Consider the following 57,671-nt stretch of genomic DNA (forward strand, 5'->3'; position numbering starts at 1 on the left):
CACCCGCGGCCCCCCACACCCCCCACAACAAGGAGGAACGTGCGGGGCCGCGCCACATACCACCAGCCACACACCCCCCTCCCCCCCACCACCTCCACCCCCCGCCTGCCAACTATCTCAGCATGCGGCCCCAAGAGACCCACTATGTGCATCATGGCCGTTCTCCCCGGCGGGGAGGAGCACTATTGCGGGGTGACCCGCCGCCAAGACGACCCCGGACATGCTCGAACTCGCGTGGAGCTCCCCGCTTCCGATGGAGACGGAGCCCCAAGCGCGCTCGATGAGATCGACACTGTGAATGCTCGTGGGGAGGATACGGTCTCCGCTCCCGCGGCACTGGCTGCCGATGCGGCCGCAGGGCACAGCGAGGGCGAGTCTCTCATGCTGCGCTCAGGGGTGGTCCTGCGGCTGGGCCGCCTCATGCTGGCCGCCGGGGCGGGCTCCTACCGGGTGAAGTCCTCCATGGCCCGTGCCGCGGCCGCCCTCGGCATCGACCGCCATGAGGCGACCGTGACCATGACCGAGATCGTCACCTCCTCCTACGCCGGGCAGCGCTTCCGCACCGAGACCGCCGAGATCCGCCGAGGCGGGGTCAACGTCGCCCGGCTGGAGCGGCTGCGCCGCATCGTCCACGACCTGCGCGAGCACGAGAGCGCTGAGCACCTCAACGCCAAGCTCGACGAGGTCGAGACCATGCACGGCCTGTACCCGGCTCCGATCAACGCCCTCGCCTCCGGCGTGGCCTGTGCCGGATTCTGCTTCCTCAACGCCGGGGGCTGGCCCGAGTGCCTGTGCGTGCTCATCGCGGCCGCGGCGGGCCAGTACCTGCGACGGAGCCTGCTGCTGCGCCACTACCAGCACTTCCTCACCTGGCTCCTGTGCGGCCTGGCATCCTCGGCGCTGTACATGGGCCTCATCGCCCTGCTGCGGCTGAGCGGCCTGGCACCGGGCAACCATCAGGGCGGCATCATCTCCGCCATCCTCTTCCTCATCCCCGGCTTCCCCATGGTCACCGCCATGCTCGACCTCGTGCGCCAGGACTTCTCCTCAGCGCTGTCGCGCTTCGCCTATGTGGTCATGGTGATGACCTCCGCCGGCGTGGCGGTGTGGAGCGTGACCCACGCCTTCCACTGGCAGATCGAGGCCACCAGCACCGCCGCCCCCACCGGTGCCCTGCTCTACTCGCTGCGGCTCCTGTGCTCCTTCGTCGCCGCCTACGGCTTCGCCATCCTCTTCAACGCTCCGGCCCGCGCCTGCCTGCTGTCCGCCATCATCGGAGCCCTCGCCAACACCGGCAGGCTCCTGCTCATCGATGAGCTCGGCATCCCCTGGCAGCTCGCCGTGGGCCTGGCCGCCACCGTCATCGGCCTCATGGCCCAGCTCTTCGTGGCGCGCGCCTCCCACTCCCGCGTGGCCCTCTCCGTGCCGGCAGTGGTCATCATGATCCCAGGAGTGCCCTTCTACCGCGCCGTCTCCGCACTCAACGAGCACGGCTCCGATCCGACAGTGGCCATCGACACGGCCATGGAGAACCTCGTGGAGGTTTTCTTCGTCATCACCGCCATCGGCGTGGGCCTGGCTCTGGCACGCATCCTCACCGACCGCAACTGGCGCCACGACGTGCCCACCTCCGCCCTGCCCGGGCACAGGAGACCCCAGGCGCGCGGCACAGCGGCCGAGACAGCCCCCGGTCGCTGACGTCGTGCGCGCCGCCGGGACCGGCCCTCGTCGTCCTACAGTCCGCCCAGGATCTGGGCCAGGAAGATCTTGACGATCATGGCCACCGGGTAGACCATCGCATAGCCCAGGGCGACGCGGGGGTCGGCACCGGTGCGCTCATTGGCGAAGGCCAGCACGGCCGGCTGCGTCTGCGCGCCTCCGATGAGCCCCGCCAGGCGGGTGCCGCCCATCTTGACGATCCACCGCATCGAGGCGTACAGGCCCAGACCCACGATCGTGGTGATGACGAAACCGGTGACCAGGATCTTCCACCAGTCCCCACCGGTGAAGGCCTCGGCGATCTGGCCGCCGGCGGTCACACCCGCACGGGCCAGGAACACCAGCAGCCCGAACTCCGCGATCACTGCCGTCGCAGTGAAGGGCATGGCTGTCACGAAGCCCTTGATCCGGCCGATCTTGCCGAAGACGAGCCCCACGAGCAGGGTGCCGGCCGCTGAGCCGATGGAGAAGGTCGCCCCCGTGGGTGTCAGGAACCGCCACTCGCCGATGACGATGCCCAGTGCCATCCCCAGGCCCAGGGCCACAGGGTTGATGGAGGACAGCCCTCGAGCCGAGTCCCCGAAGTAGGCCGAGACCTCCTTCATGCGGCCGGTGGGAGCCACCACGCGCACGCGGTCGCCCTGCTGGAGGACCAGTTCCGGTGAGCCGACCATGTCCACGTCCCCGCGCCTGACGCGCGAGATCGTGGCCCCGAAGCGCCGGTCGATGTCCAGATCGGCGACGGTGCGCCCGGCCAGCTTGGGATCCGAGACGGTGATGCGGCGGAAGTCCAGGTACTTGCGGTCCTCGATGAGGGAGTGGGAGGAGCCGTGGCCCACCGCGCTGATGACCTGCTTGACCGCCTCCTGGGTGCCCACCACGGTGACCAGGTCGTCCTTGAACAGGCGGTCCTCATTGGTGGGCCGCATGATCGGGCCGGTCTCACCGCGCCGGAGGCGGGAGAACTTCAGCTCCCCGGAGATCTTCTCGATGATGTCGGCGATGACGGGACCGTCCTCGCGCTCGACGCGGATGGTGCGGTTGATCAGCGGGGAGGGCGTGTCCTTGTCACTGCGGCGGTAGCGCAGGGCGAGCAGGCAGAAGAAGAGCATGCCGATGACCCCGTAGAGGTAGGCCACGGCGTAGCCCACCGTGGCCACGGCGGCCCCGTCGGGATTTCCCGCCGTGACCGCGGCATTGCCGGCGGCGGCCAGCGCCGGGGTGTTGGTGATGGCCCCCGCGAAGGTGCCGGCGATGAGGGCGCTGTCCATGCCCAGGGCGCGGCCCACCGCCACCCCGGCGCCGGCTCCGACCAGGAGCAGGACCAGCAGCAGGCTCAAGGGCCCCGCGGCGGTGCGCAGCACGTGGAAGAAGTTCGGCCCGGACTGGATGCCGATGGCGAAGGTGAAGATCGCCAGGCCCAGGATGCCGATCTCATGGGGAACCTCGATCTCCGTGCCGTGGGCCGTGCCCACGGCGGCCAGGCCGATCCCGGCGAAGAGGACCGCGGCCGCGCCCAGGCTCACCCCCTTGACCTTGACATGCCCCAGCAGCATGCCCAGGCCGATGAGCAGGAACAGGGTGAGAACGGAGTTCTCGGACAGATGTTCAAGGACCGTGGTCACCACAGGGGCGTGCCGCCTTTCGTCATGCCGCTGCCGCTAGGGCGGGCGTCGAGCCAGGATGGGAGGCCGGTGACGATCGGTGAGCACCGAATGGCCTCCATCAGACTAGGTCATTGTGTCATCTCGTCATGCGGGTGCCTTGGACCAAGGGCCGGGGTGGGCCGGGTGGTGAGGAGCCCGGATGAGCGCTGCTCCGACAGGCCCGGGGCGGGCCCCGGAGACGGGCCCGAAGGAGCGGCGGCCCGCTTCCAGCGCAGCACGTGGTCCCACGATGTGAGATCACAAGCGCCCTGATGTGACTCGGCCCATGACCTGCCTTACCGTTCTTCTACCCGGCAGAGAGCTGGGATCAGCACGAAGAACAGGAGGGCGAGCGATGACGCGCAAGGACGCTCCCTCAGGCCAGGACCGGCAGGTGATGACCGGAGCCCAGGCCCTTGTGCGGTCCTTGGAGGAGTTGGGGGTCACCGATATCTTCGGCATGCCCGGAGGAGCCATTCTCCCCTTCTACGATCCGCTTCTGGCCAGTGAGCGCATCCGGCACATCCTGGTGCGCCATGAGCAGGGCGCCGGGCATGCGGCCCAGGGCTATGCCATGGTGACGGGCAAGCCGGGCCTGTGCGTGGCCACCTCCGGCCCCGGTGCGACGAACCTGGTCACCGCTTTGTCCGATGCGCACATGGACTCCGTGCCCATGGTGGCCATCACCGGCCAGGTCAACAGCCGGGCCATCGGCACCGACGCCTTCCAGGAGGCCGACATCCTGGGCGTGACGATGCCCTTCGTCAAGCACTCCTTCCTGGTCACCAGCGCCGATGACATCGTGCCGCGGGTGGCCGAGGCCTACCACCTGGCCTCCACCGGCCGTCCGGGCCCGGTGCTCATCGACATCTCCAAGGATGCCCTGGAGGGCGGCACGCAGTTCTCCTGGCCTCCGGCCATGGACCTCCCCGGCTACCACCTGCCGGGCAGGCCCAACCCCCGCCGCCTGGCGCAGGCCGCCGAGGCCATCGCCTCCGCCGAGCGCCCCGTGCTCTACCTGGGGGGCGGCCTCAACCGCGCCGGGGTGGGAGCCGCGGACCTCGCCGAGCTCATCGAGCTCATCGGCGCCCCCTTCGTCACCACGCTGACGGCACTGGACGTCATGCCCTCGGACCACCCGCTCAACCTGGGCATGCCGGGCATGCACGGAACGGTCGCCGCCGTGGGGGCGCTCCAGCGCAGCGACCTCCTGGTGTGCCTGGGCGCCCGCTTCGACGACCGCGTCACCGGCAAGCCCTCGACCTTCGCCACCCGGGCCTCGGTCATCCACGTCGACGTCGATCCGGCCGAGATCTCCAAGATCCGCACCGCTGACGTGCCCATCGTCGGCGACCTGGCCGAGGTGGTCCCCGCCCTGACCCGGGCCTACCGCACGGCGACCGCCGACAACGGGCCGGCCGACACCTCCGCCTGGCACGCCGAGATCGCCCGTGTGCGAGCCACCTACCCCACGGACTGGACGGACACCGATGACGGCCTGCTCCAGCCCCAGGAGGTCATCACCCACCTGAGCAGGGCCGCCAGCCCGGACACCATCTGGGTCACCGGCGTGGGCCAGCACCAGATGTGGGCCGCCCACTACCTCGACTTCCACCAGCGGCACACCTGGCTGACATCCGCGGGCGCGGGAACCATGGGTTACGGCGTGCCCGCGGCCATGGGCGCCAAGCAGGCCCGCCCCGATCGGCCGGTGTGGCTCATCGACGGCGACGGCTGCTTCCAGATGACCAATCAGGAGCTGGCCACCTGCACCCTCAACGGCATCCCCATCAAGGTGGCCATCATCAACAACTCCTCCCTGGGCATGGTGCGCCAATGGCAGACCCTGTTCTACGAGGAGCGCTACTCCAACACCGATCTGCACACCGGGGCGGACACGGTGCGCATCCCCGACTTCGTCACCATGGCGAAGGCCTACGGGGCCGCCGCCCTGCGATGCGAGCGCCTGGAGGAGCTCGATGAGGTCATCGCCCAGGCCAATGCCATCAACGACCGCCCCGTCGTCGTCGACTTCATCGTCTCGGCCGACGCGCAGGTGTGGCCGATGGTCGCCGCCGGGGTGTCCAATGACGAGATCCAGCACGCCCGGGGCATGAGCCCCCAATGGGAAGAGGAGTGAGATAGGTGAGCCACACGCACACACTGTCCGTCCTGGTGGAGAACAAGCCGGGCGTGCTCACGCGCGTCTCGGCCCTGTTCACCCGCCGCGGCTTCAACATCCACTCCCTGGCGGTGGGCCCCACCGAGCGGGAGGACATCTCCCGGATCACGGTGATCGCCGAGGCCGATGGCCTGGCCATGGAGCAGGTGGTCAAGCAGCTCAACAAGCTGGTCAACGTGCTCAAGATCGTCGAGCTCGACCCGGCCACCTCCGTGGAGCGCGAGCTCTACCTCATCAAGGTCCGCGCCGACGACTCCAACCGCACCGCCGTGCTTCAGATCGTCGACCTGTTCCGGGCACATGTGGTCGATGTCGCCCCCACCTCCGTGGTCATCGAGACCATCGGCTCGGAGTCCAAGATCAGGGCGCTGCTGACCGCCCTCCAGCCCTACGGCGTCAAGGAGATCGTTCAGTCCGGTACCGTCGCCATCACCCGGGGCCCGCGATCCATGACCGATCAACTCAAGGAGAAGTGAGAAGCAACCATGGCAGCTGAGAAGTTCTACAACGACGACGCCGACCTGTCCATCATCCAGTCCAAGAAGGTCGCCGTCATCGGCTACGGCTCGCAGGGCCACGCCCACGCCCTCAACCTGCGCGACTCCGGCGTCGAGGTGGTGGTGGGCCTGCGCGAGGGCTCGTCCTCCGTGGCCAAGGCCGAGGAGGCCGGCCTGCCCGTCCAGCCGATCGCCGAGGCCGTGGCCTGGGCCGACGTCGTCGTGGTGCTGGCGCCCGACCAGGTGCAGGCCGAGCTCTACACCTCCGAGATCGAGCCGCACATCACCGCGGGCTCGGCGCTGCTGTTCTCCCATGGCTTCAACATCCACTTCGGCTACATCAAGCCCGCCGCGGACATCGACGTCATCATGGTGGCGCCCAAGGGCCCCGGGCACACCGTGCGCCGCGAGTTCGAGGCCGGCCGCGGCGTGCCGGTGCTGGTCTGCGTCGAGCAGGACGCCACCGGCTCGGCCTGGGAGCTGGCGCTGTCCTACGCCAAGGCGATCGGCGGCACGCGCGCCGGCGCCATCAAGACCTCCTTCCGCGAGGAGACCGAGACCGACCTCTTCGGCGAGCAGTCGGTGCTGTGCGGCGGCGTCTCCCAGCTCGTCCAGTACGGCTTCGAGACCCTCACCGAGGCCGGCTACCAGCCGGAGATGGCCTACTTCGAGGTCCTCCACGAGCTCAAGCTCATCGTGGACCTCATGGTGGAGGGCGGCATCTCCAAGCAGCGCTGGTCGATCTCCGACACCGCCGAGTACGGCGACTACATCTCCGGGCCTCGCGTCATCACCCCCGATGTCAAGGAGCACATGAAGGAGGTCCTGGCCGACATCCAGGACGGCACCTTCGCCAAGCGCTTCATGGACGACCAGGCCGCCGGGGCCCCGGAGTTCAAGGAGCTGCGCGCCAAGGGCGAGGCCCACCCCATCGAGTCCACGGGCCGCGAGGTCCGCTCCATGTTCGCCTGGCGCGCCGAGGTGGATGAGGACTACACCGAGGGCTCGGTCTCGCGCTGAACCCCGGCCCCCGACGGTGTCGCGTCCACTTAGCGGCGGATCAGGGCGGAATCCGGACGGACCCGCGTCCTGCCTCGTGCAGGCGCGGGTCCGTCCCGTGATTCCCGGTCCCGCAGGCAGGTGGGCGCGAGAGATACACTGATGCCGTGACTTGCAGCGCTATGCGGCGGGAAGGGGACAGTGGATGCTCACGCGCTTCGAGGTCTCTGGATTCAAGAACCTCAGGGATGTTGCCGTGGACCTGGGGCCCTTCACCTGTATTGCTGGTCCTAATGGTGTGGGGAAGTCCAACCTCTTCGATGCGATCGCATTCCTCGGCTCCTTGGCGGACCACTCCTTCAACGATGCGATCGCCTCGGTCCGCTCGGTGCCAGGGCAGCGCGGCACCCAAGAGTCCGTGCTCAGCGCCGCGGTCCTCTCCGGGGAGGAGAATCTGCGCCTGGCCGCTGAGGTGATCATTCCCGGCAGCGTCAGGGACGTCAGGGGCCGCCAGGTCAGGCTTCGGCACACCTATCTGCGCTATGAGGTCGAGTTGGGTGTTGACACGGGATATCAGGGCAAAAGGGCCGCACCGATCCGCCTGATCGAGGAGAGCATTGTGTCTGCGACCAGGCCTCCGGCCTGCCCTGCTTTGGTGGATGCCGTGAAAGTCTCGCGGAGCAAGGAGACCTACATCGAGACCGACCCGCAGATCCCGGTGTCCCACGATGAGGAGGGTGAGCCCACAGCCCGGGAGCCTGGTGCTTTTCTGTACGATCGAGGGATGGAGGAATCCCTTGGTCCTTTTGGAGATATGGGGTTCATGTACAACCCTGATGAATACTTCTTCTTCAGGGATCTTGACCGGACTGTCCTGTCCCAGAGCCGCGCCGGGACCGTTCCCGGACAGGTAGCCGCGCAATTGCGCTCATGGCGCTTCCTGGCCCTGGAGCCGAGTCTCATCCGTGCCGCCGACAGCATCGACCAGACCGGACGGCTGGCGGACTCGGGAGCCCATCTGCCTGCGGCCCTCAATGCCCGCGTGGAGGAGCGGGGCGCCCAGGTCTATGACGATCTGCGCCACGCCCTGGGCGATCTCCTCGACCTGCGCCATCTCGAGGTCATCCGCAATGGCGATTTCCTGGAGCTGCGCGCCCAGGTGGGGGAGGGCCCCGAGCTGCCCGCCCGCGCGCTCTCGGACGGCTCTCTCAGGCTGCTGGTGCTCGGTGCCCTGGCCACCGGCATCGACGGTGCGGGAGCGGTCTTCATCGAGGAGCCGGAGAACGGCGTGCACCCTGCCCGCCTTCACGCCCTGCTCGATCTGCTCCGGTCCATGGCGGGGCCCCGGCAGGACGGGCAGGAGGAGCGCGGTCAGGTGGTCATCAACACCCACTCTCCCTACGTCGTCCAGGGAGTCATGGAGGCCGATCCGGAGGATGTCCTGTGCGCGGTCTCCTGGCGGCGGCGCTCGGACACAGGGGAGGTGACGACGTCGACCTCCTTCCATCCACTTCCAGGCACCTGGCGCGCCGCGGACCGGGAGGGGCCGGGAGGTGAGCGGCGAATCCAGCCGGTCTCCAGTACCGAGCTGATCGATTTCCTGGAGAGTCCCGTCATGGCTGAGGACGAACAGTGAGCGGCTTCTGGAACTGCGCCTTCATCGGGGAGGGGCGCTCCGATGACAACCTGACCTCGCCCTTGGAAGGGCTCCTCATGTCCCTGGTCCCGGGTGACGACGTCCGCGTGGAGGCGGCTCGGCTTCCCCACCGGCTACGGCATGCGCCGGTGGCCGAGAAGATCGCCGAGCTGTCGGAGGATCAGGGCTTCACCCTGGTCTTCGTCCACCGTGATGCCGATCAGGTGGGACTGAGGGCCAGGCAGGAGGAGATCCTCAGCGCTCATGGCCACCGCCACATCGTGCCTGTGGTGCCTGTCCGGGAGACTGAGGCCTGGGCCCTCGCTCAGCTCTGGGGTGATGAGGCGTGTCGGGCCTGGTTATCCAAGCACTGGAGCATCGGGCGCCTGCGGGCCCTGGAGGAGGTCTCCGATCCCAAGGCCGTCCTGAGGGCCTGGGCGGAGCGGAGCGCCGGTCACCCGGAATGGGGCCGGTTCCGCTCCGAGGCGATCAGGGCCATCGACCCGGATGGGAAGATCACCGAGCTGGAGGCATGGAGGCAGCTACGCGAGCGCCTCATCGTGTCGATGAGCGCCGTGCGGCCCTACCTGAGGAGAATGCTGAGCCCGTAGGCCTCGCTCGTCAGGTGGGCCGGGAGCTGTGAGGAGGATGGCTGCAGATCTCGGGGTTGTCTGCACGATGCAGGGGAGGCGGCAGATCGCGGGCCCCAGATATGCCCTTCGCAGCTGGGGCTTGCGCACCGTGCAGCCACGCCCGGCACTCCGCGCCACGCCGTCGGCCCGCAGCCCCGGGGACCCACGATCCGAGACCCGGGGTCCGCATGGTGGCGATGGCCGTAGGCTGGTGCCATGACGACCATTGACCTGGCAGTGATCCCCGGCGACGGCATCGGCAAGGAGGTGGTGCCCGAGGCGCTCAAGGTCCTGGGCAAGGCCCTCAGCGGCACCGGGGTGGAGATCGCCACCACCCACTACGACCTGGGCGCCGAGTACTGGCAGCGCACCGGTCAGGCCCTGGGCGAGGAGGACCTGGAGGCGCTCAAGGGCCACGACGCCATCCTCCTGGGCGCCGTGGGCGACCCGTCCGTGCCCTCGGGAGTCCTGGAGCGCGGCCTGCTGCTGCGCCTGCGCTTCGCCCTGGACCACTACGTCAACCTGCGCCCCTCCCGGCTCTACCCCGGTGTGCCCACCCCGCTGGCCGATCCCGGCGAGATCGACTTCGTCGTCGTGCGCGAGGGGACCGAGGGGCTCTACAGCGGCAACGGGGGGACCGTGCGCGAGGGCACCCCCCAGGAGATCGCCACCGAGGTCAGCGTCAACACCGCCTTCGGTGTCGAGCGGGTCGTTCGCTACGCCTTCGCCAAGGCCGCCTCCCGGCCCGCCAAGCACCTGACCCTGGTCCACAAGCACAACGTGCTGGTCCATGCCGGGCACCTGTGGCGGCGCACCGTGGAGGCCGTCTCCGCCCAGTACCCCGAGGTCGCCGTGGACTACGCCCATGTCGACGCCGCCACCATCTACCTGGTCGCCGACCCCGGGCGCTTCGACGTCATCGTCACCGACAACCTCTTCGGAGACATCCTCACCGATGAGGCCGGGGCCATCACCGGGGGCATCGGCCTGGCGGCCTCGGGCAACATCAACCCCGAGGGGGACTTCCCCTCGATGTTCGAGCCCGTCCACGGCTCGGCCCCCGACATCGCGGGCCAGGGCATCGCCGACCCGACCGCCACCATCAGCGCTGCGGCCCTCATGCTCGACCACTTGGGCCATATCGGCCCCGCCCGCCGCATTGAGGCCGCCGTCGAGGCCGATATGGCGGGCAGGGCCGACGGGCGCGGCCGCAGCACCAGCGAGATCGGGGACGCCATCGTCGAGGCCCTGGATGCCTGAGGGGAGCGCGGCCCGGGGCCCCGGCCCGGCCCCGCCCGATCACGGCCGCGGCGGAGGCCGGCGGCGGCGCCATCCAGGGCTGCGGCGCCGGCCCGGCGGTAGGGTGGGCCCATGACCGCGACTGCCCCCCGCCCCGACCCCCAGCCCACGCCCCTGGCCCGTGCCGCGGACGTCCCGGTCCCCAGTGCCGACTCCCTGGCCGGCCGCTTCCCCCTGACCCGCAATGACACTCCGGCCAGCCCCGCGCAGCGGACCCGGGCCCTGGAGGACCTGCACTTCGGCACCACCTTCACCGACCACATGGTCCACGCCCGCTGGACCCAGGGCGAGGGGTGGGGGCGGAGGGGCACCATCGCCTACGGGGACCTGGCGCTCTCCCCGGCCGCGGCGATCCTCCACTACGGCCAGGAGGTCTTCGAGGGCATCAAGGCCTACCGGCACCGGGACGGCTCGGTGTGGACCTTCAGGCCCCGCTACAACGCCGCCAGGCTCAACGCCTCCGCCCGGCGCATGGCCCTGCCCGAGATGGAGGAGGAGGACATCATCGCCTCCCTGGTCGACCTGGTCCGGGCCGATCACGAATGGGTCCCCGGCGGAGCGGGGGAGTCCCTCTACCTGCGCCCCTTCGCCTTCGCCTCCGAGCCCTTCCTGGGGGTGCGCCCCGCCCGGCAGGTGGACTACTACGTCATCGCCTCGCCCGCGGGCAACTACTTCCCCCACGGCCTGGAGCCCCTGAGCATCTGGGTGAGCAGGGAGTACCACCGGGCCGGCCCCGGGGGCACCGGGGCGGCCAAGACCGGCGGCAACTACGCCTCCTCCCTGCTGCCCCAGCAGGAGGCCCATGAGGCGGGCTGCGACCAGGTCTGCTTCCTGGACGCCGCCACCGGGCAGAACCTCGAGGAGCTCGGGGGGATGAACATCATGGTGGTCGACGCCGACGGCTCGGTGCGCACGCCCAGGCTCACCGGCTCCATCCTGGAGGGCGCCACGCGGGCCTCCATCATCACCCTCCTGCGCGACGAGGGCCGCCGGGTCACCGAGGAGACCATCAGCCTCCAAGGGCTGCTGGAGGACATCGGCTCCGGGCGGGTCTCCGAGGTCTTCGCCTGCGGGACCGCGGCCGTCGTCGTGCCCATCGGGCGCCTGGCGGGCCCGGGCGTGGAGGCGGAGATCACCGGCACCGAGGTCACCCGCAGGATCCACGAGCTGCTCACCGGCATCCAGTACGGGCGCCGGCCCGACCCCCACGGGTGGATGTACCGCCTCACCTGACGACCGGCCGGGCCCGCCGCGCCTGGGGCCGGGCTGTGAATCGCGCGTGATTTCTGTGGGAGTGCACAAGAGGAGCGGCGATCTATGGTGCGATAGGGGCATGACGCCTGCGACCACCGACCCCCAGGAGCCCACGGATGACGATGCCTCCGCCCCCGGCCGGGCGGCGGGCCGGGACCCGGAGGCGCCCGGCTCCCGCGAGGGCCGACGGCGCACCCTGAGGGCGGTCCTGCTCAGCGCCGCCATGGTGGTCCTCGTGGTGGCCCTCGTCGTCGCGGGCCTGGGCCTGTGGCTGCGCCACTCGCTGGGCTCGGACCTGGAGACCATCGCCGACCCCTTCGCCGGCATCGCCACCCGGGCGCCGCACCAGAGGGTCGAGGGCGATCAGCAGCCCGCCACCAATATCCTCGTGCTGGGCTCGGACTCCAGGATCAGCGCGGGCGACCCCTCCCAGTGGGAGGCCGGGGCCCAGCGCACCGACGCCCTGATGATCATGCAGATCAGTGGTGACAGGCAGGACATCAGCGTCGTGTCCATCCCGCGCGACACCTGGGTGGACATCCCCGGGCACGGCCAGGCCAAGATCAATGCCGCCTACGCCTACGGCGGCACCTCCCTGACGATCCAGACCGTCGAGGCCCTCACCGGCATCCGCATCCACCATGTGGCCATCGCCGACTTCGAGTCCTTCACCACCCTGACCGACGAGATCGGCGGGGTCACCATCGATCTCAAGGAGCCCCAGACCCTGGCCGGCACCGAGTTTCAGGCCGGGCCCCAGCAGCTCAACGGTGCGCAGGCCCTGGCCTACGCACGTGAGCGGGACTCCCTGCCCGAGGGCGACTTCGACCGCGTCAAGCGCCAGCAGGCCTGGATGCGCGCCATCGTCAAGCAGGTCTTCAGCAGCGGAGCCCTGTCCAGTCCCACCAGGCTCTACTCCCTCCTGCGCACGGCCACGCGGACCGTGGCCGTGGACGACTCCTTCACCCTCGATGAGATGCAGTCCCTGGCCTGGCAGACGCGCGACCTGCGCAGCGGCGACATCCACTTCATGACCGCTCCCGCCTCGGGCACCGCCACCTCCCCGGACGGCCAGTCCATCGTCCAGCTCGACCAGGACAGGAGCCAGGCGCTGTTCAGCGCCTTCGCCCAGGACGCGGTGGGGGAGTACCTGGAGACGGCGCCCGACTCCATCGAGCTGCTGCCCGCCACCGTCAACTGATCCCTCCGGCGGCCTCCCGCCGCACCCCGCCCCGGCCCGGTCCCTGGCGCCGGGAGGGAGCCCGGCCCGGTGGTCTCATTTCAGCCTCGATCAGCCATGGCCGCGGCTCGCGCCCCGGCGGTTGCTGCGCGGCGTGGAAGGCTCGTGGGGACGTGCCATTCCCACGGCACGGGATCCCAACGAGGCGAGGGCGGAACTGTGAAGCGCGTGATGACCTACGGGACCTTCGATCTGCTCCACTACGGCCATATCGAGCTGCTCCGGCGCGCACGGGCCCTGGGCGACCACCTGGCGGTGGGGGTGTCCACTGATGAGTTCAACGCCGTCAAGGGCAAGCGGTCCCGCTACGGATATGACCAGCGCGCGGCCATGATCTCGGCAGTGCGCTATGTGGACCTGGTGGTGCCCGAGGCCACCTGGGAGCAGAAGCCCGATGATGTGGCCGCCTACGGGATCGACCTCGTCGTCATGGGGCAGGACTGGCAGGGCGCCTTCGACGACCAGCTCGAGGGGCTGTGCGAGGTCGTCTACCTGCCGCGCACCCCGGAGGTCTCCACCACCCGGATCAAGCACTACCTCCTGGGCGCCAAGCGCGACTCCGGCGAGAGCAGGCTCAACAGCGTGTGGCTCTAGGCGGCCGGGCAGTGCGCCGGGGAGGACCCGGGGATGATGGCCGACATGATGCGCCCCTGGGGCACTCCCCGGCGGATGAGCCTGCCCCTGGCCTCGACGCTGGTGACCAGATGGACGGTGCTCACGCGCTCCAGGAGCCTGCGGTCCGCCTCCCCGGGGTAGGGCGAGCAGGACCGCTCACCGGGCTCCGCCTCCAGGTGCAGGACCGGGATGCCGTGGTTGAAGGCCGTCAGAGCCACGGCGCAGATCGAGGTGGTGAGGCCCTCCACGAGCACCGCATCCGGGCGCCGGGAGCGCAGCAGCCCGCCGAAGCGCGAGAAGACCTCGGCGGTCAGGGCGTTGCGGTCGTGCCCGACCCCGGTCAGGCCCAGGTCGTGGTCGGCCCTCAGGGCGTGCGGGCGCTCCAGAGGGGCGAGGGCCGTGTCTCGCGCAGCCCGGAGCGCCCCGTGAGCGGCGGCGCGCGCCCGATCCCCCGCAGGGCGGTGCTCACCGGTGGACACCGTCGTCGTGCGTGAGCCCGGGTGGGCGCTCAGGGCCGTGATGAGGGGCATCAGGGCACTGGCCTGTGCGGTGGTGGCGTAGACCGCCATGACGCAGATGCTCACCGGGCCTCCAGCGGCGGTGGATGGGATGCGCGCCGGGACCGGGGAGGGGCGGCGCGTGCTGTCCAGGTCACTGTAGTGGCGTCCATCCCCTCCCCGTGGCGAGGGGGCGCCCGGGCAGGGCACTGCAACCGGAGTGTGATCAAGGGCAGCGGCTGTGATGGGCGTGCGATCCTGCGTGAGACCCGGGCAACGCCGCCGTTGCGGCGCCGGGCGGGAGCAGGTCACGTGTCGGCCTCGGGATGGTCGGACGCGGGGGACGGGGCCACCGGGTTTTCGGCTTACTTGCAGGGTGCCCAATAGTGAGTGGGCACGATCACAGTGCGGGAGCAGGCTCAGTGCGATAACACGACCGTCAGAGTGCTTTCGAGATCCCTAGACTAACTGCGTGCGCATTCAACTACTGTGCGCGCATTCCACGACAGGACGCCGAATACTTGTATGATTTCTACAAGCATCGGGCTGAGCTATCCGAGGATCGACTTGATGAAACGCGTGATCACCTACGGCACCTTCGATCTGCTCCACTACGGCCATATCGAGCTGCTCCGCAGGGCCAGGGCCCTGGGCGACTACCTCATCGTGGCGCTGTCCACTGATGAGTTCAATGCCGCCAAGGGCAAGACCGCCTACTTCAACTACGAGCAGCGCAAGGAGCTGCTGGAGGCCATCCGCTACGTCGACATGGTCATCCCCGAGCGCACCTGGGAGCAGAAGAGCCGCGACGTCGTCGAGCACGATATCGACCTGTTCGTCATGGGGGAGGACTGGATCCACACCTTCAACGACCAGCTCGAGGGGCTGTGCGAGGTCGTCTACCTGCCGCGCACCCCCGAGGTCGATACCCGCCCCGCGCACGGCCGCCCGGCCGGTGGCGCCGGCGCCTGATCCCGCTGATCCCGTCCGCGGGATGATGGTCATCGGCGGGGCATGAGCCGCCTGGCGCCCAGGACCCCGGCCAGCAGGATGACCGCGGCAGTGGCCATGTTGACAGCGGTGCCCGCCAGGTAGAACACGAGCATGGCCAGGCCCACCACTGCGAGCCCGGCGAGAGGCTCCCGAGGACTCACCCTCATCCCGATCTCGCCGCGAAGCCGGTAGAGCATGTAGGCGATCCCAGCGCTGTAGCCCAGAAGGGTGGAGATGCATGCCCCGAACAGTCCCCAGAGGTGGACCATGGGCAGGACGCACGCCGTATTGACCGCACCCGCGATCCCGATGGCCCAGAGCGTGTCGGCGTTCCTGTCAATGGCGTAGAAGATGTTCACCAGGAAGTTCGAGTAGCCGCTGAGGGTGGACACCGCCAGGGCGAGGGGGATGACTGCCAGAGCCGCGCCGTACTGGGGGTCGATGACCCAGGGGAAGATCACCTTGAGCACGGGGATGAGGAGCGCCAGTCCCAGCAGGAGGGCGGTGGCATAGGCCCCGGCGGCGCGGGAGAAGAAGCGGCTGTGCTCCCGGGAGCGCTCGAAGGCCAGATCCTGCCAGGCGTAGGTCATCGCCGTGATCACCAGCATCATCACGGCGCCGAATCGCATGGCGATGGCGAACAGCCCGTTATGGGCCAGATCGAGCACCGCCCCCACCACGGCGCGGTTCAAGGAGTTGATCGTCCAGTAGACCAGGGCGTTGAGGCCCACGGGGATGGCCAGGACGAGCATGGTGCGGGCGGCGGGCCGCACCCCCCAGCGCCAGGAGGAGGAGAGCATCCGGCGCCCCACCCCCACCCGGGCCTCGACGTAGATGATCTCGCACAGGTAGGCCACGATGGTCGAGATGTACAGGGCGCGGAAGTCCCAGTCCAGGCCCACCAGGAGCAGGACGTTCATCCCCATCATGACCACTGAGGCCAGCACCCCGGAGAAGGCGTAGTCCCAGTTCCTGCGAAGCCCCCGGCAGGCGTGCTTGTAGACGTACTCGATGTTCTGCACGATGCCCAGGCAGGCGATGAGGCCCAGGTAGCGGATGTCGAGCAGGAGCGCGGCCGCCACCATGAGCAGGATGTAGGCGAGCGTGGAGCCCAGGAAGACCAGGGCGCCGGCCTGCAGGGCGCGCACCTGCTCGTCCTGGCTCTTGTACATCCGCCGCAGGATGACCACCCAGATATTGAGGAACAGCGATTCGCACACCACTGTCAGGTAGGTCACGCTCAGGTCGTAGTAGCCGAAGTCCTCGGGGGGGACCACCGCCGTGTAGAGCGGCAGCATGATGAAGGCGATGAGCTTGGACAGCACGGTGCCCAGCACGAAGATCCCCGAGTTCCTCAGGAAGGTCCACAGTGCGCCCATCAGGACCCCGCCGCCTCATTGCAGCGGAGCAGGCGCTCGAAGCGGGGCCGTGCGCTGCCCGCGTCGAAGGCGCTGCCGATGACGGCATTGGGCCCCCGGGCATGGGGGGAGGCCGACAGCTCGGCGATGCGGCGGGCCCACGGCTGGGGGCCCTGGGCCAGGTCGAGGATCTCGACGACGCCGCCCACCCGGGCGCTGGCGCTGACCGCCTGGGACATCAGCAGCGGCAGGCCCGCCGCCTGCGCCTCCAGCGCCGTGTAGGGCAGCCCCTCGAAGGTGGAGGGCAGGATCATGACGTCGGCGGCCTGGAGCAGGTCGGCCACATCCGAGCGGGCGCCCAGGAAGCTGACGCAGCTCCTCAGCCCCGCCTCGTCCACGCGCCGCTCCAGGTCCTGGGCGTAGGGGCCCTGGCCGCACAGGAGCAGGTGCGCATCGGTGCCCATCCGGCGCAGGTGGGACATGATACCCAGGTCGAAGACGTGATTCTTGGCCGGCCCCAGTCGGGCCACATGGATGATGGCGGTGGTCTGCGGGCCCAGGCCGAGCTCGGTGCGCATCCGCCGGCGCCGCACTGGGTCGAAGGTGAAGGGGCGGGGGTCGAGGATATTGGGCACGAAGGTCCATGGCGAGGAGCCGAAGAACCACTGGGCGGCCTCCGCTGAGCAGGCGTAGCGGCGGTTGGCGCACCCGCTGACCAGCGGGCGCTGGAGGTGGTGCAGGACCCCGGAGATGCGCCCCGACATATTGGCCGAGGAGTGGGAGTGCAGGATCCGCACCGGTACCCCCGCCCTGCGCGCCGCCACCAGGGGCTCCAGGGAGTTGACCACCGTCTGATGGAGCCATACCGCGTGGTAGCGGCCCTGGCGCACCACTCGGGTGACCGCCCGCAGATGCTCCAGCGGGTGGTGGCGCCTCTCGGGCACCCGCACGATCCGGGCTCCGCCGGTCCTCAGCTCCTCGGCGTGGGCGATGGCGTCGCGGTCGGTGAGGAAGGTGAAGTCGTACCCGTCCTTGAGCAGGCGGAAGGCGGACAGGATGAAGGCCTCCTTGCCCCCCTCGTTGGCGGTCATGCCCCCGATGAGGACGGCGGGGCGCTGGGCGGCATCCTGGGGGGAGGCTCCTACCACGGGTTGTTCCTTCTTCATGTGCGATGGGTCGGGGCGGGGCGCCGGTGGGGTCCACGCGGCGAGAGCGGGCTCAGCGGGCCGGCGGCGCTCCAGGGGATCGGCCCGGGAGGGCGGCCCGGTGAGGGTCGGCGGGATCACGCGGGCGGGTGAGGATCTGCGCGCCGTAGGAGACGGCCATGAGGGCGGCGATGGCCATGAAGGCCATGATGGTCGTCGGCTCGACCAGGATGCCGATGAAGTCCGAGGCGGGGCCCCGCGGGATCCAGATGAGGGAGGGCACGATGAGCATGCGCAGGCAGTTGCTCCAGGAGGCCGTGGTCAGCGCATCCACGTAGCGCAGGACGGCGCCTACGACCGCGGCGACCAGGATGACCCCGAGCATGCCGTACTGGAGGTATCCCTCGGCCAGGAAGGAGGTTCCAGTGCCCATACCGCTGCGATAGGCGTTCTCCCCCAGGGCGATGCGCGACAGGGAGTGGGACAGGGAGCCCCCGGCCTCGGCCCGCTCCAAGGAGTTCCCCTGGAGCGGGGGGTAGCCCAGGAGGCGCCCCACGAGGCCGTAATGGGCGAAGTAGGCCAGGTAGAACTGGTCGGGCAGCCGATGCCCGTAGAGGACGATATTGTCGATGACCCGGACCGAGACGCCCTGGTTGTAGAGGAACTCCAGCAGTGAGGCGGAGGAGCCCTGGCCCCGGACGCTCTCCATGGCGGTGAGCAGGAAGGCCAGGGCGGCCGTTCCCAGGCCGATGGCGGAGGCCCTGCGGCGGGTGACCCAGCCCTGGTCGGGGTCGAGTTTGTTGCGCAGGATGACGTAGCACACCATGACGATGGCGAAGACGGTGAATTCCTTGCGCACCCCCATGAGCAGGTAGAGGCCCTTGATGAGGGTCAGGGCCGCCGTGGGCAGGATGAGCTGGCGCTGGGAGGGCATGGTCGCCAGGAGGATGAGGTAGGCCACGAAGCAGATATCAGAGCTGTAGGTCCCCAGCAGGTGCACGATCCCGCTGTTCTGGGAGATGTACTCGGTGGTGTACAGCGAGAGGTACCCGGAGATACCGGTACGGGCGATGGTCGAGATCAGCCAGAAGGAGCTGAGGGGGAAGGTGAGGAGCACTACGATGAGGCAGGCCTGCCTCAGATGCTCCAGGCCGGTATGCGCACCAGGGCTCCGGCGGAGGCGGACGCGGCGAGGGCCGCCTCCGCGCCCCAGCAGCCCGCGCAGACGCGTCAGGGCGGCGCGATAGGGGAGTGCCAGCAGGCCGGACAGCATGTATCCCAGGGTCGAGGAGATCAGCCCCACGTAGAGGATCCCGACCGTCGTGGGATGGGCCGCAGGATCGGTGCGTCCCGAGTCGTAGCCGAAGATCCGCTCCAGGGTGGCCTGGCTCAGCAGCAGGATGAAGAAGGAGATGAGGTAGCCGCCGAGGAAGACCGGTCGGGACCTGGTCAGCACGCAGTACAGGAAGAGGTTGAGCCACACGGCGACCAACAGGGCCCAGGGCCAGTCGCACTCGCTCCACAGCACCAGCACCAGCAGGATCAGGTTGCTCAGGATCACCGGCAGCGCCCGCTGCCGGCGCGGCACGGCGCGCCGGCGCCGGTCCTCCCACCGCCCGGTGGCGCGGGAGGGCCGGCGGCGCCCCCGGGCCGGGCGGCCGGCGAGTGCGGCGGGCACTGCGCTCATGAGACCTCGGCCAGGCTCTCGCGGCTGGCCCGGCACACGCGCTCGACGTCGTCATCGGTCAGGGCCATGTGCAGGGGCAGGGTGACCTCGGTGGAGTAGAAGCCGACGGCGTTGGGAGTGGCCTCGGGGCTCATGCCGAGCCCGGCGTAGGCGCTGAGCATCGGCAGGGGCTTGTAGTGGACATTGGTGGCCACACCGTGGCGGCGCATGGCCTCGATGAAGGCGTTGCGCTCCTCGACCCCGGCCACGGGCAGGGAGGCGATGGCCAGGTGCCCGCTGGAGCGCACGCCGGGCCCCTCGTGCTCCAGCAGGTCGATGCCGATGGCCTCAAGCCGGGTGCGATAGGCCTCCACCACAGTCAGGCGCCGCTGGATCATGGACTCGTAGCGGTCCAGCTGGGACAGGCCCAGGGCGGCCAGAACATCGGGCATATTGGCCTTGCCGCCCAGGATCTCGATGTCGTACTCCCAGGAGGCCCCGGTCATCTTGGCCAGGGCGTCCTTGGACTGCCCGTGCAGGGACAGCAGGCGGATGGAGCGCTCCAGGGCCTCCGGGTCCGTGGGCAGGCCGGTGCGCCACTGCAGCGCCCCGCCCTCGGCGGTGGTGAGGTTCTTGACCGCGTGGAAGGAGAAGGCCGTCAGATCGGCGATGGTGCCGGCACGGTCCTGCGCCAGGCGGCCGCCCAGGGAGTGGGCGCCGTCGGCGATGAGGACGGGGCGGCCCAGCTCCCCGGCCAATCCGCTGGAGGTGGCTCCCGTGGGCGGCAGGGCCTCCAGGGCGCGGGCCAGGGGGCGGGTGTCGAAGGGGATGCCGGCCAGGTCGACGGTGATGATGGCCCTGGTGCGCCCGGTGACGGCGGCCATGATGCCCTCGGCCGAGGGCAGGCAGGAGCCGGGCTCGGTGTCCACCAGGACGATGCGCGCCCCGACGCGGCTGACCACCGAGGCACTGGCGGTGTAGGTGTAGGCCGGGACGATGACCTCGTCACCGGGGCCCACGCCGCTGAGCCTCAGGGCGATCTCCAGTCCGGCGGTGGCCGAGTTGAGGACGACGGTGCCCGCGGCCCCGGTGAAGCGGGTCAGGGCCTGCTCGAAGTCGCGCCCCACCGGCCCGGAGGTGATCCAGCCCGAGCGCAGCACGGAGACGACGGCCTCGATGTCCTCCTCGGTGATGACCGGTGGGGAGAAGGGGATCATGTCGTTGCTCATCGCGGGTCCTCATTGTGGTGGTTGATGCTGCTGCGGGGCCGGGAGGGGACGCCGGTCGGGCACCGCCGGCGGCAGTGATGCGTGTTACGGGGTCCGGCGGTATCGATCGGGTATCTGCGAACCCCGCCGCGCCGAGCGCGCCGTAGTCTTGCCCCAGCGTCCATGGGGCCGGTTGGCGAGCCCTGGACACATGCGTCAAGAAGGACACAGTCGACCATGAGAGAACAGGCACTCCCCTCCACCCTCAGCGCGCCTCGTGCCCGCGGGACGGCCCGCACCGCCCTGGCGGGCGCGGCGGTACACGAGGTCCTGCGGTGAGGGTCTTCCCCGTGCGCTCCGCGGCTCGGGTGCGCCCCGGTGCGGATGCCGACCTGCGTCTCGACCCGCGTCCCGCCCCGCCGCCGGCTCCCGGCAGGCCGCTGCGCAGGGCCGAGCGGACCTTCAACGTGCTGGCCATCGGCGTCGGCGATCAGCGCTGCGCGGCGCATCCTGCCATGGACGCCCTCATGGAGGCGGCCCAGACGCTGCGGATGCTCGGTGTTGATGTGCGCATCCGCACCAGCGCGACCATTGCCGAGGGCTCCTGGCAGGAGCTGCTGGGCTGGGCGAGGGTCCTTGTCATCGTCAGTGGCGGCCAGGACGGCGAGGCCGGCCCCAGTGCCATGGACCTGGCGATGGGCGTGAGCCAGGACGTGATCGTCTGCGACCCCCAGGTCGCCCAGCGCACCGTGCTGCGGATGAAGGGGGAGCGCCGCATCGACGTGCTGGACCGGGTCGATGCCACGAGCATCGCCCTGTGCTGGCTGGAGACGGGGGCCGGGGACCGGCCCGAGCCTCACGGCCAGTGAGGCGGGGCGCCCGGGCGGGGCGGCGGGACTCAGGGACCGGCCTTCCACCTCAGGCCGCCTCGTTGAAATCCCCGTAGCGCAGGCGGTCCAGCGCGGAGGAGGGGGTGTTGTTCAGGACGACGCCGCTGAGCTCGCCGTGGCCCTCGCCTGCCTCCTGGTCCGCCTGGGAGCCCAGCGCCTCGACGGCGTGGGCCAGCTGGTCGGCGGTCGTGCGCTTGAACATGGCGACCACGACGATGCGCTCGACCAGTCGCGAGAGGATGAGCCCCTCGGCGCCCGGGTGCAGGGCGGGCCCGGCGATGATGACGCAGCGGTCCCGCGACAGGATCGCCAGGGCCTCCTGCATCCGCGGCGAGGCCAGGAAGGCGGCAGGATCCGAGGCGTGGCCCGCCTTCATCACCAGCAGCCCGGGGACCCCGGAGGGGGAGACCGCCTCGTTGAGGCGCATGGATCCCGAGAGGACCTCGGCCAGGCCGGCCTCCGAGGAGCGGTGATCGCCGCTGCTCATCCGGGCATCGACCAGGACGGTCTGCTGGCCGGCCAGGGCGGTGGCGCGCGCCAGGTCGGAGGCGACCCTCCAGGCCCCGCCCTCGCCGGCGGCCGAGGCCACCAGCACCGTGCGGGCGGGCACCCGGCCGCCCCCGGTGTAGAGGACCACCTCGCGGATGCGGCGCAGGACGCCGTCGTTGCGCGGCCCGCCGCGATCGCTCAGGGCGCCCAGGGCAGTGGCGCCACTGGCCCGGGAGGCCTCCTCCAGGCTCTGGATGCGAGTGTCCATGACCGCGGCGCAGAAGGCGATGATCAGTCCGATGATCAGTCCGCCCGCGGCCCCGATCCCCAGGTACTTCACCGCCGAGGGGCTGGCGGAGACCCCCGACAGGGCCGCTGAGGACAGCGGCACGACGGTGACGGGGGAGGTCTCGCCCTCCAACCCCCTGATACGGGTGGCGGCGTGGGCGATGACGGCGTCCGCGATGTCGATGGCCTCCTGCTCGGATCCGGCGGTGGCGGTGACATTGATGGTGACGGAGCCGGTGACGTTGTCGGCGGTGAGGTTGGAGGCCAGCTCATTGGGCGACATGTCGAGCCCCAGGTCGGTGATGACGTCCTGGGCCAGTGTGGTGGAGGTGAAGACCGGAACGAAGGCAGTGGCCTTCTTCTCCGCCAGGGTCGCCGCATTGGAGTAGGTCGTCGCCATGGTGTCGGCGCTGCCCACGGACACCGACACGTAGGCTCCGGCGCTGGCCGTGTAGCTGGTCGGGGTCATGAGGAACAGCCCCGTGGCCACCAGCACCCCGATCGTGGGCCAGGCGATGATGGTCCCGATGCGTCGGCGCGCCAGCGCCAGAAGATCCCACAGTTCCATGGTCTGAGTCGGTGTCCTGTCTGTGTCGGGTTCAGTGCTTCCTCGTGGGTCTCACAGTGCCCCGCCCCGCTGGGAGACCGCTATATGCCGCTGGGCGTCCTGCGCCGTCCCACCGACCTGCTCATCGGCGTGCTTGTCGCTCGTGGTGCTCTTGAGATGCTCACAGGCCTCGGCGTGCTCGCCGCGCTCGGGATGCAGGGTCCGGCCGTGCATGGCCCAGTCGTGGGCGGTCTCGATGCTCTCGGGCATGAGCGGATCGACCTGCACGTGGCTGATGAGCGGATGGAAGGGCCGCTGGCCGTCCTCGCCGGTGGCGATGAGGTCCTCGGAGATCTTCTCCCCGGGGCGCAGGCCCGTGAACTCGATCGGGATGTCGCGACCGGACTGGGCGATGAGGCGCTGGGCGACGTCGAGGATGCGCACCGGCTCGCCCATATCCAGCACCATGGTGTCCCCGGGGCGCCCGATGGCGCCGGCCTGGAGGACCAGCTGGCAGGCCTCAGGGATGGTCATGAAGTAGCGCTGGACCTTGGGATCGGTGACGGTCACCGGGCCGCCGCTGTCGATCTGGTGCTTGAAGGTCCACAGCATGGAGCCGCGGGAGCCCAGGACGTTGCCGAAGCGCACCGACACGAAGCGCAGGCCGCGCTCCAGGGCCAGCCCGGTGGTCATCTGCTCGGCCAGGTGCTTGGTACGCCCCAGCACAGAGGTGGGATCGGCCGCCTTGTCGGTGGAGACGTTGACCAGCGTGGAGACGGCGAACTCCTCGGAGAGCTCCAGGACGTTCTTGGAGCCCTGGACGTTGGTCTTCCAGCCCTCATCGGGGTACTGCTCCAGCAGGGGCAGGTGCTTGAGGGCGGCGGCGTGGAAGACGACCTCGGGGCGGTGCTCCTGGAAGACCTCGCGCAGCGCGTCCTTGTCCCGGATGTCGCACAGGACCATGTCACGGCTGTCGAGCAGTCCCTGGTTGTAGATGCCCAGCTGGATGGAGTGCAGCGCCGACTCGTCGCGGTCCAGCAGGACCAGGTCGCGCGGACCCAGGCGGTGGAGCTGACGGGCGATCTCCGAGCCGATGGAGCCCCCGGCGCCGGTGACGAGGACCGACCTGCCGGAGATGTACTCGCTGATCCGCGACAGGTCGGTGTGGATCTCGCGGCGCCCGAGCACATCGGCCAGGTCGATGTCCTTGATGTCGGAGAACTGCAGACGGCGCCGCGCGATCTCGCGGACCGGCACGATCGTCATGGTCTTGATGCCGTGGCGGGCGCAGTCCTCGGTGATCTGCTTGAGGCGGTCATTGGGCATGTCGGCGATCGCGATGATGACGGTGCGGACCCGGTGGGCCTCGCAGCACTCGATGAGGCTGTCGATGGTGCCCAGGACAGGGACGCCGCTCAGGCGCAGGCGCTTCTTGGACTCGTCGTCGTCCACCAGGCCCACGGGCAGGAAGGGGGAGGCGGCGTCGTTCTTGGTGAGGCGGACGATCTGGTGGCCCACCTCGCCGGCGCCGATGATGATGATGCGGTCCTTGTCGTGGGCTCCCCGCTGGTAGTCGCGCGCCTTGCGGTAGGCGCGGGCGGCGCGGAAGGCGAAGCGCAGGAGCAGCGCGATGACCAGGCTGAGCACCGGGATGAGGGTCGTGGCCAGGGCGGAGACGGACCTGCCGGTGGAGGCCGACCAGGCGGCCACGGCAAGGAAGCCGGCCAGCGCCGCGATCGCGTACTGGCATGCCAGCACCGAGACCTCCTCGAAGGAGGCGGTGTGGAAGCGCCTGCGGTAGGTCAGCAGGACCAGGGTGCCCAGGATGAGATTCGTCGCTATGGCGACGCCCAGGAAGACGGCGAAGCCCTGGACGGGGGCCGGCTGCTCGTGGCTGCCCAGGGCCAGGACCATGACTCCGGCCAGGAGCCAGCCCAGGGTGTCGGTTGTGAGTGCAACCGCGGCCTTTCGATTACTGATCCTCATCTGCTGCATGCTCGCTTTCGGCTCTCAGGTCGCCCGATGGCGCTCTGTGATGCGCCCTGACACCACGGTGGCGCGCGACGAGGGAGTCGGTGGTCGATGCTCAATGCGGTTGCGCGCCGCTAGGGAGTTGGGCAATAACACCACTATAACTATGACACATCCTTTGAGGATCCTGGTGGACCTCTTGATGAGGGGATTGACATAGGAGCGTGCTGTGCGGAGCATGTGCCGGCCCCGGTCCGTGCGGCGTGCGCCGGGCCGATGCGGGCCCCGCATGATGGGGTCTCCACGGTTATCCTCCGCACGTGACTTTCCTCTAAGCATGCACCCCTGGGTGATAACCAACAAAAGCCTGTGCATTTCCTTGTGCTCATCGTGTGGAGCGTCCTTGGCGGGTGCTGCCGGTTGGCGGGCGGGGGCCTGGCGGGTGGATCGCCTGCGTGCCACCCTCGCACGCGATGCCGCGGTTCTCCGCATGTCTCCTGCCGTCGTGCCGTCCTGGAGCGGGGCTCGGACAGGGGGTGGTTATGCTGTTGGTGAACCTTCATGGGGGCGGAGGAGTTTCCCTGATTGCTTTAAGGTGGATGTCAGGGTTTATTCAAGTTTTGTGGCTTTCCCCGATTCTCGATGCGCTTTTGATCTTATCATCACAGTTACTGCCGCAGGGGCGGTGTTGGGGCTTGTGATGTGCCATGAGCGCGATAGGGGTGAATGTGTCTGTTATGCTCAATCATCTTGATGGGAATCACACCTGTTGACTGGCGTGCCAGCGCGCGCAAGGCCACCGGAGTTTGATTCCAGTCACGCCCTGGTGGCACCCCCGGCATGCCTCCCTCGCCGCCCGGATGGGACTTCCGTGAAATGACATGCCTGTCATTCGGGTGACATGAGCCCAAGGTCCTACGAGGGGTTCTCGGGGAAGAGCCCGTTGAGCTCGGAGGCGAAGCCCGTGTACAGCCTGGTGGCCTCGCAGCGCTCCTCCCAGGTGCGGCGCGCCCCGCGGCGCAGCTCGGCGTACTCCGCCTCGCTCATCGAGCCCACCCTCTCCACGGCGGCCAGGACCTGGGGGGCCGTGGGGTTGGGGGGCAGCAGGATGCCGTTGACCCCGGTGGACACGAGCTCACTGGTGCCGCCCACATCGGTGGCGATGACGGGCATGCCGGTGGACATCGCCTCCATGATCGATACTGGCACCCCCTCCGAGGAGCTGACATTGACCAGGACGTGGCGGGCCTGCCTCACATAGCTCTCCACCAGGTCGGTGTTGCTGACGAAGCCGTGCAGCCGCAGCTGGACGGGGCAGGAGGGCGCATCCAGCAGCTCGGCGGCCCGGGCCTCCAGCTCCTTGCGCAGGGGGCCCTCGCCGAAGTGCTCCCACTCGATGGGCAGGCGCGAGGCGGCCAGTGCCTCCAGGAGCAGGCCGAGGCGCTTGACCTCGGTGATCGTCGAGCAGCTGACGACGCGCAGGGGCGAGCGCTCGGGCCAGCGCGGGGTGGTCCCGTGGTCGGTGGTCCCCAGCCTGGCGACCACGGTCTTGTCCCGCGACTGCGGGAAGCGCGTGGCCAGGTAGTCGCGCCCGTGGTCGGCGATGCAGTAGATCCGCTCCAGGTTCTCGATCGTGTGCTCGCGCAGGGGGAGGTATCCGGTGGGGGCCAGCTCCTCATAGAGGTCGGCGCGGTGCGCCCGGGCCACGGAGGTGGAGCGGGGGAAGCGGCGGCCCAGGAGCCAGGCCAGGTAGGGCTGGTAGTTGAAGCGGTAGGAGTAGAAGACCACGGAGTCCTCGGCGCGGGCTCCCGCCCGTTCCAGGAGGCGCCGGCAGGCCCTGGCCTCGTGGTGGGTGCGGCTGAGGAAGACGAAGAGGGTGACGACGCGCGAGGGGCGCAGCCGCCCGTCACGGGCCAGCCTGCGCAGCTCCCGGTACAGATTGGGGTCCAGCAGGGCTCGCGCCGAGGCCAGCAGGTAGAACAGGCGGGAGCGGAAGGCGATGGGGTGGGCCCTCATGGAGGGGTGCGGCAGGGAGCGCCGGGAGCGGCGCTGATCGGCGCGCACCGACAGGGACATGATGTCCACCTCGTCGATGTCGCCGAGATACTCCAGCTCGGTCTCCAGGAAGGTCTCCCAGGTGCCGTAGGGGAAGGCATTGGCGAGAAGGACCAGGCGCCTCATGCCCCTGGCACCCCGCTCATCTCCAGGCGCACGGCGCTGCCGAGCCCCTCGGCGCGCCGGCGGCACTCCTGGAGGCTCTCACCGCGCACCACCACCTGGCCGATGCAGTCGTTGGAGGAGGAGAACCCCTCCATCGTCTCGCCGACGGACTTGAAGACCTGGAGGTCGGTGGCCCACTCGGGCAGCTCCCGGGGGGCCTGGACCGAGGCGATCGTGCCGCGGGCCTCGGGGTCGATGAGCATGAGGGCCAGGGCCGCTCCGGGCCAGGGGGAGGCCGACTGCCAGGTCTGCCGGACCTCCAGGTCCAGGGCCTCGCGGGCCACCATCTCGTAGTAGTCCAGCCCGTAGACGGTGCTCATGAGCTCGGGCAGCCCGTTGGCCCCGGCGCGCCCGGTCAGCTCGATGACGTGGACGATGCCCCGGCTCTCCATGAGGTCGACGTTGATCGCGCAGTCGCGCAGGCCCAGGGCGCGGATCGCATCGGCGATGACCCGGCGGGCCTGCTCGCGCAGCGCGGGGTCGGCATCCATGGGCACGTGGTGGCCCACGGGCACCGGGACCGGCCCGGTGGCCAGGTCGTCCCCGTGGACGGTGATGTGGAGGATCCCGCCGTCGTGCATGAGGGCCTGGGCGCCGAACTCGCGGCCCTCCAGGAAGCGCTCGACGATGACCCTCCCGCCGCGGCTCAGCTCCGCGGCGCGGGTGAAGGCCTCCTGCGCCTCCTGGGCGGTGTCGACCATGAACACCCCGCTGGAGCCCTGCAGGTCGGTGGCCTTGACCACGGCGGGCAGGCCGGTGCGCTCCAGGGCGGCGGGCACCTCCTGGGCCGAGGCGACCGGGACGTAGACGGCGGTGGGCACGCCGGCCTCCTCCAGGCGCTGCTTCATCTCCAGCTTGTCGAAGCACAGCCGCGCGGTGGACCGGCTCAGGCCCCGCAGCCTCAGGGCGTCGACGACGGCGCCCAGCGCCTCCAGCCCGGTGTCCAGGCAACTGGTGGCCACGGCGTCGACCCGGGCGTCCCTGGCCGCCCGCACGACGGCGTCGACATCCAGGATATCGACCTCCGCCACCTCGTCGGCCAGCGCCAGCCCGGGCAGGTGCGGCTGGGGCAGGGTGGCCACCACGGCGGTGGCCCCCAGGCGCTTGGCGGCGCGGATGAGGCCGACCTGGCCGCGGCCCGCGCCGATAATGAGGATGCGGCGCCCTGCTGCGGGCCCCTGCCGGTGCTGGGTGCTCATGGGTGTACCTCCACGGTGATGAGTTCTCTGGCGGTCTCGCCGATGCGTGCGGCCTCGTCGTGGTCCGCGCCCCGGGCGATGACCAGCCCGAGCCGATCGGTGCTCGAGTGCAGGCCGGTGACGCGGTGCCCCGGCTCGACCAGGGGGATGACCTCCTGCACGCCCGGAAGGGCGCGGGCCCGCTCGACCCCGCTGAAGCCGGTGACCGTGCCGGCCCTGGTCCTGAAGAAGCGGATGGCGCCGGCCAGCGCCTGGGGCCGGGGCGGGCTGATCCTCTCCCCGCAGGCCTGGCGCAGGACCAGGCCGATGAGGTCCACGCCCGTGGACAGCGGCACCAGGTGGGAGGAGACGAAGTCCCCGGCCAGGCGGGCGCCCAGCTCGACCAGGCGGGGGCCGGTGGCGGTGAGGATCATCTCGATGTGGGCCGGGCCGTCGGTGATGCCCATGGCCCGCGTCGTGTCCGCGATGAGCCGGTGGACGGCCGCGGAGGTGCCCTCGTCCAGGACCGCGGGCTGGGTGTGACCGGTCTCCACGAAGTGCGGCGCCCCCGTGGTGGCCTTGTCCGTCAGGGCCACGACGTGGGCGGCGCCGTCGATGCACAGCACCTCGCAGCTGATCTCCGGGCCCACGAGCAGCTCCTCGATGAGGATGCGCCCGCCGCGCGCGGGGGCCATGGCGTAGTCGAAGGCCTCGCGCAGGTCGGTGGCGGGGTCGACCTGGACCACGCCCCGGCTGCCCGAGGAGTCCAGGGGCTTGAGGATGAAGGGCCGCTCGAAGCGGTCCTGGGCCGCCTCGAGCTCCTCGAAGGCCGAGATCGTCTCGAAGGCCGGGTGGGGAAGCCCGGCACTCGCGAAGGCCTGGGCCATGAGCCCCTTGTCGGTGCAGATCAGCGCCGTGTGCTCACTGACCCCGGTCAGCCCCAGGGCCCGGGCGGCGGCGGCCACGGAGCGCACGGGCATATCCGTGCCCACCGTCGTCACGCCGTCGACGCCGCGCTCGCGGGCCGCGGCGGTGACCGCCTCGACGTCGGTGGTGCTGATGGGGAGGAACTCGTCGGCCAGGGCGACGCCGGGGGCCCGGGGGTCCATGTCCACCACCACGGTGCGGATCCCCAGCTCGCGGGCGCGCCGGATCATGGGCACCTGGAGGGGCGAGGCCCCCAGGATGAGGGCGGTGGTGCTCATCGGCCGTCCTCGGTGTAGAGCTTCTCGCTGGTGAGCACGGTGCGGATGGTGCGGGCCAGGATCTTGAGGTCCAGGGCCAGGGTGAGATTGTCCACGTAGTAGCAGTCGGCCTCGTAGCGCTCCTGGAGCGTGGTGGAGTTGCGGTGGAAGGCCTGGTTGTACCCGGTGATGCCGGGCCGCACCGACAGGCGGCGACGCTCCAGGGGGCCCATGCGCTCCAAGGGCTTGGTCGCCAGGTTGGGGCGCGGCCCGATGAGGCTCATGTCACCGGTGAGGACGTTGAGGAGCTGGGGCACCTCGTCGAGGGAGGTGCGGCGCAGGAACCGACCCACGCGCGTGACCCGGGAGTCGTTGCGGCTGGCCACGGTGGAGGAGTCGGCATTGCGCAGGTCGCGCGCGCCCACGCTCATGGAGCGCAGCTTGACGATCCTGAAGGGCTTGCCGTGCCGGCCCCAGCGCTCCTGGCGGAAGAACACCGGGCCGCGGTCCTCCAGGGTGATGGCCAGGCCCGCGCCCAGGCTGAGGGCCCCCAGGACCGGCAGGGCGAGCGTGGCGGCGGCCAGATCGACGGCCCGCTTGCCGTAGCGGGCGTAGAAGGAGGCGGGCTGTGTCCAGTCGTACTCCGAGTGCCCCGAGTGCTTCGGATGCTCTGCGGCGCCGCCCGGGACCGCTCGGTCCGATGAGGCTGCCTCGTCCCCGGCCGCCTGCGCGGCATCATCCACCAGCCCGATCGGCCCGGTCAGCGGCTCGTCCGTGCGCACGGGTCCCGCCTTTCCCAATCTCTGCGCGCAGGAGCGCCCCGGGGTGGCCCGCACTGCTGCTCCAGGCGGGGCCTGAGGGACTGCGGGGCTGCCGGACGGCGATCATGCGCAACTCTTCCGTGACAATTGTTATGGAGTGTACACGGAGGAACCTGGAAGAACGGGGAAGGGGTTGTCAGGTTTTTATCAGGAATCACTCCGATGTTTGTCAGGAGTATTCATCCTGGGCGTGGTGCGGGCCGGTGCCCGCTGTGCCGGGCGGGTCAGACGCGGCGGTTGTGGCCCGTGCCGAGGTAGATGTCGTCGAGGGTGGCGGTCAGCAGGGCGCGGGATCTGAGGATCTCGATGATCTGGCCGTACAGCTGGGTCACGGTGGGGGCGTTGGCGTGCCCCAGCACGATGTGCTGGGCCCGGAGCCACTTCTCGGCCTCGCCCAGGAGGACCTCCGGGGCCAGCAGTCCCGAGTCGCCCAGGGAGCCGTACCACATCACCGAGGTGGAGTAGCCGATCTGGGCGCATGCGGCGTCGGTGGCCCCGTTCCTGTACCCGTAGGGCGGGCGCACGAAGGGCCTGCCGGTCACCCCGTAGGTGGTGTTGAGGAAGGACTCGCACTGGGCGAGCTCCTCGATGATGCCGGCGGTGGACAGCGAGGTCAGGTCGGCGTGGCTGTGGGTGTGGTTGGCCAGCTGGACCTGGCCGGACTCCACCAGTGGGGCCAGCTTGTCGCGGGACTGGGTCCATGAGGGGTAGATGCTGTTGATGAAGAAGGTCAGGCGCACTCCGGAGTCCCTGGCGAAGTCCAGGTAGGCGTCCACGACCTCGGGGGCGGCCCCGTCGTCGATGGTCAGGGCCAGGACGTTGCCCACGTTCTCGGGCAGGCCCGTGATGACTGCGCCGGGCGGGGTGGGTGCGGGCAGCTCGGCAGGGCCGTCCTGGAGGCGCAGGGGGCTGAGGGATGGGGTGGGGGAGGCCGATGGCGCTGCGCGCGCGGTCGTGGAGTCAGTGGGGCCGGCGGGGCCGGCGGGGCTGGTGGGGCGATGGTCCGCGGCTGAGGCTGGTGCGCCGGCGGTATCCGCCGGCCCGCCTGCGGAGCAGGCGCTCAGGGCGCCGGCGGTGCCTGCGGCGAGCAGGAGCATGAAGTCGCGTCGTTGCACGGTCCTCTCCGGTTCATCTCGGGTGGGTGCCGTCCGAGCCTCCCACGTCCTGGGAGGTCCTGTGATCCCCCGTGGGGATGAGAGGGCGGTGTGCATCGTTGACCCGCACCGTGCTCGTTCACGGCTCGGCGCTGCCGCCCTTCGGAGAGGATCGCTGCCGGAGTCCCGATGCTCCCGTGCGCGGCGGAGCAGGCGGCGCGGATCGCGTTCCTGCGCGATCGCATCGGCAGGGGCTCGCAGACCCGCGGGGCCGAAGGAGCGCTCTCATATCAGTGACATAAGTGATATCACTGCTTCCAATTATCGCCGTGGGGAGCCGCGGGGAACGGCGCCTCACCTGAACTGACTCAATACGGCACCCCCGTCGTCGCGGGTGCCCCGTGAACGAGCGGGCATGTCAACCAGCACGAGCAGACGGCCGTTGGGGTTCCTCTCGGCACCGCCCGCGGCGCCCCGCCTCCCAGAGGCGCAGGTGCCCTCCCTCTACCGCAAGTACCGGCTCTCGGTGTTCATGGGGATCTTCATCGGGTACGCGGGCTTCTACCTCATCCGCAACAATGTCTCGCTCGTGTCGGCCATCCTGACGGAGCACGACCTCATGACTGCCACGGGTATCGGCCTGGTGGCGAATGCTGTCCTGTTCTCCTACGGCCTGTCGAAGTTCTTCATGGCCATGCTGTCCGACCGGGCGAATGCCCGGTACTTCATGCCCCTGGGCCTGGCGCTGTCCGCGGTCGTCAACCTGCTGCTGGCCTTCGTGCCCGTCCTGAGCGCCTCCGTGGGCGTGTTCGCCGCGATGATGTTCCTCAACGGGTGGTTCCAGGGCATGGGCTGGCCTCCCTACGGCCGAGTGCTCGTCCACTGGTTCTCCACCAATGAGCGCGGTTGGAAGACCTCGATCTGGAACTGCGCCCACAACGTCGGCGGCGCGGGTGTGGGCATCGCTGTGGCCTTCGCGCTCGATCAGTGGGCATCGGGGCCGGCCGACTGGAGGCCCGCCTTCTGGTTCCCGGCCCTCATCGCACTGGTCGTCGCCGTCATCGTCCTCCTGCTCGTGCGCGACCGCCCGGAGGCCCTGGGGCTGCCCACCATCGAGGAGTACCGCAATGACCCGTCCAAGATCGAGACCGAGAAGGCCTCGATGCCGTGGCGCGAGATGCTGGTCAAGCATGTGCTCGTCAACCGGGTCATCGTGCTGCTGGCCATCACCAACGTGTTCGTCTACACGCTGCGCTACGGGGTGCTCAACTGGATCCCGGTGTACCTGACCCAGGAGATCCACGGCGCCGATGTCAAGGACGGCCTGCTCGGCTTCGCCATCTACGAGCTCGCCGGCATCATCGGCACCCTCCTGTGCGGCTGGGTGTCCGACAAGGTGTTCAAGGGCTGGCGATCCGGCGCGGGCCTGCTGTTCATTGGTGGCGTCGGCATCGCCCTGGCCTGCTACTGGCTGCTCCCGCCCACCGCGCCGCTGGGCCTGTTCTACTTCCTCATCGCCATCATCGGCGGCCTCATCTACGGCCCCGTCATGCTCATCGGCCTGCAGGCCATCGACCTCTCGCCGCGCAACGTCGCCGGCACCGCGGCAGGGTTCACCGGCCTGTTCGGGTACCTGCTCGGAGCATCCCTCGCATCAACCTGCGTCGGCTACCTCATCGATCACTTCGGCTGGAGCGTGACCTACATGTGCCTGCTGGGCGTGGTCGTGCTCGCCATGGGGCTCATGTGGATCGTCGGACGTGACGAGCGCGCGCTCATGGAGCGGCACGCCCTGCGCGAGTCCCAGGGGCCCGTGGCGCAGACGGCTGGTCGATGAGCATTCCGGATGAGCCAGGGAAGAGGCCCAGCGCTCTGCGGTGAGGTGCGGCACAGGCATTGCTGGCGAAGAGGACGAGGAGCGCAGAGGAAGCAGAACGGTCCCGGCCCTGGTGGGCCGGGACCGTGGGGCGGGGGTGGCTGACGGGGTTTGAACCCGCGACCTCCTGGACCACAACCAGGCGCTCTGCCGACTGAGCTACAGCCACCATGTGCGAGTGGATCGCAACAGGACCGTACTGTATCGGCTCGCCTGTGCCAGTACCAATCCGGGCTCCGTGCACTGCATCACGTCGCCCCGTGCGCCCGTGCGCCGGGGCCTACGGCGCCGCGGTGGCGGCCACGGTGGGGGAGGCGGCGATCGCCGCGGCGGCCGCCTTGCACTCCTCGGAGGTGGGCCCCTCCCCGGCGGGGAACAGGACGGAGCGGTAGTAGCGCAGCTCGTCGATGGACTCCAGGATGTCGGCCAGCGCCCGGTGCCCGCCGCGCTTGTCCGGGGAGTGGAAGAAGGTGCGCGGGTACCACCGCTTGGCCAGCTCCTTGATCGAGGAGACGTCCACCACCCGGTAGTGCAGGTGGTTGATCAGATCGGGCATGTCCCGGCTGAGGAAGGCCTTGTCCGTGCCCACGGAGTTGCCCGCCAGCTGGGCGGTGCGGGGCTCGGGGACCAGGGAGGTCACGTGCTCCATGATGAGGTCCTGGGCCTGGGCCAGGCCCATCCCTCCATCGAGCTCGGCGAGCAGCCCTGAGGCGGTGTGCATCGAGCGCACGAAGTTATCCATCTGCTCCAGGGCGGGGGCGGGAGGGGCGATGACCAGATCGAGGCCCGCCCCCAGGGGCCTGAGCTCGTAATCGGTGACGATGACCGCGACCTCGATGAGCGCATCCGCGCTCAGGTCCAGTCCCGTCATCTCGCAGTCGATCCACACCAGGGGATCGGAGGTCGTCATCTGTCGGCTCACAGGTGCAGAGTCTAGTCCTCACAGGCGGCCCGCAGCGCCGATGCCCCTGGCCGGGCCGGTGGCCGCACGGTCCACGGGGACCACCTGGGGACACCGGCCGGACCGCCCATCCGCGGTCCCGTCTGCGCGGGCCCAGGAGGCGGTAGGGTCTCATGAGGATCACAGCCGCCCGTCCACTCGTCTCACCCCTGTGGAGTCCTCCATGACTGACTACTCACCGCCGGAGCGCCCGGCACCGCGCAGGCTCGGCAGCGCCTACATCCTCGAAGCGCTGATCGGCTCTGGTGCTCAGGGCGAAGTGTGGCGCGGGCGGCGGGCGGACTCCCAGGAGCCCCTGGCCTTCAAGATCCTGCGCGCGGACCTGGTGGACAACCCCGACGTCATCGACCGCTTCATCAAGGAGCGCTCCACCCTGCTGCGGGTGCGCAGCCCCTACGTGGTGGCCATCCGCGACGTCGTCATCGAGGGCGCCACTTTCGCCATCGCCATGGACTACGTCGACGGCGGGGATCTGCGCGACCTGCTGCGCGCCGAGGGCACGATGACCCCCGCCGGCCTGGCCGCCATGGGCCTGCGCATCAGCCAGGGCCTGGGCGCCGTCCATGATGCCGGCGTCGTCCACCGCGATATCAAGCCCGCCAACATCCTGCTCAGCAGGGTCCCGGGCCCCGTCGGCTCTCAGGGCGACGGCGCGCTCGACGCGCAGGGCGGCACGGGGGTGGCCATCCCGGCCTCGGCCCAGACCGTGCTCAACCCCGGGCGGGGCCCCGGCGCGCTCATCACCCCCGGCAGCGCCGTCGTGCCGCGTGTGGCCGACTTCGGCGTGGCCCGGATCTGCGACGCCTTCACCACCGCCCACCTCACCGGCGCCATCGGCACGCCCCTGTACATGGCGCCCGAGATCCTGTCGGCCCAGGCCCCCACCCCTGCCGCTGACATCTACTCCCTGGGCATCATGCTCTATGAGATGGCCTGCGGGATCACCCCCTTCGTGGGGGAGCCCGCCCGGCTCCTGGCCCAGCACGCCCGCTACGAGCCGGGCCGGCCCGACGGCGTTCCCGACGCGCTGTGGGAGCTCATCGCCTCCATGCTGGCCAAGCAGCCCGAGTCCCGACCCTCCATCCATCACATCATCCAGCGCCTGGAGATCCTCCAGACGGCGCTCGGCGGGCTGCCCGCGGCCCGCCGCCTGCCCGCGCCCCCGGTCTCGACCATCTCCACCGTGCCCTACGACTGGGACCGGCCCTCCTCAGGCCCCAGTCCGGCTGCCGGCACGGGCGCTGCGACCAGTCCTCAGGCGGGCACGGGTCAGCAGGAGACGCTCATGGAGGTGCCGGCGGGCCAGATGGCATGGTCCGCGGCGCAGGGGCCCGTGCCGGGGCCCGGGGCCGGCTGGATGGGCACCGGGTACGGGGAGGCGAGCATCACCCCGACCGCAGCCACGCCCTACAGCGCCTCCCAGGGTCCTGCGGGGCCACCCGGTGCCGCGGGGATGCCCAGTGCCCCCGGTGGGCCTGGAGGGCCCGTCGCGCCCACCCCCATGACCGTCAGCGCCATGGGTGCTCCCATGTATCAGGGGCCCGCAGGGGGCGGCACGGCCCCGGCAGCGCATCCGGGCGATGATACGAATCCCATCGGTGCGGCGGCCTTCGCCCAGGCGCCGCCGGCTGCTCCCGGGAGGCGCAGGCGGCGCCGTCGGCTGTGGATCCCCGCCCTCGCAGCGGTCCTCATCATCGTGCTGGTGGCCGCCGGCGTGGTGTGGTGGCGCTCGCGGGGCGCCGCCGAGGCCGACTACGGGTGGGCCGTCTCCCTGCCCACCAGTGGCTCGGTGCGCGAGGAGCAGCGGATCTCCAACCAGCGCAATGCGCGCGTCTCGCCCACCGGGGCGATGTACGCCACAGGCACCCTCGACGGGCTGCAGCTCTACGACGCCACCCGGCAGAGCAAGGACCCGGTATGGACCGGGGACTGCGATGAGCATGCCTTCTGGAACGATGAGACCCTGCTGTGCTCGCAGTACGGCGGGGACAGCCTCCTGGTGAGCAAGGAGGGCAAGACCAGGCCGATTCCCGGGAAGATCGAGTCCTTCGAGATGATCGGAGCCACCTCCGAGCTGGCCATCATCGCCGACACCTCCGAGGACGGGAGCTCGGGCGGCCTCAAGGCCTTCAACTCCGAGGGCGAGGAGGTGTGGAAGGCCTCGGGGAAGTACTCCACGGGCAGCGTGGCCAACGGCTTCGTCCTGTCCTATGAGTCCAGCGGCAATCAGATCCAGGTGCTCTCGGCACAGAGCGGGGAGGTGCTCGCCTCCCGGGGCGAGGTCTTCAGCGGCACGAGCAGCGACAAGGAGCGCCCCGGTGCCGAGATCTTCCCCACCCAGCGCCCCGGGGGCTTCGACATCTCCACCGGGACCGAGGCCTTCTCCCTGGTGTCCGAGGACAGCGCCACCATCTACAAGGCGGACGGCACCCAGTTCAAGACGATCAAGGGCAACTTCTCCAATGCGGCGGCCCTGGCCACCTCCGAGCCCCTGGACGCCGAGGCGCTGGCCGAGGCCTACACCGCCATCGCGAGGAACCCCAGCGCGAGCCATGCCTTCGGTCGGGGCGGGAGCGTCGAGATCACGGTGGACGCCCACGGCTGCACGGCGAAGGCCAACGGCAAGGACCTGAGCCTGCCCGAGCTGTCCTCCGGGCAGGACTGCGCCGTCACGCCCGTCGGCCTGCTGCGCGACAACGTCCTGCTCGTCCAGTTCGGCCTGTCCACCTCATCGAGCAGCAAGGGCACCACCCTGCTGGCCATCTCCCTGGACGACGGCAAGCCGGCCTGGCAGTACGAGGGGATGCTCGCCTACGTGATCCAGCCCGTCGATGGCCACAGCGGCGGGCGCGCCATGCTGAGCCAGGGCAGCGACGACCTCGTCATCATCTCCCTGGTCGGCTGAGGCCCCGGAGGCCGGGGCCATGGGCGCCCGGCGCGCGGGAGGCCGCCTCAGCGCCGGCCGCGGCGGACCAGGCCGATGAGGCACAGGCACATGCACACCAGGCCGATCGCCGAGAGGATCCCGTAGTTCATCAGCCACTGGCCCGTCCCGTGGTCCCACAGCCCGTCCTCGCGGGTGGGGATGATGGTGTTCATCTCGGTGGTGGCGGCGGCCATGGCGTACCCCCAGCGGGCGGGCATGAACCAGCTCAGCTGCTCGAAGATCGCGCGGCCGTCGATGGGGATGATCCCGCCGGAGAGGACCAGCTGGGCCATGATGGTGACCACCAGGACCGGCATCACCTGCTCGGAGGAGGAGACGAAGGACGAGACCGCCAATCCGAGCAGCCCGGAGACGAAGGCCACGGCCCAGCAGCAGAAGGCCAGCTCCAGCCCGGGGCTTCCCAGCAGGATGGCGTCGGAGGGGGCCTTGTTGAGGGCCAGGGCGATCCCGACCATGACGGCGGTCTGAACGGTGACGATGAGGGCCAGGACGATTGCCTTGGCCAGCATGTAGGACCCGGATCTGAGCCCCACGGCCTTCTCCCGCAGGAACACGTCCCGCTCGCCGACGAGTTCGCGGATGGTGGCGGCCATGCCCGAGAAGGCGGCGCCCGTGATGAGGATGACGAGGAGCTCGATGGCCTGGGTGGAGTAGATGATGACGGGGTTGTCGGGGGTGGGATCGGGGTAGTCGGGGATCGCCAGGCCGTCGGAGCCGTCGATGGCCTTGGTCAGCAGGCCCATGATCACCGGCAGGATGAGCATGAAGGCCAGGTAGGAGGGATCGGCGGCGATGATCCGCAGGTGCCTGCGCACCAGGGTGGAGATCTGCCCGAGGGCCGACTGCTTGGGGGTGCGCCGCTGCTCGGGGGCGGGCGTGGACTGGGCGGGGCGGGCCCCTCCCCGCCTCGTGGAGGGCACGGTGGCCTCCAGGTGGGCCCGCAGCTCGGGGGTGTGGTTGCGGATGAGGGCGTAGACATCGGCGTAGCCGTCGACGGCCGGGGGGTCGGGCAGAGTGCCCCGGGGGGCATTGAGCAGCAGCTGGCCCCGTGCGGCGATCTCGCCCAGGCGGGCCCGGAAGTAGGGGAGCACCTCGCGCGGGGAGCCGTAGTAGACGGGCTTGCCCCCCGCGGCCAGGATGAGGACCTTGTCGGCGCGGTCGATGTGGTTCTCGTTGTGCGTCACCACCACGACGGTCCGGCCGGTGTCGCCGGGGCGGGTGCCGTGGGCCAGGGATGCCAGCAGGTCCATGACGTCGCGGTCCAGCTGGGGGTCCAGGCCCGAGGTCGGCTCGTCGAGGAACAGCAGGCTGGGCCGGGTGAGCAGCTCGATGGCCGTGGAGACGCGCTTGCGCTGGCCGCCGGAGAGCTTCTTGACCCGCTTGTCCACGTGGGCGGTCAGGTCGAGGTCCTCCAGGACCTCGGCGATCCGCTGCTTGCGCTCGGCCTTGGTCACGTCCTTGGCGAAGCGCAGCTCGGCGGCGTACTCCAGGGTCTGGCGCACCGTCAGGGCGGCGTGGACGACGTCGTTCTGGGGGACCACGCCGATCTTGTTGCGCATGACCGGGTAGTGCTCGTAGACATCCAAGCCGTCGAAGAGGACCTGGCCCTCCTGCGCCTTCTGCTCGCCGGTGAGGGCCTTGAGGAGGGTGGACTTCCCCGCGCCCGAGGGGCCCACGACGGCCAGCAGCTCGTTGCCCGGCAGGGAGAAGGAGATCCCGTCCAGGAGGGTGAGCTGGCCGCCGTTGACCCGGAAGGTCAGGTCCTTGCCCACCAGCTCCCCGCTGACGCCCCCGGAGACCTGGACCTCGCACAGGCCGTCGGGGCTGATCGACACGAAGGTCGATCCCAGGCCGACCACGACCGGCTGGGTGACTCGCACGCTGGGAACGCGCTGGCCGGCCACGTAGATGCCGTTGGTCGAGCCCAGATCGGTGACCACGATGCCCTGGGGTGTCAGGTCGACGCGGGCATGATGCTTGGAGACCAGGGGGTCGTCCAGGACCAGGGCATTGTCAGGCGCGCGCCCGATAGTGCCGGAGGAGGTGATGCGGAAGGACTGCAGGACCCTGCGGGTCTGGGAGGCGGCGGTCTCGCCCGAGGCCGGCGATGCCGGGGGAGCAGGGGCGATGAAGGTGGCCTCCGGGGCCGCCGCGGACAGGGCTCCGATGGGTGCGGGCCGGGGCATGGCGGCAACGGGGCTCGAGGGGGCCGAGCGCACCTGCTGGGTGGGCAGTGCGGGTCCCGGGACGGCCGCTGGACCCGGACGGGGGGCCGGGGGCGCAGACGGCGGGGCGCTGGCGATCGGTGTCAGGCCCAGGGCGGGTCCGGAGGCGTCGCCCAGCTGGATGCGAGTGCCCTGGCTGACGAGCGCCTCACGGGTGACCATGCCGTCGACCAGCATGCCGTTGCGGCCCTGGCAGGTGACCTGCCACCCGGCCGGGGTGGGGGTCAGGAGGAGGTGCGTGCGTGAGACCAGGGGGTGGACGATCTGCACCGCGCAGTCGGGGGAGCGCCCCACCGTGAAGGGGCCGGTGAAGGTCTGGGGCTCAGAGGAGGCCTGAGCGGAGAGTTGGCGCACGACAAGCGCGGTGGGAACCACTGCAGCAGTCCTTCCGGGGCGGGGGGCGGGGGCCAGTGGTCACCATACTGGTCCGCCGGATGACTCAGGGGCACGAGAGGCAGGGCGCCATGGCCCGCCCCATGGGGAGGGCGGCCCAGCCTCCCCCGCCCCGCTCCTCACCGCCGCCCGCCGTGCGGCTCCGGGGGCTGCCGCGCCGCCTCATCGGCTGCTGGATCCACGGCTGGGGCGGTGGCCGGGGATGACGTAGGCTGGGGACAGCGCCGCGGCGCACGCCTCCGTAGCTCAATGGATAGAGCATCGGCCTTCTAATCCGCAGGTTCCCGGTTCGAGTCCGGGCGGGGGCACCAGCATCCTCCGCCCCCCCTCATGCCAGGGGCGCTGGCCGGGGCGCCGGGGCCCGCCCGGGCGCCGCTGGGGCCCGGGCGGGCCCACCCGCCCGCCCGATGGCCGCCCGCACGCCGTCCGGCAGCCCGTCAGCGGTTGCCCCGTGAGGTAATCGCCTTGGCTCAATCTGCGAATTCGTGGGGAACTGCTCTTAGGGTTGGGTCATGCCCGTACCTGCTTCCCCTCGCCGCCGCGCTGAGGAGGACGTTCCCGTCTCCGCCCTGTCCCGTGCCCAGCTGCTCGATGTCCTCACCGATCTGCTCCACGACCTCGACCAGCTCGACCTGACGCTGCGCGCCGAGGGCGTGGAGGAGGACCGCGCCCTCCACGCCACCCTCATCGGCCAGGTGCGCGACCAGGTCATCCCCCGCCTGCAGGATGCCGACATCCCCTCGATCGTCGTCGTCGGAGGCTCCACCGGGGCGGGCAAGTCCACCCTGGTCAACTCGATCCTCGACCAGGAGGTCACCGAGGCCGGGGTCCTGCGCCCCACCACGCGCACCCCGGTCCTGGTGGTCAACCCCGAGGATGAGGAGTCCCTGGCCGACCACCCCCTCAAGGAGGCCTGCGTCCAGGTCTCCTCCCCTGCGATCCCGGCGGGCCTGGCGCTCATCGACGCCTCCGACCTGGACTCCGTGCACGAGGCCAACCGGGCCCTGGCCGGGCGGCTCCTGGACGCCGCCGACCTGTGGCTCTTCGTCACCACGGCCGCCCGCTACGGCGATCAGACGCCCTGGGCGACCCTGGAGGAGGCCGCTGGGCGCGAGACCCCCATCGCCGTGGTGCTCAACCGGGTTCCCGCCACCATCCTGTCGGAGGTGCGCCGGGATCTGGCTGCGCGCCTGCAGTCCCTGGGCCTGTCCGAGGCGCCCTTCTTCGTGGTCCCCGACGCCGGTCCCCACGAGGGCATGCTGCCCCGGGAGTCGGTGGCCGAGGTGCGCGACTGGCTCCAGCTCCTGGCCGGCAGGCACCGCGCCGCGGGCCTGGTGCGACGGGCCGGCAAGGGCGTGTGGACGGCGCTGCGGGCGGATCTGTCGCGCCTGTCCGAGGCCGCGGATGCCCAGAGGGCGGCGGCCCAGCAGCTGGAGGACCTGGATGCCTCCCTCAGGCAGGCGGCCGTCGACAGGCTGCGCATGGACCTGGAGCGCGGATCGGCGGGGGAGGGGGCGACGGCGACCCGCTGGCTGACCCTGGCCTCCGCGGGTGGGCCCTTGGCGGCCCTGGCCCAGGGCGGCCGACTGCGCCGGGGCTTCCTGGGGCGTGCCGAGAAGGCCCGCGCCCAGGCCCTGGAGGTGCTGTCCCAGGATGCGCGCGAGGCCCTGGCCGCCCATCTCCAGGCGGCCGTCGTCGGTCTGCTGCGCAGGGCGGAGCGGACCTGGCAGGAGGCCGGAGCCGGCCAGCGCGCCGAGCGGCTCCTGGGGCAGGGGGATCCGGCGGCGACCACGATCGAGGCCTGGTCGGGCTATCTGGCCGCCAACGTCAAGGCTGCTCCCAAGGGGCTGAGCCCCCGCAGCGCGGTGGATCTTCTCGTGGCCTGCGCCTGCGGGGTCGAGGGCGCCGTGAGCGCGGCGCGGCGCCTGGGCCTGGAGGCCCAGGTCGAGGAGGCGCGATCCTTGCTGATGGAGGCCGTGGAGGAGGCGCTGACCGCTACTGTTCCTCCTGGAGCGGCAGCCTCCCTGGCGCCCGCCTCCGGGTTCGCCGCGGCCCTGCGCCTGCGTGCCGGCGAGCTCAAGCCCTTCACCCGCCCTGGAGCCTCAGCATGACCCAGCCCGACAGCACCAGCCCCGTCCCGTCCCCCGCCCCCCGCATCCTGGATGCCGCCCATCTGGATGAGCGGCTCAATGGCATCCGCCGGGCACTGGAGGCCTGCCCCACCGAGGTCCCCGCCTCCCTGTCGATCCCCGCGCATGAGACCCTCGACGCCGTGGCCGAGCGCCTCGACCTGGGAGTGGACCACACCGTGGTGGCCCTCTTCGGGGGCACCGGCTCGGGCAAGTCCTCCCTCTTCAACGCCCTGACCGAGCTGGACTTCGCCGACGTCGGCGCCCGGCGCCCCACCACCTCCCGGGCGGCGGCCTGCACCTGGGGCGACGACGCCGGGGCCCTGCTGGACTTCCTGGGGGTCTCCACCGAGCGGCGCATCCGCCGGGACTCCCTCCTGGACGCCTCGGACCAGGACGGGCTCACCGGTCTGGTCCTGCTCGACGTGCCCGACTACGACTCGGTGACCATCGAGCACTCCCTGCAGGTCGACCGCCTGGTGCCGCTGGCCGACATCCTCGTGTGGGTGGTCGACCCCCAGAAGTACGCCGATGCGGCCCTCCACGAGGGCTACCTGCGGGGCCTGGGCGCGCGCGAGGAGGACATGCTCGTCCTGGTCAACCAGATCGACACCCTGCCCGAGAGCGGCCATGAGGCCCTCCTGGCCGACGTGCACGCCCTCCTGGTCCAGGACGGGCTCAGCACTGTCCAGGTCCTGCCGGTCTCGGCCGTGCGCGGGGACAACCTGGGGCGGGTGCGCACCCTGCTGCGCCAGCGGGTGGCCCGGGAGTCCAACGCCGCCCGCACCGCCTCGGCCGAGCTCGATGCCATCGCCCTGCGCCTGCGGCCCACGGCGGCCGAGCGCAGCGTCGACCTCGACCCGGCTGCCGCCCAGGAGACCACCACCGCCCTGCTGCGCGCCTCGGGCGCCCAGGCCGTGGAGGACTCGGTGCGCTCCAGCCTCGCGAGGGTCCTGCCCCGCTCCCTGGCGCGCCCCGAGCCGCCCGCGCGCAGCGCCGTCGTGGCGGCGCATGCGCAGTGGGTCAACCGCACCTGCGAGGGGCTGCCGCGCCCCTGGGCCTCCAGTCTGGACAAGACCGTCATGGATCCGGAGCGCCTGGCGGCCCAGACCGCCGAGGCGGTCGGCTCGGTGCCCCTTCCCCGCCACCGCGAGCCGCTCATCGACCTGCTGTGGTGGGGAGGGGTGGGCCTGGTCCTGGCGGGCCTGGGCTGGCTCGCCGCCGTCATGGCCGGTGTGGGCAACGGCCTGCTCATCCCCCCGGTGCTCATCGTCCTGGGGCTGGTGGCCGCCGTGGTGGCCATGCTCAGGCGCCGCGTGCGAGCCAACCGGGAGGCGGACCACTACGGCGAGCAGGTGCGGGGCCGCGTGGCCGCCGTGGTGGAGCGGGGTCTGTGCCTGCCGGCCTCCAAGGTCCTGGACAAGCACCGGCTCCTGCAGTCCGCGCTGAGCCGGTGAGTCCGCCGGGGCGCTGAGCGGCGCATGGCGCCGGGCGCCCCGGCACCGCCGGCGGGCCAGGCGGGTCAGGCGGTCCCAGGTGGACCCGGGCGCCTGATCCCCGGGATTCCACGGGCGGCCGGGCACCACAGGCGCCCGGAATGCGGCCCGCCTCCACAGGGCCGGCCCCCTGCCGTGCGCGCGAGGGCGGTGGGCGCGCACGGTGGGGCTCAGGGGCCGGCACGGTGCTGGCCCGCCCGATCAAGGAGCATCGCCATGACCCGTCAGCTCGACCTCACCGTTCAGGGGGTAGTCGGCACCCACCCCCTCCTGTCCCGCGTGGGCAGCAGGAACCGCCCCTACTGCCGCTTCCGGGTGGCCGTCACCCCCACCTACCGCACCGACCAGGGATGGCACAACGGCGAGACCATGTGGTTCACCGCCAAGGCCTGGGGGCAGCTGGCTGAGAACATCAGCCGCTCCATGCACAAGGGCGACCCCGTCCTGCTCTCCGGGCGCCTGGCCGAGGACACCTGGGACTCCGGGAGCGGGGAGCGCTCCAGCAATGTCATCGTCCTGCAATCCGCCGGCCACGACCTGACCCGGGGCGAGACCCGCTTCATGCGGATCAAGCCGGTGCCGGCCACGGCGGACAGCAGTGACGGCGAGGACCGCGGCGAGGGTGCCGACGGCGGCGACGGCGCGCAGGGCGCTGCCGGCACCGGGGGCACGGGCGGTGCTGCCAGTGCCGGAGCTGTCGCCGCCGGCCCGGCGGGCTCGGAGGGGGCCGGGGGAGCGGGAGTACCCGGAACCGCGGGCAGCGCCGGCTCAGCGGGGTCCCCCGCAGCGCCCGACTCCGCCCCCTCCGCCCTGACGCCCAGCTGGGAGCCCGATGCCCAGGGGGCCGGGCGGGACGGTGACGAGCAGTCCCCGGACCCCCGCGGCGAGGGGCTCGTGAGCCCCGTCCCGCTCGTCACCGTCCCCCAGCCGCCCCACCGGTCTGCCGACTACATGGTGGTCGGCGAGCTGCCCGACCCCGTCCTCTGACAGGCCGCCCGGGTGCAGCGCTCCCGGGGATCCGCACGGACGGAGGGCTCAGTGCTCGTGCAGGAGGTAGTCGAGGTCGGCCGGGTGGGGAGTGCGCAGGACCTCGATGAGGATCCTGGTGGTCTGCTCGGCTGCGGAGGCGCCGTCGGGCAGGAGCCTGCTCAGAGCCTCCTCCCCCTGCCACCCCAGGGCCTCCAGCGCCTGGCGCTGGCTGCGGCCCAGCAGGGCCCGGCCCCGGGCATCCCGGGCGGGAACCGCCACCTGGACGCCGTCGCCGCGCCCCACCAGCACCACGCCCGGGGGCTCGGGGGAGACCCCGCCCTGGGCCCGCTCGCCCCCGCGGCGCAGCAGCCGCAGTCCGCGGCGCCGCGGGAGGTCATCCGGGTCGGCCACCACCGCGGGCGCGGTCAGCAGCACCGTGGCGCCACTGGTGGCCCCCGGGGCGGGCCGGGGGCGGCAGGCCTCCTCCAGGAGGACCCCCAGGGAGGGGGTGAAGCGGGCCCATGAGCCCAGGTCCACGCGACAGGAGAAGGCATCGGCGCCACGGGGCTGGTGGGGCGCGGTCGGCGGCTGGCTCATGGCCTCACACTAGCCCCGCGCCAGGCGTCCCCCGGCTGCGCCCGACGGTCCCGGCGGTGGGCCGGGCCGAGCCGGGACGGGGCTTGCGGCGAGGATCACGGGAGGGCCGCAGCGCGCGGATCGGCGCACCCCACAGCCCGGCCGGGCGTGTCACAACCACGGAATCGCCGGCGCGCCGCATACCGTGAGCAGGAGCCCGGGCGCCGCGCCCGGGACTTCCCGGGACCAGCCCGGGAGCGCAGTCAGGGGAGCAGCCAGCCGATGATCCGCTTCGATCACGTCTCCAAGGTCTACAAGCGAGGGGCGCGTCCCGCCCTCGATGAGGTCGACATCACCGTCGAGCGCGACGAGTTCGTCTTCCTCGTGGGCGCCTCGGGGTCGGGGAAGTCCACCTTCCTGCGCCTGGCGCTGCGCGAGGAGCGCCCCACCTCCGGCAAGGTCCACGTCCTGGGCCGCGACCTGTCCCAGGTCTCCTCCTGGAAGGTCCCCCAGCTGCGCCGGGAGATGGGCTTCGTCTTCCAGGACTTCCGGCTGCTGGAGAGCAAGAGCGTCCTGGAGAACGTGGCCCTGGCCTCCCAGGTCATCGGCAAGCCCCGCCACTACATCCTGTCCGCCGTGCCCGAGGCCCTGGACCTGGTGGGCCTGGAGGGCAAGGAGAAGCGCCTGCCCCACGAGCTCTCCGGCGGCGAGCAGCAGCGCGTGGCCATCGCCCGCGCCATGGTCAACCGGCCCAAGCTCCTCATGGCCGATGAGCCCACCGGGAACCTCGACCCCTCCACCTCCGTGGGGATCATGCGGCTGCTGGACCGCATCAACCGCCAGGGCACCACCGTGGTCATGGCCACCCACGACGACGAGATCGTCGACCAGATGCGCAAGCGCGTCATCGAGCTCAAGGCCGGCAGGGTCGTGCGCGATCAGGACCGCGGCGTCTACGGCTCTGACCGCTGAAGGAGAAAGCACATGCGACTTCGTTTCATCCTCTCCGAGACCATCAAGGGCCTGACCCGCAACAGCGCCATGACGGTCTCGGTCATCCTGGTCGCCTTCGTCTCCCTGCTGTTCGTGGGCGCCTCGGGCCTGCTCCAGGCCCAGATCGCCGCGATGAAGGGCGAGTGGTACGACAAGGTCGAGGTCTCGGTCTACATGTGCCCGCAGGCCTCGGCCTATCCCACCTGCGCCGAGGGCGAGGCCAGCCAGGAGCAGATCGACGCCGTGGAGCGGACGGTCAACCAGTCCCTGGCCTCCTTCGTGGAGTCCTACCACATCGAGTCCAAGGCCGAGGCCTACAAGAACTTCAAGGCCTCCTTCGGCAACTCGGCGGTGGGCCGCAACGCCACCGAGGAGATGATGCCGGTGTCCTTCAGGATCAAGCTCGTCGATCCTGAGAACTACGAGGTGGTGGCCGAGCAGTTCGGCGGGCACGCCGGGGTGGAGCGCGTGGTCGACCAGAGATCGATTCTCGAGCCCCTCTTCCTGATGATGAACCGGGCCTCCTGGATCACCGGGGGGCTGGCGGCCATCATGGGGGTGGCCGCGGTCCTGCTCATCTCCACCACCATCCGCCTGTCGGCCATGTCCCGCTCCCGGGAGACCGGGATCATGCGCCTGGTGGGCGCCTCCAACCTCTTCATCCAGCTGCCCTTCATCCTCGAGGGCGTCGTCGCCGCCCTCATCGGCGCGCTGCTGGCAGTGGGGACACTGTGGGCCGGGGTGAACTACGTGGTCGAGACCTGGCTGGCAGGATCGATCAGCTTCACCAGCGCCTTCATCGACACCACCGCCGTGGCCTACCTGGCGCCCTGGCTCATCCTGGCGGCCATCGTCCTGGCGGCCCTGTCCTCCGCCTTCTCCCTGTCGAAGTACACAAAGGTCTGATCATCATGGTCCCCCCTCGTCCTGCCGCCCGCCCGCGCCGGCGCCTCGCCGTCGTCGTGCTCGCCGCCCTCAGCCTCGTGCTCATGCCCATGGGCCTGGCCGTGGCCGATGAGCGCTCCGACGCCGTGGAGGATCAGCAGGACGCCCAGCGCAGGCAGCAGGAGCTGGTCGCCTCCCTGGAGGGGGTCAGCGCCGAGCTCGGCCAGGCCTACATCGATCTGCAGAACGCCCAGAGCGCCCTGACCACCGCCGAGGCCGACCTGTCCACCGCGCAGACCACCCTGGCGGAGAAGGAGCGCGAGCAGGAGATCGCCTCCGAGCGGCTGGACACCGCCACGGAGAACCTCAGCACCATCCAGCAGGAGGCCGCCGCCTCCGAGAGCACGGCCACCACGAACTCCGAGTCGGTGGCCGAGATCGTCGTGGCCACCTACCAGGGCGATAACTCGGTGAGCTCGTGGACCTACGTGCTGGCCTCCCAGGATGTCGCCGAGCTCAATCAGCGGGCCTCCGCCATGGAGATCGGCTCGGGCGTCCAGGAGGCGGTCCTGGCCCAGGCCGAGGCCGAGCGGGCCAGGAACGCCAACCGTGAGGCCCGCCAGGATGCCGCCACTCAGCGGGTCTCCACGCTCAAGGACGAGGCCGACGCCGCAGAGAAGGCGGCCCAGCAGGCCAAGGACACCGCCCAGACCAAGCGCGACGAGGTCGCCCAGGCCGCCGCCACCGCCCAGTCGGCCACCACCACCCTGGAGGAGCGCAAGGCCGGCCTGGAGGCCCAGCAGGCCCAGGCCGCCGCCGACGAGGAGGCCGCAGCGGCCACCATCGCCAGGATCGATGAGGCCAACCGCGGCACCTCGGCCCCGGCGCCCGCCACCGCCTCCGATCTGGGCGGGGGCTCCATCGGCCACCCCATCGCCGGGCCGCTGAGCGTCGCCTCGCCCTTCGGCTACCGCATCCACCCCATCACCGGGGAGAGCCGGCTGCATGCGGGGGTGGACCTGGTGGCCTCCACCGGAACCCCCCAGTACGCCGGTGTCGATGGGACCGTCACCACCTTCTCCAACTCCTCGTGCGGCAACGGGGTCTTCGTCAACGGCGGCATCATCGACGGCCAGTCCGTCATCCTGGCCTACTGCCACCTCTCGCAGCACTCGGTGCCCGACGGCGCCACCGTCTCGCGCGGCGACACCATCGGCCTGACCGGCATGACCGGGGGCGCCACCGGCCCCCACGTCCACTTCGAGGTCATCGTCAACGGCTCGGAGATCGACCCCATGTCCCTGCCAGGCTTCTGATCGGGGCCGTCAGGCTTCGGGGGCCGCGGAAGGCGGCGTAGACTCCTGTGCTCGGCGCGCAGCCGCGCCCGGGCGCCCGCGCCCGATGACGAGAGCCTGGGGAAGGAGACGACGATGAGCCCCACCGCCGCGAGGTCCAAGCGGCCCGCCAAGCCCACGCCAGGGCAGAGGGCAAAGGCCGCCTCCGATGCGCGCAAGACGATCGCCCGCAACAGGAAGGCCACCCACGACTACACCATCGAGGACCGCTACGAGGCGGGCATGGTGCTCACCGGCACCGAGGTCAAGGCCCTGCGCATGGGCCGGGCCTCCCTGACCGAGGCCTGGGTCGAGCTCGACCGCCACGGGGAGGCCTGGCTCCAGGGCGCCCACATCCCCGAGTACCTCCAGGGGACCTGGAACAACCACTCCCCCCGGCGCAAGCGCAAGCTCCTGCTGCACCGCGGCGAGCTCGAGCGCCTGGCCATGCGCGTTCAGGCCAAGGGCTACACCGTGGTGCCCCTGGAGCTCTACTTCATCCGGGGCCGGGTCAAGATCGAGATCGCCCTGGCCCGGGGCAAGCAGGACTGGGACAAGCGCCAGGCCCTGCGCGAGGCCCAGGACAAGCGGGAGGCGGCCCGCGCCATCGCCGCGGCCAACCGCAGGCGGGGCTGAGCCGGCACCGGTGGCGCCGGCGGCCTCGGCAGTACCAGCAGTACCGCCAGTACTGGCGGTGGGCCCGGGACCCTGCTAGGATCTTCCACTGCTGCGCCATGGTGATGAACGGGCGCGGCGGCAGTGAGAACTGCATAGGGGATGATCGGTTTCGACGACGGTCGTGGGTTCAGGGGAAGCGGGTCGAGGATGCACAGTCATCTCGTCAACGCTCTGTGCGAACCAATAGGTGCCGATAACACTCGCACCGACTTCGCCCTCGCCGCCTGAGCGAGCCTCGAAGTCCGTCAGCCCGGGGAGCGCTCCCGCCCCGGTTCCTGGCGTCATCCAGGGAGCCACTGCTGAGGAGCCGTGTCGGTAGGCTCCTCGGGACTCCTCATCGACTGAGCCCGTCGGCGCCCTTGCTCGCGTGAGGCGCCGGGGCTGAGAAAATCACCAGCGAGCTGCACCCGGAGAAGTCCTGTTGCACGCCCGTCGGACGGGGGTTCGATTCCCCCCATCTCCACCACAGGCCCCCTGGCGCATCGCGCCCGGGGGCCTGCTCGTGCTCGCTCGCCGGTGCGGCGCCCATCCCGCGCCTCCGGCGCGGATCCGGGGCTACACTTCCCGCCGTGGGCGGCAGCGCATTGCCGCCTCCCCGTCCCGTCCGACCGCACCCGGTCGCGGCCTGTCAGGCGAAGGAGCCAGGGCATGCACTCCCTCCACCCACTCGACATCGCTGTCATCATCGCCTACTTCCTGGCGATGATCGGGATCGGCCTGTGGTCGATGCGCCGCACCAAGAGCCGCGAGGACTACCTGGTCGCGGGCCGCCGCCTTGGGTTCCCGGTGTTCTTCGGCTGCATCGCGGCACTGGCCGTGGGCGGGGCTGTCACCGTGGGCGGCACGGGCAAGGGCTACGAGGACGGCGTGGCCGGGATCCTGGTGGGAGGCTCCCTGGGCATGGGGCTCATCGCCCTGGGCATGCTCATCTCCTCCAAGCTCAACCGGCTGCGGGCCCTGAGCATCAACGAGGTGGTCGAGCGCAACTACGGCCCGGCGGCGCGGGTCTTCGGAGCGGTGCTGACGATCGTCTACACCATCGCCCTGACCGTGGTGCAGGTCGTGTCCATGGGGGCGATCGCCGCCGGCCTGTTCAAGATCCCCGAGACCGCGGCCATGGCGATCTCCGGCCTCGTCGTCGTCTTCTACACCTTCCTGGGCGGCATGTGGTCGGTGACCATGACCGACATCGTCCAGTTCGTCATCAAGACGCTCGGCGTGGTGATCCTGGTGCCGATCTTCGTCCTGGCCAGCCCGAGGATCGGCGGACTGTCCGGGTTCCTGGACAAGGTGCCCGAGACCCACTGGGACCTGGGGGCCTACGGATGGACCGGCACGCTGTACTGGATCCTCCTCTACGTCCCGGGCCTGGTCATCGGCCAGGACATCTGGCAGCGCGTCTTCACCGCCCGCAACGAGCGCATCGCGCGCACCGGGACCATCCTGGCCGGCGTCTACTCGATCCTCTACGCCCTGTGCGCCGTGCTGCTGGGCATGGCCGTCCTGGCCGCGGGCATCGAGGTCGACAACCCCGCCCTGGCCTTCGAGGCCGGGGTCAGCGCCTTCCTGCCCGCGGGCGTGGCGGGACTGCTCCTGGCCGCCGCCCTGGCCGCCTGCATGTCGGTGGCCTCCGGGACGATCCTGGCCTGCTCCACCGTGGTCTACAACGACCTGTACCTGCGCTTCGTGCGCGGTCAGAAGTCCTCGGAGTCGGCATCCCACACCGGAGAGGCCAAGGCCGATGGGCAGGTGGCCACCAGCCGCGACGTGTGGATCAATCGTGCCATCGCGCTGTCCATCGGCCTGCTGACGGTGCTGCTGGCCGTCGTCATCTCCGACATCTTCAAGGCCCTGGACCTGGCCTACGGCTTCCTGTCGGGCTGCGTGTTCATCCCGGTCTTCTTCTCCTTCGTGCTGCGTCGCATCTCCCCGCGCGCGGGCCTGGTCTCCCTCGCCCTCAGCGCCCTGACCGTCGCCGGGACGATGGTCTACGGCGAGACCGGCGGGGGAGCGGACTTCGCCATCGGCGGCAACTGGCCGATCACCTTCGGCATCATCGTGGGCCTGGTGTCCTACCTGAGCGTGACCGCGCTGGACCACAACCGCATCGTGCCCAACATCGAGATCGACGATGAGGCGCCCGCCCCAGCCTGAGCCGGGGCAGGACCGATCCAGGGACACAGGAAGGAGGGCACCATGACCCCAGACAGGACCCCGGCCGGCGGTCAGCGGCATGCGGCAGCGCCGGCCATGCGGTACGCCAGGCGCGAGCACGAGTTCCGCCCCTCCCCGGTGCGGGCGGTCTTCGAGCTCGCCCTCGACCCGCGGTTCGTGTCCCTGGCCGGGGGCAACCCGGACACCGCTCTGCTGCCGCACGAGGAGATCGCCGAGATCTCCTCCCGGCTCCTGCGCGATCGGGGCGCCGAGATCCTCCAGTACGGCTCCGGGGCCGGCATCGGCGCCCTGGCGGAAGTGGTCGGCGGGCTCATGGCCACCCAGGGGGCGCAGGTCTCCTCCCGCGAGATCCTCATCACCACCGGCTCCCAGATGGGGATCGACCTGGCCACCAAGCTGCTGTGCGACCCCGGCGACGTCATCGTGGCCGAGGGGCCCACCTATGTGGGCGCCATGGGTGTCTTCGGCGCCTATGAGGCCCAGCTGCGCCAGATCCCCGTGGACGGCGAGGGCCTGGTGCCCCAGGCACTGGAGGAGGCCCTCGACGCGGTGGAGGCGGAGGGTCGGCGCGTGGGCTACCTCTACACGATCCCGCACCACCAGAACCCCTCGGGCACCACCCTGTCGCTGACGCGGCGAGAGCAGGTGGTCGAGATCTGCGCGCGCCGGGGGGTGCCGATCGTCGAGGACGACCCCTATGCCCTCGTCGGCTTCCCGGGAACCGAGCCGCTCGCCTCCCTGTACTCCCTCAACCCTGCGGGCGTGCTGCACCTGGGCTCCTTCTCCAAGATCTTCTCCCCGGGCATGCGGGTGGGGTGGATGGCGGCGCCGCCCCAGGTGCGCGACCGCCTCCAGATCGCCGGGGAGTCGGTGGACATCCACCCCAGCGTCCTGGCCCAGGAGATCATCGCGGCCTACGTGGGCACCCCCTCGTGGTCCGAGCACCTGGGCCGCCTGCGCCGGGCCTACGCCGGGCGCTGCCAGGGCCTCCTGGATGCACTGGCCCAGCACGCCCCCCAGGGGGTGTGCTGGACGGTGCCCTCCGGCGGCTTCTTCACCTGGGTGACCATCGACGGGGTGGACCCGGGCGCCGACATCCTGGGCGCGGCCATCGAGCGCGAGCTCATCATCGTGCCCGGGCGGGCCTGCTTCGCGGCAGACCCGCCCTCGGCGTGCCTGCGCCTGGCCCACTCCAGCTCCTCACCGCAGGTGCTCCAGGAGGGGGCGCGGCGCCTGGCCCGGGTGATCGACGACCTGCGCCGGGCCCACCCGGTCTGAGGCGGGACCGGGGCCGGGCGGTCGACGATGATCTCAGGGCCTTCATGTGCCGACCGGCCCCGGCACCCGGGGGAGTCCCCAGCCTTCCGCGGCGCGCGGCAGTCCTGCCAAGCGGAGAGCCGTATCCTCTGCGGCCTGGCGCCCGCCGAGGGCCACCCACGACGGCCCTTGCCGCAAGTCCGCGCTCTCTGCGCTTCTCTGGGAGGTTGTGAGCAGGGAGGGTGGTGGGTGAGGGGTCTGTGGGGTGCCGGCAGTCGGGCCCGCCTCGGCCACAGAGGGCCGGCGTCGGTGGGGCGGGTTCACTTGGGCATCACTTCGCGACAAAGGCGTCACTTCGCGACAAAGGCGTCACCTACAAGTACCGTCCAAGTCGCGAAGTGACGTCCAACGTGAGTCCCGCGCCCCGTCGGAGGCCTTCCCCCACCTGTTCGCAGCCTCCCGGGAGGGACCCCTACTCCAGCTTCTCGAAGGTGCGGGCCCAGGCGCTGCGCACCGGGTTGGCGTCGGCCACCCGGGCCTCGAAGCGGGAGTCGGCGATGTCGATGATCTCGCCCAGGGCCGTGCTGAACTCCCGGGCGGCGGAGGCCTCCACCCGCTGCCAGCCGCGGGCCATGAGCTCGCGGCGATCGGTCACATGCGTCAGGCACATCACCAGGGGCCGGCCGAAGCGCTCCTCATAGGCCCGCGACAGCGCCTCGAGCTCGGCGCGCTCGGCGTCGTCGAAGGAGCCCAGGGCCAGGCCTGCGGTGTCCAGGCCCGCCTGCGTCTCGGGGCTGGGGGACAGCACCAGGTCGGTGATCGGCTCGTAGGCGGCGATGAGCTCCTCCTGCTGCTGGGGCGGGGCGGTCAGCACCGCCTCCTCGAAGGCATGGCGCAGATCCGCCGTCGTGGCGAAGGGGCGGCGCTCCCAGGCGCGCTCGGCGGGCCAGTCCACCCCCACATGCAGGTCGCGGAAGGTCTCGACGAAGGCCTTGCGGTCCATCTCGCCGACCTGCCGAAGCTCCACGGGGCGGCCGCCCACCACGGTGACGTCGTCGCTGCGCCCGCCGCCCAGGTGGAAGAAGACGATGTTGAGCACGATCGCGGTGATGGAGCCCAGGGTCACCCCCGAGCCGAAGAGGATGGCCAGCCAGGAGGGCATGGCCGCGGCCAGGTCCGGCTTGAAGGTCACCAGCAGCGCCAGGCCCATGGAGGTGGACACGATGACGGCGTTGCGGTTGTCGCGCATATCGACCTTGCCCAGGGTCTGGATGCCCACCACGGCCACGGAGGCGAACATGGCCAGGCTCGCCCCGCCGATGACCGGGGTGGGGATCGCCGCGACGATGGCACCGGCCTTGGGCAGCACTCCCAGGATGATCATGATGACTCCGGCAGCAGTGACCACCCACCGGGACTTCACCTGGGTCAGGCGCACCAGCCCCACATTCTGGGCGAAGCAGGTGTAGGGGAAGGAGTTGAGCACCCCGCCCAGCAGGGTGGACAGGCCATCGGCGCGCAGGGCCGCGGCGATGTGCCTGGGGGTGATGCGCCTGCCCACCACCTCGCCGGTGGCGAAGACGTCCCCGGTGGTCTCCACGGCGGTGACCGCCATGACGATGACCATGGAGATGATGCCCGTGAGGGTGAACTCGGGGATGCCGAAGTAGAAGGGCGTGGTCAGCCCGATGGGCGCGGCGGAGCCGACCCCGGAGAAGTCGGTGTCCCCCAGCGCGGCGGCCACGGCGGTCGCTCCCACCAGGCCCAGGAGCACCGCGATGGTGGACATGAAGCCCTTGAAGACCCGCTGGACCACCACGATGACGGTGATGGTGGCCAGGGCGTAGGCCAGGCCCCTGAGGGTCAGGGCCGCGGCGTCCTGGCCGGGGGCCGCCTGGGCGCCCCAGGAGACGATGTCGTTGGCCGAGACGCTCATGAGGGTGGTTCCCATGATGGTCAGCAGGGTCCCGGTGACCACCGGAGGGAAGAAGCGCAGCAGGCGGGCGAAGTAGGGGGCGGCCAGGAAGGTGATGAGGCCGGCGGCGATGATGGACCCGTACATGGCCGCCAGGCCCTGGGTCCCGCCCTGGCCGCCGGTGGCCGCCAGGCCGATGGCGATGAGCGGGGAGACCGCGGTGAAGGTGACGCCCTGGATGAGCGGCAGGCGCACGCCGATGTGCCGGCCCAGTCCGGCGGACTGGATGATGGTGGCGATGCCGCAGGTGAGCAGGTCGGCGTTGATGAGGTGGATGGTGGTCGCGGTGTCGAGGTGCAGCCCCTGGGCGATGACCAGGGGGACGACGACGGCGCCGGCGTAGAAGGCCAGGACGTGCTGGAGGCTCAGCACGGCGAGCCGGCCCACCGGCGGGACGGCATCGACGGGGTCCTTGGGGCGCTTGCTCGGGGCGGTGCTCGGTGCTGGGGAGTGGTGTGACACGGGGTCTCCCTCACGAAGGGGCAGGGCGCCTCAGCATACCCACGGCCCGGCCCGCCGCGCGGTCCCCGCAGGTGTCGGGCCCCTCGGGGATGCGCGGCGGGCCGGGGGAGGCGGATCATGATCGGCCGTGCTGGCCGCGCCGCGCATCGCCGGAGCCCGCCGCGCCCCGCCGCCCGTCCCCGGCCGGCCTGCCGCCTCAAGAGGGCAGTGGCGGTATCGGGCATATGCTGCTACTCTTCTCTCACAACATCAGACAACTGACGTCTGGTGATGAACCTCTGCGTGAGACCACTCGATGATGAGAAGGGGGAGGCAGTCATGTATGCGGAATCGTCATGGCGCGTCACGATGACCGCCCGGCGCCAGTCCGCCGTCCGTCAGGGCCGCGGACCCTCCCCGATCGGCGCCTGAGCCCCGCCTGAAGAGCCGCTGCCCGGCCGGCCCGTCCCATCGGATGCCCCTCGGCCCCCGGTCGGCCGCGGCGCATCGGCCGGCAGGACCCCGGCGCCACTGCCGGTTCCGGCCCGGGGCCCTGCTGCCCCCAACTCGCGGCTCCTCCCCGAGCCCCTCGCAGGCCTGCGACGACCTCCATCCACTCCCAGCGCGGCGCCCCCCAAGGGCATCCGCGCCCCTGTTGACCACTGGACTGATGACGATGAACTCATGGCATGACGACGTGCGCACCCTGGACGCCACCGCTCCCAGCGGGAGCATCACCTTCGATCTCAGGGCCCGGGCCTCGGGACCCCTCATGCGCATCCTGGGGGCCGAGGGCAGGTCCCTGGCCCTGCGCCTGGCCGACTCCAGGCTCCTGTACGAGGTGCGCCTGCCCGAGCGGCGCAGCACCCTGGACGCCGAGGATGTGCGGGGGCTGGACGACGGGCAGTGGCACTCCGTGGCGCTGACCGCCGGTGCGCGGGGCACCCGCCTCTACATCGACGGCTACCAGGCCTTCTGCGGCACGACCACCGCCTTCCTCTCCGACCTCGGGGCACTGGAGGGCCTGGAGCTGGGCGGGGCCGGAGCGCGGATCGAGTCCTTCACCGTCCACCCCCAGGTGCTCAGCGCCCGCGAGGTCCTCGCCCTGGCCCGCCCCGCCGTTCCCGAGGTGGAGTTCGCCGCCAGCGCGCTGAGCGCCCACGACGTCGCGCGCCTGGCGGGCCTGCGGCGCGGCTCGCTGAGCCTGCGCTTCCGCTCGCGCGGGCGCGGGCAGCACGGGGTCATCCTGGCGGCCAGCGGGCGCGGCTCCACCCTGAGCCTGGCCGTGGGCCCCCGCGGGCTGACCTACCGACTGAGCGCGGAGGGCGAGGGCCGGGACGGTGCCGCGGGCGGCGAGCGCGTCGTCGAGGCCCCCGGGCAGTGGAGCCAGGGGCAGTGGCACGATGTGGCTCTCGTCGTGGGCCACGGCGCCGTCGACCTCTACGTCGACGGCTTCCGGGAGGCCCACAGCCCCGGGGAGTTCTTCCTGGGCGACGTCGAGGGCCTGGAGCGCATCGTCGTGGGCCAGGACGACCACGGCGTGAGACTGGCCGGGGAGGTCGCCCGCGCCGGCATCCACACCCGCATCCTCAATGATGCCCAGGTCAAGCGCCTCAGCGGAGTCGATCCGATCGAGACCGACGCGGTCTTCGACCGGGGCTACGCGGGCTCGGCCTCCTACCGCATCCCCAGCATCCTGACCCTGGCCTCGGGCACGGTCCTGGCCGCGGCCGACCAGCGCGTCTCCAGCCCCAACGACGCCCCCAACGACATCAACCTCGTCGTGCGCCGCTCCCTGGACGGCGGGTGGACCTGGCAGGAGCCGACCACGGTCATCGACTGCCCCGGCACCGGCCAGGACGCCGCCAATGTCATCGACTCCTGCATGGTCCAGGACCCCGGCACCGGGCGCATCCACCTCCTCATCGACCACTTCCCCGGCGGGATCGGACAGCCCCACTGCTGGGCCTCGGTGGGCTTCGACGAGCGGGGCAGGATGCTGCTGCGCGACCGGCAGGAGGTCCGCTACGCCCTGGAGCCCGACGGCGCCGTGGTGGGGATCGAGGGAGAGGCGACCCCTTGGCGGGTCGACGCCGATGGGGGGATCACCCACCAGGGGAGCCCGGCGGGCAACATCGCCCTGGCTCCGGGGGCCGAGCCCGACCAGGAGCTGCACATGATCCCCACCAGCTACCTGCTCCACCTCCACTCCGACGACGACGGGCGGACCTGGAGCGAGCCGCGCCACCTTAACCCCCAGGTCAAGGAGCCGTGGATGCGGTTCCTGGGCACGGGCCCCGGCAACGGGATCGCCCTGCGCCACGGGGAGCACCGCGGCAGGCTCGTCATCCCCGTCTACTTCAACAACGAGGCCAACTGGCTGGCCATGTGCGCCACCGTCCTGTACTCCGATGACCACGGGGAGACCTGGAGCCTGGGGCGCACCCCCAACGCGGGCCGGCCCACCGGGGACGGCGCGCTGGACCCCGCCGCCTTCACCGACGAGGCCTACTCGCTGCACGAGGCCACCGTCGTCGAGCGGCGCGACGGCACCCTCATGATGCTCATGCGCAACCAGGGCCCGGCGGGCAGGGTGGCCGTGGCCCTGTCCCAGGACGGCGGGAGCACCTGGGGGCAGGTGGCCTTCGATGAGGACCTGCCCGAGATCTGGTGCCAGCCCAACGCCATCACCCTGGCCTCACCGGCGGGCCAGGACCGGGTGGTCTTCGCCAACGCCTCGCTCATGCTGCCCTACCGGGGCTGCGGCGTGCTGCGGCTGAGCCTGGACGGCGGGCGGACCTGGCACCGCTCGCGCACCCTCAACCCCGGCCACCACGTCTACCAGTGCCTGTGCGCCCTGCCCGACGGCGCCCTGGGGGTGCTGTGGGAGAACGAGTACCAGGGCCTCTACCTCTCGCGCGTCCCGCTGAGCTGGTTCGGCCTGGACCTGGAGCCGGTGGTCCTGCCAGCAGCCGAGACCCGGGAGGTGGAGCCCGCGTGAACGCCCCGACCCCGCGCCACTGCCCGGCACGCCCACCGATGCCCGTCCCGATGCCCATCCCGATTGTCAACCCGATCGTCATCGCCCAGTTC

Annotated in this window: 41 protein-coding genes, 2 tRNA genes and 1 other RNA gene; 26 read left to right on the top strand and 18 right to left on the bottom strand. The window is 70.8% G+C overall.

From position 1 onward, the window contains the following. Nucleotides 1-381 precede the first annotated feature (381 nt). A complete protein-coding gene (locus J5X07_RS06595) occupies nt 382-1,698 on the top strand; it encodes a threonine/serine exporter family protein (RefSeq protein ID WP_208479130.1) in 1,317 nt (438 codons plus the stop codon). Between the two features lie 35 nt (nt 1,699-1,733). Here the strand turns inward: J5X07_RS06595 and J5X07_RS06600 are convergent, their stop codons facing one another. Further along, entirely contained in the window at nt 1,734-3,344 is a 1,611-nt protein-coding gene (locus J5X07_RS06600; protein WP_424924094.1) for an aspartate:alanine exchanger family transporter, read from the bottom strand. A gap of 376 nt (nt 3,345-3,720) precedes the next feature. Here J5X07_RS06600 and J5X07_RS06605 point away from each other — a divergent pair, with 376 nt between their 5' ends. The 9 genes from J5X07_RS06605 (at nt 3,721) to J5X07_RS06645 (ending at nt 13,698) form a co-directional block, all read left to right on the top strand. Continuing rightward, nucleotides 3,721-5,505, top strand: a complete 1,785-nt coding sequence (locus J5X07_RS06605; RefSeq protein ID WP_124933502.1) for an acetolactate synthase large subunit — start codon at nt 3,721-3,723, stop codon at nt 5,503-5,505. Nucleotides 5,506-5,510: 5 nt separating this feature from the next. Beyond that, a complete protein-coding gene (ilvN, locus tag J5X07_RS06610) occupies nt 5,511-6,023 on the top strand; it encodes an acetolactate synthase small subunit (RefSeq protein WP_124933501.1) in 513 nt (170 codons plus the stop codon). A 9-nt stretch (nt 6,024-6,032) separates the two neighbouring features. Beyond that, on the top strand, nt 6,033-7,064 hold the full coding sequence (gene ilvC / locus J5X07_RS06615) for a ketol-acid reductoisomerase (RefSeq protein WP_124933500.1): 1,032 nt from the start codon (nt 6,033-6,035) through the stop codon (nt 7,062-7,064). 184 nt (nt 7,065-7,248) lie between these two features. Continuing rightward, a complete protein-coding gene (locus J5X07_RS06620) occupies nt 7,249-8,679 on the top strand; it encodes an AAA family ATPase (RefSeq protein WP_124933499.1) in 1,431 nt (476 codons plus the stop codon). Beyond that, on the top strand, nt 8,676-9,290 hold the full coding sequence (locus tag J5X07_RS06625; protein ID WP_124933498.1) for a hypothetical protein: 615 nt from the start codon (nt 8,676-8,678) through the stop codon (nt 9,288-9,290). The genes J5X07_RS06620 and J5X07_RS06625 overlap by 4 nt, the downstream gene beginning before the upstream one ends. Nucleotides 9,291-9,527: 237 nt before the next feature. Beyond that, nucleotides 9,528-10,571, top strand: coding sequence for a 3-isopropylmalate dehydrogenase (locus J5X07_RS06630; RefSeq protein WP_208479075.1), 1,044 nt, complete (start codon nt 9,528-9,530; stop codon nt 10,569-10,571). Nucleotides 10,572-10,682: 111 nt separating this feature from the next. After that, nucleotides 10,683-11,843 carry a branched-chain amino acid aminotransferase gene (locus tag J5X07_RS06635; protein WP_208479076.1) on the top strand — a complete coding sequence of 387 codons (1,161 nt, stop codon included), beginning with the start codon at nt 10,683-10,685 and terminating at the stop codon, nt 11,841-11,843. Between the two features lie 100 nt (nt 11,844-11,943). Next, nucleotides 11,944-13,065, top strand: a complete 1,122-nt coding sequence (locus J5X07_RS06640) for an LCP family protein (protein WP_243896554.1) — start codon at nt 11,944-11,946, stop codon at nt 13,063-13,065. Between the two features lie 198 nt (nt 13,066-13,263). Further along, nucleotides 13,264-13,698 (top strand): FAD synthase family protein, encoded by a 435-nt coding sequence (locus J5X07_RS06645; RefSeq protein WP_208479077.1) that lies wholly within the window; start codon nt 13,264-13,266, stop codon nt 13,696-13,698. Here J5X07_RS06645 and J5X07_RS06650 read toward each other — a convergent pair. Beyond that, nucleotides 13,695-14,303, bottom strand: coding sequence for a UDP-N-acetylglucosamine 2-epimerase (locus tag J5X07_RS06650; RefSeq protein ID WP_208479078.1), 609 nt, complete (start codon nt 14,301-14,303; stop codon nt 13,695-13,697). The two genes, J5X07_RS06645 and J5X07_RS06650, sit on opposite strands and share 4 nt — an antisense overlap. A gap of 483 nt (nt 14,304-14,786) precedes the next feature. On the opposite strand from J5X07_RS06650, the gene tagD reads away from it, so the two are divergent. Beyond that, nucleotides 14,787-15,188 carry a glycerol-3-phosphate cytidylyltransferase gene (gene tagD, locus J5X07_RS06655; RefSeq protein ID WP_208479079.1) on the top strand — a complete coding sequence of 134 codons (402 nt, stop codon included), beginning with the start codon at nt 14,787-14,789 and terminating at the stop codon, nt 15,186-15,188. Between the two features lie 29 nt (nt 15,189-15,217). Here the strand turns inward: tagD and J5X07_RS06660 are convergent, their stop codons facing one another. The 4 genes from J5X07_RS06660 to J5X07_RS06675 all read right to left on the bottom strand — a co-directional run bounded on the left by J5X07_RS06660 (nt 15,218) and on the right by J5X07_RS06675 (nt 20,607). Then, nucleotides 15,218-16,588, bottom strand: coding sequence for a lipopolysaccharide biosynthesis protein (locus J5X07_RS06660; RefSeq protein ID WP_208479080.1), 1,371 nt, complete (start codon nt 16,586-16,588; stop codon nt 15,218-15,220). Then, a complete protein-coding gene (locus J5X07_RS13405; protein ID WP_208479081.1) occupies nt 16,588-17,715 on the bottom strand; it encodes a glycosyltransferase in 1,128 nt (375 codons plus the stop codon). Before J5X07_RS13405 ends, J5X07_RS06660 begins: the two co-directional genes overlap by 1 nt. Nucleotides 17,716-17,785: 70 nt before the next feature. Beyond that, nucleotides 17,786-19,399 carry an O-antigen polysaccharide polymerase Wzy family protein gene (locus J5X07_RS06670; protein ID WP_208479082.1) on the bottom strand — a complete coding sequence of 538 codons (1,614 nt, stop codon included), beginning with the start codon at nt 19,397-19,399 and terminating at the stop codon, nt 17,786-17,788. Next, nucleotides 19,396-20,607, bottom strand: coding sequence for a DegT/DnrJ/EryC1/StrS family aminotransferase (locus J5X07_RS06675; RefSeq protein ID WP_243896556.1), 1,212 nt, complete (start codon nt 20,605-20,607; stop codon nt 19,396-19,398). Before J5X07_RS06675 ends, J5X07_RS06670 begins: the two co-directional genes overlap by 4 nt. A gap of 314 nt (nt 20,608-20,921) precedes the next feature. Between J5X07_RS06675 and J5X07_RS06680 the strand changes: the two genes are divergently transcribed. Further along, entirely contained in the window at nt 20,922-21,455 is a 534-nt protein-coding gene (locus J5X07_RS06680; RefSeq protein ID WP_208479083.1) for a hypothetical protein, read from the top strand. A 49-nt stretch (nt 21,456-21,504) separates the two neighbouring features. Here the strand turns inward: J5X07_RS06680 and J5X07_RS06685 are convergent, their stop codons facing one another. The 7 genes from J5X07_RS06685 to J5X07_RS06715 form a co-directional block, all read right to left on the bottom strand. Beyond that, nucleotides 21,505-22,821 (bottom strand): hypothetical protein, encoded by a 1,317-nt coding sequence (locus J5X07_RS06685; RefSeq protein ID WP_208479084.1) that lies wholly within the window; start codon nt 22,819-22,821, stop codon nt 21,505-21,507. Between the two features lie 51 nt (nt 22,822-22,872). Then, nucleotides 22,873-24,786: a nucleoside-diphosphate sugar epimerase/dehydratase gene (locus J5X07_RS06690; protein WP_208479085.1), complete on the bottom strand. Its 1,914-nt coding sequence runs from the start codon at nt 24,784-24,786 to the stop codon at nt 22,873-22,875. Between the two features lie 900 nt (nt 24,787-25,686). After that, the gene (locus J5X07_RS06695) at nt 25,687-26,952 is read right to left on the bottom strand and encodes a glycosyltransferase (protein ID WP_208479086.1); all 1,266 of its coding nucleotides are present in this window, start codon (nt 26,950-26,952) and stop codon (nt 25,687-25,689) included. After that, nucleotides 26,949-28,190: an ATP-grasp domain-containing protein gene (locus J5X07_RS06700; protein WP_208479087.1), complete on the bottom strand. Its 1,242-nt coding sequence runs from the start codon at nt 28,188-28,190 to the stop codon at nt 26,949-26,951. The genes J5X07_RS06695 and J5X07_RS06700 overlap by 4 nt, the downstream gene beginning before the upstream one ends. Continuing rightward, complete coding sequence (locus J5X07_RS06705; protein WP_208479088.1) at nt 28,187-29,374, bottom strand: ATP-grasp domain-containing protein; 1,188 nt, start codon at nt 29,372-29,374, stop codon at nt 28,187-28,189. Before J5X07_RS06705 ends, J5X07_RS06700 begins: the two co-directional genes overlap by 4 nt. Beyond that, nucleotides 29,371-30,135: a sugar transferase gene (locus J5X07_RS06710; protein WP_208479089.1), complete on the bottom strand. Its 765-nt coding sequence runs from the start codon at nt 30,133-30,135 to the stop codon at nt 29,371-29,373. Before J5X07_RS06710 ends, J5X07_RS06705 begins: the two co-directional genes overlap by 4 nt. A gap of 263 nt (nt 30,136-30,398) precedes the next feature. Further along, nucleotides 30,399-31,289, bottom strand: coding sequence for a polysaccharide deacetylase family protein (locus J5X07_RS06715; RefSeq protein WP_208479090.1), 891 nt, complete (start codon nt 31,287-31,289; stop codon nt 30,399-30,401). Between the two features lie 394 nt (nt 31,290-31,683). Between J5X07_RS06715 and J5X07_RS06720 the strand changes: the two genes are divergently transcribed. Beyond that, nucleotides 31,684-33,105 (top strand): MFS transporter, encoded by a 1,422-nt coding sequence (locus tag J5X07_RS06720; RefSeq protein WP_208479091.1) that lies wholly within the window; start codon nt 31,684-31,686, stop codon nt 33,103-33,105. A 135-nt stretch (nt 33,106-33,240) separates the two neighbouring features. Here the strand turns inward: J5X07_RS06720 and J5X07_RS06725 are convergent. Both J5X07_RS06725 and orn read right to left on the bottom strand, forming a co-directional pair. Continuing rightward, nucleotides 33,241-33,313: transfer RNA gene (locus J5X07_RS06725), tRNA-His, on the bottom strand. 111 nt (nt 33,314-33,424) lie between these two features. After that, the gene (gene orn, locus J5X07_RS06730; protein ID WP_208479133.1) at nt 33,425-34,054 is read right to left on the bottom strand and encodes an oligoribonuclease; all 630 of its coding nucleotides are present in this window, start codon (nt 34,052-34,054) and stop codon (nt 33,425-33,427) included. 214 nt (nt 34,055-34,268) lie between these two features. Between orn and J5X07_RS06735 the strand changes: the two genes are divergently transcribed. Then, a complete protein-coding gene (locus J5X07_RS06735) occupies nt 34,269-37,010 on the top strand; it encodes a serine/threonine-protein kinase (protein ID WP_208479092.1) in 2,742 nt (913 codons plus the stop codon). Between the two features lie 47 nt (nt 37,011-37,057). Here J5X07_RS06735 and J5X07_RS06740 read toward each other — a convergent pair whose 3' ends face one another. Beyond that, nucleotides 37,058-39,652, bottom strand: a complete 2,595-nt coding sequence (locus J5X07_RS06740; RefSeq protein WP_244925006.1) for an ATP-binding cassette domain-containing protein — start codon at nt 39,650-39,652, stop codon at nt 37,058-37,060. 253 nt (nt 39,653-39,905) lie between these two features. Between J5X07_RS06740 and J5X07_RS06745 the strand changes: the two genes are divergently transcribed. The 4 genes from J5X07_RS06745 to J5X07_RS06760 all read left to right on the top strand — a co-directional run bounded on the left by J5X07_RS06745 (nt 39,906) and on the right by J5X07_RS06760 (nt 44,282). Continuing rightward, nucleotides 39,906-39,981, top strand: a tRNA-Arg gene (locus tag J5X07_RS06745). A 201-nt stretch (nt 39,982-40,182) separates the two neighbouring features. Beyond that, the gene (locus tag J5X07_RS06750) at nt 40,183-41,781 is read left to right on the top strand and encodes a GTPase domain-containing protein (RefSeq protein ID WP_208479093.1); all 1,599 of its coding nucleotides are present in this window, start codon (nt 40,183-40,185) and stop codon (nt 41,779-41,781) included. Next, the gene (locus tag J5X07_RS06755) at nt 41,778-43,256 is read left to right on the top strand and encodes a GTPase (RefSeq protein ID WP_208479095.1); all 1,479 of its coding nucleotides are present in this window, start codon (nt 41,778-41,780) and stop codon (nt 43,254-43,256) included. The genes J5X07_RS06750 and J5X07_RS06755 overlap by 4 nt, the downstream gene beginning before the upstream one ends. A 255-nt stretch (nt 43,257-43,511) precedes the next feature. Next, nucleotides 43,512-44,282, top strand: a complete 771-nt coding sequence (locus J5X07_RS06760) for a single-stranded DNA-binding protein (protein WP_208479097.1) — start codon at nt 43,512-43,514, stop codon at nt 44,280-44,282. A 48-nt stretch (nt 44,283-44,330) separates the two neighbouring features. Here J5X07_RS06760 and J5X07_RS06765 read toward each other — a convergent pair whose 3' ends face one another. Beyond that, a complete protein-coding gene (locus J5X07_RS06765) occupies nt 44,331-44,861 on the bottom strand; it encodes a hypothetical protein (protein ID WP_124933479.1) in 531 nt (176 codons plus the stop codon). 261 nt (nt 44,862-45,122) lie between these two features. On the opposite strand from J5X07_RS06765, the gene ftsE reads away from it, so the two are divergent. The 7 genes from ftsE to J5X07_RS06800 all read left to right on the top strand — a co-directional run bounded on the left by ftsE (nt 45,123) and on the right by J5X07_RS06800 (nt 52,183). After that, the gene (ftsE, locus tag J5X07_RS06770) at nt 45,123-45,812 is read left to right on the top strand and encodes a cell division ATP-binding protein FtsE (RefSeq protein WP_124933478.1); all 690 of its coding nucleotides are present in this window, start codon (nt 45,123-45,125) and stop codon (nt 45,810-45,812) included. Nucleotides 45,813-45,824: 12 nt separating this feature from the next. After that, nucleotides 45,825-46,739: a permease-like cell division protein FtsX gene (gene ftsX, locus J5X07_RS06775; protein WP_124933477.1), complete on the top strand. Its 915-nt coding sequence runs from the start codon at nt 45,825-45,827 to the stop codon at nt 46,737-46,739. 5 nt (nt 46,740-46,744) lie between these two features. After that, a complete protein-coding gene (locus J5X07_RS06780) occupies nt 46,745-48,034 on the top strand; it encodes a M23 family metallopeptidase (protein ID WP_124933476.1) in 1,290 nt (429 codons plus the stop codon). 114 nt (nt 48,035-48,148) lie between these two features. Continuing rightward, a complete protein-coding gene (smpB, locus tag J5X07_RS06785; protein ID WP_124933475.1) occupies nt 48,149-48,688 on the top strand; it encodes an SsrA-binding protein SmpB in 540 nt (179 codons plus the stop codon). Between the two features lie 137 nt (nt 48,689-48,825). Beyond that, nucleotides 48,826-49,196, top strand: a transfer-messenger RNA (tmRNA) gene (ssrA, locus tag J5X07_RS06790). 182 nt (nt 49,197-49,378) lie between these two features. After that, a complete protein-coding gene (locus tag J5X07_RS06795; RefSeq protein ID WP_208479099.1) occupies nt 49,379-50,884 on the top strand; it encodes a sodium:solute symporter family transporter in 1,506 nt (501 codons plus the stop codon). A 42-nt stretch (nt 50,885-50,926) separates the two neighbouring features. Beyond that, complete coding sequence (locus tag J5X07_RS06800) at nt 50,927-52,183, top strand: aminotransferase-like domain-containing protein (RefSeq protein WP_208479101.1); 1,257 nt, start codon at nt 50,927-50,929, stop codon at nt 52,181-52,183. A gap of 451 nt (nt 52,184-52,634) precedes the next feature. On the opposite strand, the gene J5X07_RS06805 is transcribed toward J5X07_RS06800, so the two are convergent. Beyond that, entirely contained in the window at nt 52,635-54,599 is a 1,965-nt protein-coding gene (locus J5X07_RS06805) for a solute carrier family 23 protein (protein ID WP_208479103.1), read from the bottom strand. Nucleotides 54,600-55,248: 649 nt separating this feature from the next. Between J5X07_RS06805 and J5X07_RS06810 the strand changes: the two genes are divergently transcribed. Next, nucleotides 55,249-57,579, top strand: coding sequence for an exo-alpha-sialidase (locus tag J5X07_RS06810; protein WP_424924095.1), 2,331 nt, complete (start codon nt 55,249-55,251; stop codon nt 57,577-57,579). Nucleotides 57,580-57,671 lie beyond the last annotated feature (92 nt).

Source organism: Actinomyces bowdenii, assembly GCF_017592395.1.
GTDB classification, from domain to species: Bacteria; Actinomycetota; Actinomycetes; order Actinomycetales; family Actinomycetaceae; genus Actinomyces; species Actinomyces bowdenii.

Excerpts from the sequence above, each read along its gene's own strand:
- J5X07_RS06595 (WP_208479130.1), top strand. The coding sequence starts at position 382 with ATGCTGCGCTCAGGGGTGGTCCTGCGGCTGGGCCGCCTCATGCTGGCC.
- J5X07_RS06605 (WP_124933502.1), top strand. The coding sequence starts at position 3,721 with ATGACGCGCAAGGACGCTCCCTCAGGCCAGGACCGGCAGGTGATGACC.
- ilvC (WP_124933500.1), top strand. The coding sequence starts at position 6,033 with ATGGCAGCTGAGAAGTTCTACAACGACGACGCCGACCTGTCCATCATC.
- J5X07_RS06620 (WP_124933499.1), top strand. The coding sequence starts at position 7,249 with ATGCTCACGCGCTTCGAGGTCTCTGGATTCAAGAACCTCAGGGATGTT.
- J5X07_RS06630 (WP_208479075.1), top strand. The coding sequence starts at position 9,528 with ATGACGACCATTGACCTGGCAGTGATCCCCGGCGACGGCATCGGCAAG.
- J5X07_RS06635 (WP_208479076.1), top strand. The coding sequence starts at position 10,683 with ATGACCGCGACTGCCCCCCGCCCCGACCCCCAGCCCACGCCCCTGGCC.
- J5X07_RS06640 (WP_243896554.1), top strand. The coding sequence starts at position 11,944 with ATGACGCCTGCGACCACCGACCCCCAGGAGCCCACGGATGACGATGCC.
- tagD (WP_208479079.1), top strand. The coding sequence starts at position 14,787 with ATGAAACGCGTGATCACCTACGGCACCTTCGATCTGCTCCACTACGGC.
- J5X07_RS06660 (WP_208479080.1), bottom strand. The coding sequence starts at position 16,588 with ATGGGCGCACTGTGGACCTTCCTGAGGAACTCGGGGATCTTCGTGCTG.
- J5X07_RS06670 (WP_208479082.1), bottom strand. The coding sequence starts at position 19,399 with ATGAGCGCAGTGCCCGCCGCACTCGCCGGCCGCCCGGCCCGGGGGCGC.
- J5X07_RS06675 (WP_243896556.1), bottom strand. The coding sequence starts at position 20,607 with ATGAGCAACGACATGATCCCCTTCTCCCCACCGGTCATCACCGAGGAG.
- J5X07_RS06685 (WP_208479084.1), bottom strand. The coding sequence starts at position 22,821 with ATGGAACTGTGGGATCTTCTGGCGCTGGCGCGCCGACGCATCGGGACC.
- J5X07_RS06690 (WP_208479085.1), bottom strand. The coding sequence starts at position 24,786 with ATGAGGATCAGTAATCGAAAGGCCGCGGTTGCACTCACAACCGACACC.
- J5X07_RS06695 (WP_208479086.1), bottom strand. The coding sequence starts at position 26,952 with ATGAGGCGCCTGGTCCTTCTCGCCAATGCCTTCCCCTACGGCACCTGG.
- J5X07_RS06700 (WP_208479087.1), bottom strand. The coding sequence starts at position 28,190 with ATGAGCACCCAGCACCGGCAGGGGCCCGCAGCAGGGCGCCGCATCCTC.
- J5X07_RS06705 (WP_208479088.1), bottom strand. The coding sequence starts at position 29,374 with ATGAGCACCACCGCCCTCATCCTGGGGGCCTCGCCCCTCCAGGTGCCC.
- J5X07_RS06720 (WP_208479091.1), top strand. The coding sequence starts at position 31,684 with ATGTCAACCAGCACGAGCAGACGGCCGTTGGGGTTCCTCTCGGCACCG.
- orn (WP_208479133.1), bottom strand. The coding sequence starts at position 34,054 with ATGACGACCTCCGATCCCCTGGTGTGGATCGACTGCGAGATGACGGGA.
- J5X07_RS06735 (WP_208479092.1), top strand. The coding sequence starts at position 34,269 with ATGACTGACTACTCACCGCCGGAGCGCCCGGCACCGCGCAGGCTCGGC.
- J5X07_RS06750 (WP_208479093.1), top strand. The coding sequence starts at position 40,183 with ATGCCCGTACCTGCTTCCCCTCGCCGCCGCGCTGAGGAGGACGTTCCC.
- J5X07_RS06755 (WP_208479095.1), top strand. The coding sequence starts at position 41,778 with ATGACCCAGCCCGACAGCACCAGCCCCGTCCCGTCCCCCGCCCCCCGC.
- J5X07_RS06760 (WP_208479097.1), top strand. The coding sequence starts at position 43,512 with ATGACCCGTCAGCTCGACCTCACCGTTCAGGGGGTAGTCGGCACCCAC.
- J5X07_RS06765 (WP_124933479.1), bottom strand. The coding sequence starts at position 44,861 with ATGAGCCAGCCGCCGACCGCGCCCCACCAGCCCCGTGGCGCCGATGCC.
- ftsE (WP_124933478.1), top strand. The coding sequence starts at position 45,123 with ATGATCCGCTTCGATCACGTCTCCAAGGTCTACAAGCGAGGGGCGCGT.
- ftsX (WP_124933477.1), top strand. The coding sequence starts at position 45,825 with ATGCGACTTCGTTTCATCCTCTCCGAGACCATCAAGGGCCTGACCCGC.
- J5X07_RS06780 (WP_124933476.1), top strand. The coding sequence starts at position 46,745 with ATGGTCCCCCCTCGTCCTGCCGCCCGCCCGCGCCGGCGCCTCGCCGTC.
- smpB (WP_124933475.1), top strand. The coding sequence starts at position 48,149 with ATGAGCCCCACCGCCGCGAGGTCCAAGCGGCCCGCCAAGCCCACGCCA.
- J5X07_RS06795 (WP_208479099.1), top strand. The coding sequence starts at position 49,379 with ATGCACTCCCTCCACCCACTCGACATCGCTGTCATCATCGCCTACTTC.
- J5X07_RS06800 (WP_208479101.1), top strand. The coding sequence starts at position 50,927 with ATGACCCCAGACAGGACCCCGGCCGGCGGTCAGCGGCATGCGGCAGCG.
- J5X07_RS06810 (WP_424924095.1), top strand. The coding sequence starts at position 55,249 with ATGACGATGAACTCATGGCATGACGACGTGCGCACCCTGGACGCCACC.